Origin of the sequence: Terrabacter sp. Root181 (assembly GCF_001428505.1) — a bacterium.
Classification (GTDB): domain Bacteria; phylum Actinomycetota; class Actinomycetes; order Actinomycetales; family Dermatophilaceae; genus Terrabacter.
This window is the reverse complement of record NZ_LMHU01000010.1, coordinates 1-56,628: the sequence shown is the minus strand read 5'-3', so window position 1 is coordinate 56,628 and position 56,628 is coordinate 1. Positions and strand designations below refer to the sequence as shown.

Genomic DNA, 56,628 nt, shown 5'->3' with positions numbered 1-56,628 from the left:
CGGCGACGAGCCGGGAGACGAGGTCGGGCGTACGCGCCGCCTCGTTGTGCTCGTGGTAGCTGACGACGGACCCGCTCGGCGTGACGGCGAGGTCCGCGAGCAGGCGGCGCAGGCGACGCGTGTCCTCGGCTGCGACGACGTCCGCGGTCGCGAGCTCCAGTGCCAGCCGGGGCGCCGCGTCCCGGGGGTCGCCGATGGGGGTGGCCGCGAGGACGAGGGTGCCGGGGGTCATGCCGTCATCCTCGCAGGGACACCGCTTCGGTCCCCGCGACGCGACCGCCGCGCCACCGACCCCGTGGCGGACCGTCTCGGCCCAGGGCCGCCGACGACCGCGACAACCGTCCACCTGGTGGACGTCTGTGTCCACGGAGCGGTCCCCATCGTGGACTCGAAACGCCTCCGAAACCTCGAAGCGGTACGACAGACCCATGACCAGTCAGGGCCACGCCACGACCGAGCAGCTCCTCGAGGCCGACCGGCGCGAGCCGAACGCCGCGACGTTCGCCTCGGGCGTCTCGTCGGCGCATCAGCACGCGGCGCTCCGGGCGTCCGTGCGACAGCTGGGCGCGCTGCTCGGCGAGGCGCTCGAACGCCACGAGGGCGCCGACCTGCTCGCGCTCGTCGAGAAGGTGCGCGGCCTGGCCCGGGAGCCCGAGGACGACGAGCTGCGTGCGCTGCTCGAGGGCGTCGACGCGCCGACCGCCGTCGTCCTGGCCCGCGCCTTCACCGCCTACTTCCAGCTCGTCAACGTCACCGAGCAGCTGCACCGCTGGCAGGAGCTGAGCGCCGTCGAGAAGACGCCGCTGGCCGCGACCGTCGGGCGCATCGGTGCCGCCCTCGAGGCCGGCACCCTCGAGCGGGACGAGCTGGAGACCATCCTGGGCCGTCTGGAGTACCGCCCCGTCTTCACGGCGCACCCCACCGAGGCGACGCGGCGCACCGTGCTCAACCTGCTCCGGCGGATCGCCGTCACGGTCGATGAGCTCGAGGACCCCCGCCGACCCGTGTCGGACGGTCCGCGGGCCGCGCGACGGCTGGCCGAGCTCGTCGACATGATGTGGCAGACCGACGAGCTGCGGATCGTCCGGCCCGAGCCCACCGACGAGGCCCGCACCGCGATGCACACCCTCCGCTTCCTCGCCGACCAGGTGGTGCCCGACCTGCTCGCCGAGCTCGACCGGACGCTCGCAGGCATCGGCGTGGAGCTGCCGCCCTCGGCCCGGCCCCTGCGCTTCGGCGCCTGGGCGGGCGGCGACCGCGACGGCAACCCCAACGTCTCCCCCGAGGTCACCCTCGAGGTGATCGGCATGCAGCACGACGCCGGCCTCGCCGAGCTCGTCGAGAAGCTCGACCACATGCTCCACGAGCTGTCGTCGTCGACACGCTTCGTCGACGTCACCGACGCGATGCGCGAGAGCCTCGAGCGGGACGCGCAGGCCCTGCCGGTGACCTACGCCGCCGTGCGCCGGCTCAACGCCGAGGAGCCCTACCGGCTCAAGCTCAGCTTCGTGCGGGTCCGCCTCCTGCGCACCCGTGACCGGCTCACCCACGGCACCCCGCACGAGCCCGGACGTGACTACACCGGTTTCGACGAGCTGCTCGACGACCTCGTGCTCATGCGCGAGTCGATGCTCGCGGCCGGGGACACGCTCACGGCGGACGGGGCCATCCTGCGGCTCATCCGCACCGCGGTCGCCACCGGCACCGGCCTCGCCACGCTCGACGTGCGGGAGCACAGCGCCAAGCACCACGCCGCCCTCGCCGAGCTCTACGACCGCATCGGCGGACTCGACACCCCCTACGACGAGCTCGACCACGCGGCACGCATCGAGCTGCTCTCGCGGGAGATGGCCTCGCGCCGGCCGCTCACCGGCGTCGGCGTCCACGACGTCGGTGACTCCGCGTCGGCCTCACTGTCGCTTATGACCGCCATCGGGCGCGCGCTCGACACCTACGGCCCGGAAACGGTCGAGACCTACATCGTGTCGATGACCCACGACGTCGACGACCTCTTCGCAGTCGTCGTCCTGGCCCGCGAGGCGGGGCTCGTCGACACCGGCACCGACACGACGCCCGCCACCGCCCGCATCGGCTTCGCCCCGCTCTTCGAGACCGTCGCCGAGCTCGAGGCCGCCGGACCGCTGCTCGACGCTCTGCTCTCCGACCCGTCGTACCGCCGCGTCGTCGCGGCCCGCGGCGACGTGCAGGAGATCATGCTCGGCTACTCGGACTCCTCGAAGGACGCGGGAATCGCGGCGTCCCAGTGGCAGATCCACCGGGCGCAGCGCGCGCTGCGGGACGTGGCACGCCAGCACGGCGTCGTCCTGCGGCTCTTCCACGGACGAGGCGGTTCGGTCGGACGCGGCGGCGGCCCGACCGGCGAGGCGATCCTCTCCCAGCCGTACGGCAGCCTCGACGGTCCGATCAAGATCACCGAGCAGGGCGAGGTCATCAGCGACAAGTACACGCTGCCGGGACTCGCGCGCTTCAACCTCGAGGTCGCGCTGGCCGCGGTGCTCGAGGCCTCCGTCCTGCACCGGAGGTCACTGCTGCCGCAGGACCTCCTCGACGGCTGGAACGGCACCATGGACCTCGTCGCCGGCCGCGGACAGGACGCCTACCGCACCCTGGTGCGAGACCCAGGGCTGGTGCCCTTCTTCGTGTCGGCGACGCCCGTCGACGAGCTGGGCAAGATGAACATCGGCTCGCGGCCCTCCAAGCGACCCGGCGGCGAAGGCGGTCTCGACGACCTCCGGGCCATCCCCTGGGTCTTCGGCTGGACCCAGTCGCGGATCATCCTGCCGGGCTGGTTCGGCGTCGGCTCCGGCCTCGCCGCCGCGCGGGAGGACGGCCGGGAGAAGACGCTGCGCGAGATGTACGGCTCGTGGGCCTTCTTCCGCACGTTCCTCTCCAACGTCCAGATGACGCTCGCGAAGTCGGACCTCGACATCGCAGCGGGCTACGTGCGGGCGCTGGTGCCCGACGACGTGGCCGGGGTCTTCGACACGATCCGTGAGGAGCATGCCCGCACCGTCGAGGAGGTGCTCCGCGTCACCGGCCAGAAGGAGCTGCTCGAGTCGGCGCCCGTCCTGCGTCGCACGCTCGACCTGCGTGACAGCTATCTCGCGCCGCTGCACGCACTGCAGACCTCGCTGCTCGCGCGGTCGCGGGCCGTGCCCGACGACGCCGAGCCGGACGCCGACGTGCAGCGGGCGCTGCTGCTGACGATCAACGGCATCGCCGCGGGGCTGCGCAACACCGGCTGACCACGTATGCCGTGCGGTTGCAACGGCGCCACGGCGCCGTTGAGGCGCCGTTGCGGCCCCGCTTCGGGGCCCGATGACGACTGGAACTGCGCCACGGCGCGGTTCCGGTGTCAGCCGGTGGTCGGGTCGCCGGCGGCGCGGAGCATCCGGGCGGCCTGCTCGCGCATGGTCTCGCGCAGCTCGGGCGGCTCGAGCACGGTCATCTCCCACGGCAGGGCACCGATGTGCATGGCCATGGCGCCCAGGTGGTTGCCACCGGCCTCGAAGATGCAGCGGTCGGGGCCGTCGGACGTCACGGTGCCGACCGATGGCGGAATCTGCTTCTCCACCAAGGACTTCGGTGCCTCGATGCGCACCCGCGCGACGTGGTCATAGGCGCCGCGGCTGATCGAGCGCTGCACGTACGCGGCCGCCTCGGGCGCCTCGCGCGGGGTGAAGCGCCACCCGCGAGCCTCGGCGTCGGCCATGCGGTCGAGCCGGAACGTGCGCCAGTCCTCGCGGTCGAGGTCGTAGGCGAGGAGATACCACCGGCGTCCGGTGGCGACGAGGCGGTAGGGCTCGACCCGGCGTTCCCCCGAACCGCGCGGGCCGGCATACGCGAAGGTGACGCGCTCGGTCTCACGGCAGGCGCGGGCGAGCAGCAGGAGGGTGGCGGCGTCGACGGTCGCCGCCCCGCTGTCGAGCGTGACGGTGGCCTCGTGGATGGCCTCGACCTGTGCGCGGAGCCGACCCGGCAGCACCTGGTCGAGCTTGGCGAGCGTCCGCACCGCGGCCTCCCCCAGCCCCTCGACCGTGCCCCCGGCCGCGAGTCGGAGGCACACGGCGACGGCGACCGCCTCCGTGTCGTCGAGCAGGAGCGGTGGCAGCCGGCGGCCGGCGCCGAGCTGGTAGCCCCCTCCGGCTCCGTGGGCGGCGTTGACGGGGTAGCCGAGGTCGCGCAGGCGCTCGACGTCGCGGCGCACGCTGCGCGTCGTGACGCCGAGCCGGTCGGCGAGCTCGGTGCCGCTCCAGACGGGTCGGCTCTGGAGCAGGTCGAGCAGCCGGAGCACGCGGGCCGTCGTGCCGGTGCCGCCGTCGGACGTCGTGGACATGATGCCAGCATGACAGCCTCTGCGGACAGAATCTGTCCTATATGGCTGCGAGGCTCGAGCCATGACCACGACACAGACCTCCATCGACTGGACCTCCGCCCTCGTCGACCAGGCCGCGCGGCACTGGACCAACCAGCTGCGCCCGCGCTTCGAGGGCCTCACCGACGACGAGTACCTCTGGGAGCCCACCCCAGGGGCCTGGAACGTCCATCCCCGCGGCCAGGGAGCGACCGAGATCCAGGGCGGGAGCGGAGAGCTGACGATCGACTTCGCCCATCCGGAGCCCGTCCCCGCGCCCATGACGACGATCGCGTGGCGGCTCGCCCACGTCATCGTCGGGGTGCTGGGCGCCCGCGTGCACAGCCACTTCGGCGGACCCGACGTCGACTACCTCACCTTCGACTACGCCGGCACGGCCGACGAGGCGCTGGCCCAGGTCGACGCGGCCTTCGCGGCGTGGACCGCCGGCGCCCGGGGCTGGGACGAGGAGGCCCTCGCCGAACCGTGCGGCCCGAGCGAGGGCCCGTGGGCCGAGCACCCGCGGGTCGAGCTCGTGCTGCACATCAACCGGGAGCTCATCCACCACGGGGCCGAGATCGCCCTGCTCCGTGACCTCTACGCCCACCGCAACGACTGAGGGCAGGAGCAGCCATGGCCGCAAACGTCCCACCCGTCGCCGACGAGCGCGAGAGTCTCATCGCCTACCTCGACCAGCAGCGCGACGCCTTCGTCTCCGTCTCCCACGGCCTCACCGAGGAGCAGATCCGGATCGCACCGACCGCCGGCACCCTGAGCATCGGCGGGCTCGTCAAGCACGTCACCACCTGCGAGCGCGGGTGGACGGAGCGGATGGCCGCGGCGCCGGACGCGCCGGCGCCGCCCGACCGCTCAGTCGAGGAGCAGGCGACCGCCTGGGGTGACGACTTCCGCGTCACCGGCGGCGACACCCTCGAGTCGCTCCTCGCCGCGCTGGCGTCGCAGGGTGACGTCACCCGCGACGTCCTGCGGTGTGCCGACCTCGGCGCCGCAGTACCCGTGCCGCGCGACGCCCCGTGGTTCCCGAAGGACGTCGATGCCTGGTCGGTGCGCTGGGTCGCGATGCACCTCGTCGAGGAGCTCGCACGCCATGCCGGGCACGCCGACATCATCCGCGAGTCGATCGACGGCGCGACGATGTACGAGCTCGTGGCCGCGCGAGAGGGATGGCCCGAGACGCCGTGGCTCAAGCCGTGGCGCCCGGCGGCCACCACGAGCGCCTGAACGCGAGCGCCGTTGCAGGACAAAGGCGAAGGGCCCTTGGGAGTATGAGTCTCAAGGGCCCTTCTGGGTGACCGGTCGATGGTGACGCTCCCGATCGACTCCTCGTCGTCTCCGGTCCCGGCCGCCTCGTCACCCGGCTGCCGCAGTGGGTCGCCCCACCGTGTGGACCCTCGTCTCCGAGTTGTCCCGCTCTCCCCGAGGGGAGGGCGTGAGAGATTTCTATCCCCCTCCGGCGAGGTCCGCAAGGGCTTTCGCAAAACTCTTCGACGGTCCACAGGCGGGCGGCGTGTCGTCCACAGAAGTGGGCCCCTTCTCCACACTACCGAGCCGAGGGTGCACAGCTTGTGCACCGGCCCTGTGGAGAACGGCAGTCAGTGGGAGTCGTGACCCACCTCGTCGAGAACGGCCGTGAGAACGGCGATCCCGACCGCCGCCGACTGCGCCCGATCACGGTCTCCCGCAGCGGCATACGCGGCCTCCGCCTCGACGAGCGACTGGACCTCGGCGAGGACGAGCGAGCGCTCGGCGTCCTCGCCCAGCAGGCGCCGCTGCGCCTCCGTCGCGCCGAGCCCGACGGCCGCTCCGGCCACGTCAGCCGACGCGGTCGGGGTCGGCCCGTCATGGACGGGCACGGCCTCGGCGTTCTCGATCGCGGCCACCGCGCTGCGGAGCGCGCTGACGGCCGCGCGGTCACGCTCGCGCATCGCCGTGGTCAGACGGGTCCGGAGGACAGGGCGCAGCGAGGAGGACATGCCGAGACCGTATGCCGCCGCCCGCCTTGTGCGCCAAAGAGTTTCGTCCGCGACTCGGCTCAGTCCGGCGGAAGAAGGCGCTCCCGGAAGAACTCTCGGACGGCCGCGACCGCCTCCGGGTGCTTGTGGTCCGTGAGGGTCGCGTGGTCGTGGCCGTCGAGCTCCACCGCGATGAAGCCGTCGCCGAGCTCACGACGCAACGTCTCGAACCGCGTCCCCGTGGCCCAGTCACCGCGGTATCGGACGCCGAGCACCGGGCATCCCTGCGCGACACGGCGTCGCACCGCCTCGAGGTCCGAGGCATCCAGGTTGATGTCTGCCGCCCGCCGACGGCCCAGCGGCAGGGGTGTCGCCGGCTGGGCGACGACCGGTGCGACCACGACGGGGTCGACCATCATGGCGAGCGCGAACCCGCCGGTCACGCACATCCCGATCGCGCCCACCCCCGGACCGCCCGCGCGGACGTGCAGGTCCCGCGCGAGCGCACGCAGCCACCCGGCGAGCGGCGCGGTGCGGCCGGTCGCGAACATCGTGAACTCGCGGGTGACGCAGAGACGCGGCACGACTCGCATCGCCTCCCACGTGCGCGGCGGTGCGTGCGACGAGCCGAACAGGTGCGGCATCGTCACGGTGAAGCCGTCCTCGACGAGCTCGTCACCCAGCTCGATGACCTCGGGGGTCAGGCCCGGGCTCTCGTGCACGACGACGATCCCCGGTCCCACGCCACGCTCGTAGACGGGGTAGGCGAATCCGTCCTCGGCGAACGACCCGCGGGACCAGCCCGTCAGCAATGACATGCACAGGACCCTACGGCGGCCCGGCGCTCCCGTGGGCGGAGTCGGCCGCGCGGCTACAGTGACGCCATGTCGAGCGACGCCGGCGCGGCCCCGACCCAGGCTCCCGCCCAGAGCGGCGGGCCCCTCGCGCGGTTCCTGTCCCGGCCCTCGCCACGGGACCCGTCACCTGTCACCGACCCGGCTGCGCGCCGCGGGCTGCGCTGGGAGACGGTCCTCGTCCTCGGTGTGAGTCTCGGGTCGTCGGCCGTCTACGCCGTGCTCAGCATCATCGAGAAGCTGAGCCGCCCGGTCCCGCTGTCGCAGCAGACGACGGCGATGAACCAGTCGGCGACCCCGGGGCGGCCCTGGCTCGACCTCGCCTACCAGCTCGCCGGCATCGTGCTGCCCCTCGTCGCCGTCGCCCTCGCCCTCTACCTGCTCAACCACATCCGCCGGCCCGCCGTCGACGTGCGGGCCGGCCACTTCGTCGGCCTCGACCGCCGGGAGCCGGGGCGCGACCTGCTGCGCGGGCTCGGGCTCGCCGCCGTCATCGGCATCCCCGGGCTGGCGTTCTACTTCCTCGCCAAGGCCATCGGCATCAACACCCAGGTGTCGGCCGCGAACCTCGAGGCCGTGTGGTGGTCGGCGCCGGTGCTCGTCCTGGCGGCCGTCGAGAACGCCCTCCTCGAGGAGGTCGTCATGGTCGGCTACCTCTTCACCCGGTGGCGCCAGACGGGGTGGTCGTGGCCGCTCGTCATCGGGCTCTCGGCCCTGATCCGCGGGAGCTACCACCTCTACCAGGGCTTCGGCGGATTCGCCGGCAACATCGTCATGGGCCTCGTCCTCGGGCTGGTCTTCGTGCGCACCCGGCGCGTCATGCCACTCGTCGTCTGCCACGCGCTCCTCGACACGGTGGCCTTCGTCGGCTACTCGGTGCTGCGGGCACGCGGAGTCTCGATCTGACCGTCCGTGCGCGCCTCCTGCGGCGGGCTGCACACCCCACCCAGCCACACTGCATACGATGTCGCCCATGAACTCGGCCAGACAGGTGCGCGCTCGCCTGCTCGGGGACCCGGCCGACGACTTCCGACTGACCCGCCGCACCGCCGGCCGCATCGCGTGGCTCGGCTGGGCCGGGCCCCTCTTCTTCATGCTCGTCGGCGGCGTCATGCGCTTCTGGCACGTGGGCGCCCCGCACCAGCTGGTCTTCGACGAGACGTACTACGTCAAGCAGGGCTGGTCGATGGTCCTCTACTGGTTCGAGATGAAGAACGACGACGTGCTTCAACAGGCCAACCAGGTCGACCAGCACTTCACCGCCAACGACCCGATGGTCTACGGCATCGAGGGCGACTTCGTCGTCCACCCGCCCGTCGGCAAGTGGCTCATCGGTTGGGGCGAGACGCCCTTCGGCATCCTCAACTCCTTCGGCTGGCGCTTCGCCGTCGCCCTCGCCGGGACGATCTCGATCTTCATGCTCGGGCGGATCGCGCGCCGGCTCTTCCGGTCCGACCTCCTCGGCACCGTGGCGGCCGCGCTGCTCGCCTTCGAGGGCCACCACTTCGTCCACTCGCGCACCGGGCTGCTCGACATCTTCGTCATGTTCTTCGGGCTCGCCGCGTTCGGTGCCCTCCTCATCGACCGCGACCAAGCCCGCGAGGTGCTCGCCCGCAAGGTCGGTGACCGCGCCCGCGCCGCGACGTCGTGGCTGGGTCCGTGGCTCGGCTGGCGGCCCTGGCGCTGGGTCGCCGGCATCATGCTGGGCCTCTCGGCCGGCGTGAAGTGGTCGGGGCTCTACTTCCTCGTCTTCTTCGGGGTGCTCACGGTCCTCTGGGACGTCGGCGCGCGCCGTGCCGCCGGCGTGCGCGGCTGGGGCGCCGCCGGCGTCGCCAAGGACGGGCCGTATGCGTTCGCGCAGCTCGTCGTCACCGCTGTCGTCACCTACGTGGCGAGCTGGACGGGCTGGATCCTCACCAAGGGCGGCTCGTTCCGCACGTGGGCCCAGAACAACCCGGACACCGACTACGGCTGGCTGCCCGACTGGTGGCGCTCGCTCTGGGCCTACCACCAGCAGATGTACGCCTCGACGCAGGCGATCACCTCCTCGCACCCCTACCAGACCAACCCGTGGTCCTGGCTCATCCAGGGGCGGCCGACGTCGTTCTTCTACGAGGGACCCAAGAAGGGCGCCGACGGGTGCCTCGTCGACCAGTGCAGCAAGGCGATCACCTCGCTCGGCACCGTCTCCATCTGGTGGGGCGCGGCGCTCGCGGTCTTCGTGCTGCTCTTCATGTGGGCCCTGCGCCGCGACTGGCGGGCCGGCGCGATCCTCTGCGGCCTTTTCGCCGGCTACCTGCCGTGGTTCTTCCTCGGCAACCGCACCATCTACTCCTTCTACGAGGTCGCCTTCGTCCCGTGGGTGGTGCTGGCGTGCGTCTACGTCCTCGGCCTCATCGTCGGAGGCCGGGAGTCGTCGTTGACCCGCCGCCGCATCGGCTACGGCGTCATGGGTGCGTTCGTCCTCCTCACGATCGGGCTCTTCGCGTTCTTCCACCCGATCTACGTCGCCGACGTCATCCCGCTGTCGGAGTGGCAGGCCCGGATGTGGTTCCCCAGCTGGGTCTGAGCCAGCCGACACGCGCCCGGGAGGGCACTGCGGGCGACTCCTCGATCCAGCGCGGTCGACCTGTACCCGCACATCCACCCTTCCGACAGCCGTTTCCCGGACGGGCAACACCGAACGTACGCCCGACCCCGCCACCCCGAAAAGCCGCGGCCCCAAAGGCTCGCGCGTCGGCCTCTTGACACAGAGGTGAGCCAGTTCCGGACGTTCAGGCGGCGGGTCTCAAGAGAGCGAGGGAGTGCTGGGAGTGGCCAAGAACGGCCAGGTACGGCACATCGCGCCCTCCTTCGCGGGCTTCCTCGAGTTGTTCGCCGGCGAGTTGGAGTCATTCGCTGACGGGACCTCGACCCCGTCCTTCTAGCTCTTCGCGGCATGCTCCGGGCGTCCCGTCCTCAATACGACGATGTGGGCGTCGTACGAAGGCAGCTGGACCGCGAGGAGGGCGATCAGGCTTGACGTGCCTCCCGGTGATGGCCCGTGACGCGTCACTCGGTGGCGGCTCGACGCTGCTCGTCGTCGAAGGCGAGGTGTACGGCCGCATCCTTGGCGGAGGCGCCCGCGGCGACGGCCGAGCGGGTCAGCCCGATGTTGCGCGAGGTGGCGGCCATGGCAGCGGCGACCCGGCCGCGGCCGTAGGTCATCGAGTTGGCGGCGGCGACGCCGATGCTCGACCCGACCTCGATGGCGTCCTGGTCGGCGCCCATGTAGAGGAACTGCCACGCGTACTCGGAGGTCTGCCGCTCGATGAGCGCCTTGACCTGGGCGTGGGTGAGCTCGTGCGAGGAGTTCTCGTGGCCGTCGGTCATGATGCCGACGATGACGACGCCTGGCCGCTCGTGCTCGGGCAGGGCGGCGAGGCGGGTTCCGGCCTCGCCGAGGAGGCGCCCGATGGAGTCGAGCAACGCGGTGGACCCGCGTGGTGACAGGGACAGCGGCGGCACGTCGGCCACGGGTACGTCCTGGTAGACCTCCTCGTACTGGTCGTCGAACTGCGCCAGGGTGACCCGGCAGTCGCCGGGCTGGCTGCGCTGCTCGGCGATGAACGCGTCGAAGCCGCCCTCGGTGTCGTCCTTGATCGACTGCATCGACCCGCTGCGGTCGAGCAGGAAGTAGAGGTGCGTGAGGTTCGGGTTCGTCATGACGTCTCCTCCGTGGTCGGGCTGGGCTGGTGATCCTCAGGTGCTGCTGCGACGGCGGGCGCGGAAGCGCAGCGGGCGATCCGACGCCTCGGACGCGGGCCGGTGGCGTCCTTCCTCGAGGTCGTAGCGGGCACGCTCGACGCCGGCGGCGGTGACGCGTCCGGCCTCGGAGCCGTAGGCGCCGAGCAGGCTGGTGCGGGCCAGGCGCGGCCCGACGGCGTTCTCCGACAGCCCGGCCAGGGCGCCGGCGGTCCGGATCGTGCCGCCCTCGGCCACGAGGACCGCCGCCATCGCTTCGTCGACAGCGGATGTCAGGTGCTCCTGGGCGGCTCGCAGAAGCGGCAGCGCGTCGAGGGGGCGGGAGGCGTCGGCACGGTCGAGCGCCTCGCGCGCGGCGTCGACCGCGGTGCGCAGGGCCTGCTCCGTCTCGGCCGGGAGGGGCCGCAGTGCGTCGTCGTTCATCCAACGATCGTAGGCGCAGTAACTGCGGCACCGCAAGAGTTGAGCCGATCCGACGGGCCGGCCGGGTCATCCCGCCGTCATCCGCCTCGTCGGGGCGTCCTCGCCGAGAAGCAGATGCCGCAGGCCGCCGGGTTCTCGACCTTGGCTGCCAACAGTTGCTGCTGCCCCTGTACATAGGGGCCCAGAGAGAGTGCCGACAGCTAGGCGCCGGCCTGCGCAAGCTCCTTCGGTTCGGTGACGGGGTCGTGGGAGAGCATCTGACGTCGGGCGATGGTGCGCAGATCCTCGCGGCCCTGCTCGTCGAGCGGCCCACCGTTGGCGAGCTCCACCTCGACGACCAGCCACTGCCAGAGCTCTCGCACGAACGCGCAGAACTGCTCGCGGCCCCGGTCTGTCAGCTCCACCCGACTGTCCGCGCCGCACGACCTGGCCCTCGAGCTGCTCCTGCGCCGAGCGCCGGTCCGGGATCGCGAAGGCCGGTCCGATCTCGGAAGCCCCTGGCTGAGTCAGCCCCCGCATCGCGACCTGCTTCAGGAACAAGGCGACCACGAAGGCCAGCACCGCGACGGGGATGGCGGAGGCGAACACGTACTGAAGCGTGTCGGCATAGGCCGCCACGACCGTAGCCTGTTGAGCCGGCGGCAGGCCTTGGACACCGGCGGGACCCGACGCGACCTCGCCCTCCACCCGAGTGAGGTGACAGGTGAGGTGACGGGCCCGGGAGGGCACCGGGGCAACGACTCTGACTCCAGCGCGACCGGCTCACAACCCCACACCGGCTCTTCGGACAAGCCACTTCCCGGACCCGCCACCACCCAGCGTAGAACCCAGCCCCCAACATGTCTTGACCTAAAGGGGTGCCATGACCGGGCGTCCCGTCTTCAACGCGCCAGCTGAGGATGGGAGGCCAGCAGACTGGATCACTCTTCGGGTGGTCGTAGACGCTTCTGCACTCTTCGCTCGCACGCCGAGGTGGTCTACCGTCGTCAGCAACCAAGTCGGACGAGGGGACGGCCAAGGAATGAGCGGCGCGGCGAACGCTAAGAAGAATCAGGAAGGGCGATTCTCTGAGGAGGAGCGAACCGCGATGAGGGCCCGCGCGGCGGAGCTGAAGGCCGAGGTCCGCCGCGCCACCGCTGAGGAAAAGGCGGCAGCCGATGCGGCGGCTTTTGAGGCGAAGATCGCCGAAATGCCGCAGCCCGACCGCTCCACGGCTGAACGTGTTCACGCGATCGTGACCGAGGCCGCCCCAGAACTGCTGCCGAAGCTCTACTACGGTCAGCCGGGCTGGGCGAACGCCGGGGGAAAGGTCATTGTCTTCTTCAGGAGCGGCCTGCTGGACAAGGCACGCTATTCGACACTGGGATTTAGCGTCCAAGCCAAACTCGATGAAGAGGGCGGGCTCTGGCCAACCTCCTACGCCTTGGAAGAGGTGACCGACGACAGCGCGAAGACCATCGCGAAGCTCGTCGAGAAGGCCGTCCTGAACTGAGCTGACTGCTCGCACCGTCGTCAACCTCGGGCCTCGGTCCCTCGCGCCCCGATTCGCCCCCTCAGCAGGTCCTCGTGGGGGGATGTCTACAGACCAACCGGGTGTACGCCGCCCGCTACCGCCACCTCACCAGCCGGGTCACCCCGACCCCAGCCCAGACCGCGGTCGCCGGAGCGATCCTGCGGCAGCTGTACGCCGTCGTCACCCAACAGCGGGCATGGGACCCGACCATCGCCGCCCCCGGCACCACCTCGTGGAAGGCGATCTCCGCAACCACTGCGGCATAAAGGAATCCGCGCTTTCCTGCACCCGGACCCGGGGATGGAGGAACGACGCTCACGAGCTGGGCCGAGGTGAGCCTTCTTTGCGGCATTGAGAACCGCTCGCGGTATCTCGTCGGTCATCACAGGAAGCCCCGTCGCGTCGTCGACACAACCCGATCACACGCTGCCGAGCACGACCTCGATTAGCTATGCAGGGACCCACGACGAGACACCGGCACCCGCCCAGCCCTTGACGCTAAACACCTCACGCTGATGGTCGGACGTCCCGTCCTCACCGCAGCAGGAGCGGACGTTCGCATGTCGGATGTTCCTGCTCTCATGGGCACATGATTGAGGTCGTAGTCGGCGCGCTGGTTCGTGAACGTCGAGTCCTGCTCGCGTATCGGAGTCAGAACAAGCGTGCGTACCCAGCCGTTTGGGAGTTGCCCGGTGGTGTGGTGGAGCCCGGCGAGTCAGAACTTGACGCGCTGAGGCGGGAACTGCGCGAAGAGCTCGGCGTGCACATAGCGACTGGCTCGGCGTCTCATCTGTGCCGGCTGACCGTGGGACCGGCGGAAGGGCCCGCCCTCCTCAGCGCTTGGCTAGTGTCCGACTGGGAGGGGACGCCGGCGAATGTCGCTCCCGACGAACACGACGACATCCGATGGTTCGACATCGACGACATGCCTCCCCCCGTGCACGTTCCTGTGCGCGCCGCCTTGGTGGCTGCGATACGGAGTCACCGGCGCTGAAGTGCAACGCACTGTCATCGGCATGCGGGGAAAGGTTCCCGTCAGCGAGGCTGAGCTGGAGGCGGTCTTGGCGAGGCTGGCACGCGGCGGCACCCGGCTTGCCGACCTTCTCATCGTCCTGGCGTGGACGGGCCGCGGTGGGCGGAGGCTCGCGCCCTGCGGGTGGCCGACATCGTTGAGGTCCCGATGCCGGGCCGGCTGGTCCGCCGGTCACAAATCCGAGGGCGAGGCGGTCACGTCGACGAGGGCAGGTCCTCGCGCCGGCCCGCTCGCCAACCGCGTGCGGCCCATGGTCCGGGACATGCGCGTCAGGAAGGTCCGATGACCTGCTCCTGACGACCGATCGCGGGTCACAGCTGCACCGGTCGGCAGTTCTCCGCACCCTGCACGTCCAGAAACGCGAAGAAGGACCAGACGAAAAGCGTGTCCGGTCCTTCTTCGTGTTGTGGAGCTGAGGGGATTCGAACCCCTGACCTTCTCATTGCGAACGAGACGCGCTACCAACTGCGCCACAGCCCCAAGGTGCGAAGGAACGATAACACCACGCCGACCGGCATACCCAATCGACCCGCGCCCCCGCAGATCGTGGTGGATCGTCGGCTCCAGGCGCCGGGAAAGCACCACGACTGGACGCGGTCCCCGGCTCCCAGCGGCCGCGGCGGCTACGTCTGCGTCGACGCCTTCGGTGTCGACGCAGACGGCTCCGGCGCTGTCGACGTGGCTGACCGCGAGGGGGTCGGTGAGGGCGTCGGCTTGCCGGCCTCGGCGATCGCCTTCTCGAGCGCGGCGATCGTCGCGGCGTCCACCGTCCCGGTGGCAGGGACGTCGAGCTCGGTCTGGAACTCCTTGAGCGCCTCCGTCAGGGCGGGTGTCCACCGGCCGTCGACGGGGCCGTCCCAGAAGCCGGCGAGCTTGAGGGTCTGCTGCACGGCGGCGGTCGACGCGAGCTCCTCCTGGGCCGCTGCGCCGCCCTTCGCCTGCAGGTCCGACTGGAGCGCCTCCTGCGTCGCCTTGTCGACGGTGCCGGTGACCGGCAGCCCGTGAGCCTTCTGCAGCGCCTGCACGGCATCGACCGTCGACGGGCCGTAGACGCCGTCGACCTTGCCGGAGAAGTAGCCGGTGTCGCTGAGGGACTGCTGCAGCGCCGCCGTGTAGTCGTGCACCGCCTTCTGGGCGGACTTCTCCGCCTCGTCGGTGAGGCAGCCGGCGTCGGCGAACAGCGCTAGCCACGACATCTCCAGGGCCACCGCGGCAGCGTTGAACTGCTGGGCGGCCTGGCGCAGGGGCGTCTGGGCGGAGATGCCCTGCTGAGCCGCCGTGAACTCGGTCTCGGCCTGCTTGACCCGGTTCACCGTGGCCGGAGGCACGGTGGGGGCCGGGCTCGGCGTCGGGCTCGTGGCGCTCGACGACGAACCGGCGGCCGTGGTGTTCGCCGCAGCCGCGGCTGCCTGCGCGGCCGCCAGCTCCTTCTCGGCCGTCACCACCGCGGCCTGGGCGTCGACCGCTGCCTGCGCGGCTGCGGTCGCGTCCGCACGAGGCTGCTCGAGGTCGGTTCCGGCCGTCTGGACGTCCCCCACCGTAGGGGCGGTCGCGGTCAGGACGTCCCCGTAGCGGTCGACCGCCGTGACGTAGTCGGCCGCCGTCGTGCAGAAGTGCGCAGCGGCGGCCGCGGCGTCGGTCCGGGCCTGCGCGAGTGCCTGCTGCTTCACGGACACTCGTGCATCGGGCACTGCGGTCTCGTTGCTGCAGGCACCCAGGGCAAGCGCCCCCACCACGACGCACCCGGCGAGGCGGGCCATCGCTCGGCGGCCTGCTCCGGGTGGCCCCCCGGCGACGTCGTCGCGGTGGACGGCGTCAGCCGGGCGGGTCAGCGGTGACATGTCGGCACACCCCCCGTCAGGCGAGCGCCTTGGCCTTCAGCGCATCGAACTCGTCCTGCGTGAGGGTCCCGGAGTCGAGCAGGGCCTTGGCGCTGGCGATCTGGGCTGCCGGGCTCTCCGACGTCTGCGAGCCGGCCGCCGCCTGGCGGATGTACTCGTCCTGCTGGGCCTTCATCTGCGCCATCTCCGTCATCTGCCGCTCGGTCATGCTCCGACCGCGGGCGATGAGGTAGATCAGGGCGCCGAGCCAGGGAACGAGGATGAGCAGGACGGCCCAGCCGGCCTTGCCCCACCCGCTCAGCTCACGGTCGCGGAACAGGTCGAAGATGCACCGGAACCAGACGGTGATCGCGGCGATCCAGATGAAGAACCAGAAGCTCCACAGCAGGACGTCCCAGAAGTTGTTGGTGATGTTGTCCATGACAGTCCCCTCATAGCGGTGATCGTGGCGAATACCTGCCTCGTGGTGCACAGCCTGCCCTCGGCGTCCGGGTGCAGCCTCAGCCGCGGAGGGTGAACCCTCCGACCGCACTTTGGCCGGCGTGGCCGGCCGCCGTCCGCCTCCACGACCTCCCGCCCCCGCCGGCAAGGCGTCCGGGAGCGCCGGCTCGCGTGGTCTTTCATCCTGCGGGGGTGATGTTCGCCACGAGTCCAACAGTGACCGTGGGAGCGGTGGGAGGGCTCTCGTGGGGCCCCGAGCGGCGAGTGGACCGAATGACACAGTCCGCTCGGGGCAGCGCGACATCCGACACACGCCGCACGAGAGACAGGGCACCAATGATGGGTTCCGAGGCAAGTTCCCGGCCGGGCGTCAGGGTCGGGTCCACCAGCGAGTTCAGCTTGTTCTTCCACGTCAAGCCGGGACACGGCGAGGCCCTGCACCAGGCCCTCCGGGAATTGCAGGACGCGCCCGGCTACCGGCCCGGTGACTACGAGATGCCGATCGCCTCCATCCACGAGGCACGCTTCGTCCCCTTCGACGACGACACGCGGCTTCTCTTCGCCACGAGCTTCGACGGCCCCTGGGACGCGTACATGGAGGACTTCGCCGCGAAGCCGCTCAAGCTCTTCGACTCGATCTTCCAGCACGTCGTGGGCTACGAGGGCCTCCCGTCGTTGCAGGCGGTCAAGGACTTCATCCTGAGCGCGCAACAGACCGCCGGTGGCTACGCCCGAAACTACGGCGGCACGGTGAAGGAGATCCGCAAGGCCATCACGGTGAACGACGCCTTCCAGGAGGTCCTCGACGATCCCGAGGCCGCCGACGCCTTGCAGCATCCAGCGCTGCGACCGCTGCTCGACGTGGCCGCGGACTAGTCGACAGCCCTACCTCGGGAGCGTATGCATGTCCGACCACATCTCCGGCCCGCGCGCGCTGGCCGAGCCCATCGCCGACATCACCGACGTGTACGCCTTCCCGAGCCCGCAGCGGCCCGGACGGCTGGTGCTCGTCATGAACACGCTGCCGTTCGCCCAGCCCGACGATCGGTTCTCGGACGGACTCATCTACCGGTTCCGCCTGCGGCAGCTCGCCGCACGCGACGGCGCCGGCCCGAGACTGTTCGACATCTCCGAGCGCGAGGTCACCGTCGACGTCGTCTTCGACGAGCCGGACGCGGACGATCCGCACGCGCAGGACGGGGTGGTCCGCACCTCCGAGGGCGTCAGCCAGTCGTTCCGCGCCGGCGAGCGGAGCGGCGGCTCCACCGACCCGCTGCGCGTCTTCGCCGGAGTGCGCTGGGATCCGTTCTTCATGGACGCCCCGGCCGCGTTGAAGACCATCTCCACCGGAGAGCTCAGCTTCGCGGAGTCCGGCACCATCTTCCTGGACGGCAAGAACGTGCTCAGCATCGTGGTCGAGCTCGACGTGGCGACCCTCCTGGGCGCGGATGCCGCCCTGGTGGGGGTGATCGCGGAGACCCTCACCCGCGGCAGGCTGAACGTCCGCATCGAACGGGTCGGCCGACCCGAGGTCAAGAACCTCATGCTCGCCCCGAAGCAGTTCGACCAGGTGAACCGCGACCTCGAGATCCGCGACCTCTACAACATGGAGGACGGGTTCCACCTCGCCGAGGGGTACAAGGGCGCCTACCGGGCTCGACTGGACGCCAACCTCGCCTTCTGGGACGGCCTCGACGGCACGGCGGACTGGTCGGTCGACGAGAGCGGAGCGCATGCCCTTCGCGGGGTGATGCTCGACGACTTCCTCGTCGTCGACGTCAGCAAGTCGTATGCGGAGCAGGGCTCGTTCTTCGAGATCGAGCGGGCGCTCATGAACGGGGAGTCGCACCGGACGTGTGGTGGGCGTGCCCTCAACGACGACGTGATGGACACCATCTTCAGCCTGCTCGTCAACGCCGGCCTCGGTCCGGTCATCAGCGACGGCGTCGATGCGGCGAGCAGGCCTGCCTCGACCTCGTTTCCGTACCTGGCCGACCCGAACCCGGAGCCACCCGTGCCGCCGGCCCACATCTAGGTCGAGCCGTGAACTCGCCGACGCCGGCCTCACCCCAGAGCCCCTCCCGGAACACCGAGCCCACCGAGCCCACCGAGACCACCGTGCCCCTCGAGATCGACGACATCCAGGGCGGCGCTCTCTACGAGCGTCCCTCGCCCTACGTCGGCACCTACCTGCTCCTCCAGATCCATGAGCCCGCCGACGGGAGGGAGCTCATCCGGCGGCTGCTCCCACTCCTCGAGCCGGGCCCCGCCTCCACCGAACCGCGGTCCGGCGCCTGGTTGACCGTGGCCTTCACCTACGAAGGTCTCACGGTGCTCGGTGTCCCGCAGGAGTCGCTGGACAGCTTCGCCCCCGAGTTCCGACAAGGCATGGCGGCCCGCGCAGCCGAGCTCGGTGACGTGGGCGCGAGCAGCCCCGAGCACTGGGAGAAGCCGCTGGGCACCCGCGACGTGCACATCGCCCTGGCCGCGCTCGCCCCCGATGCCGCCGACCTCGAGTCGGTGGTCGCCCGGGCCCGCCGCGCGCAGGAGGAGATCCCCGGCGTCGAGGTCATCTGGCGCCAGGACTGCTACCAGCTCCCCACCGGACGCACGTCGTTCGGCTTCAAGGACGGGATCGGGCAGCCAGCGGTGGAAGGGGTGGGAACGCCGACCACGAGACGCGGGGAGCCGCCCATCAAGGCAGGCGAGTTCATCCTCGGCTACCCGGACGAGACCGGCGGCCTGGCCCCCATGCCGACCCCAGAGGTCCTCGGGCGCAACGGCACGTACATCGTCTTCAGGAAGCTGCACACCCGCGTTGCCGCGTACCGCCAGTACCTGCGCGACAAGGCGAGGACGCGTGAGGAGGAGGCCCTGCTGGGGGCCAAGATGGTCGGGCGCTGGCAGAGCGGCGCGCCGCTGGTCCTCTCCCCCGACGAGGACGACCCCGAGCTCGGCAGCGACCCCGGACGCAACAACGACTTCGGCTACACCTCCGACCTGCGCGGCTTCAAGTGCCCCGCCGGAGCCCATGCCCGACGCGCGAACCCGAGGGACTCCCTCGACCACGAGATGAGCGTCGACGTGCGCCTCCACCGCATGATCCGCCGGGGAACGAGCTACGGTCCGATGCTGCCCGAGGGTGTCCTCGAGGACGACGGGGAGGACCGGGGCATCATCTTCGTCTTCGCGGGGGCACACCTCAAGCGCCAGTTCGAGTTCGTGAAGACGCAGTGGCTCAACGACGGGATCTTCATCGGCGCGCCGGCCGAGAAGGACCCCCTCGTCGGGGCGACCGACGGATCCGGCGCCTTCACCATCCCGCAGCACCCCATCCGTCGCAGGTTGCCGGACGTGCCGCCCTTCGTGGTCACCCGGGGTGGCGAGTACTGCTTCGCCCCGGGACTGCGAGCGCTGCGCTGGCTGGCCGAACTCACCTGAAGCCGAGCACCCACCCGAGGAGAGCGCATGTCCGACACGACCGGCACCGACCGCTGGAAGGCCCTTGACTTCGCGCCGCCTCCCCCCGACGAGGACGGGGCCGAGCCCTCCGTGCTGGTCGACTACGAGGCCGGGGACACCATCGCGGTGATCACCCTGAACCGGCCGCTCGCCGACAACGCCATCACGACCGAGATGGGCGCACGCCTGACCGAGGTGCTCGAGACGATCGCCGTCCGGCCCTCCATCCGCGTCGCCATGATCACCGGCGCCGGTGAGCGCGCCTTCTCCGTCGGCAGCGACCTGCGCCAGCGCAAGAGCATGACGAAGGAGCAGTGGCTGCGGCAGCGGCAGGACTTCGACCGCACCCTCTACACGCTCCGACAGGTCCGCAAGCCGATCTTCGCCGTGGTCAACGGGATCGCGTACGGCGGCGGGTCCGAGATCGCCCAGAGCACGGACTTCATCATCGCGTCGGAGAACGCGACCTTCGGGCAGCCCGAGGCCATGATCGGGCTCTCGGCCGGAGGCGGCTCGCCCGCGCTCCTCCCGCGTCTGCTGCCACGGGGGCGGGCGCTGCAGATGCTGATGACCGGAGACCCGATCACCGCGCACGAGGCCCACCGGATCGGGATGGTCAACGAGGTGCACCCGCCGGCGGAGCTCATGGCCGCCGCCCGGACCATCGCGGAGAAGATCGCGAGCAACTCGCCCACCGCCGTCCAGGCGGTCAAGCGTGCTGTTCACCTGGGCGAGGGACAGCCGATCGAGCAGGCCATCGGGATCATGATGGAGGCCCACTGGCGCTCCGCCGTGCACCCCGACCGGGCCGAGGGGATCGGCGCCTTCAACGAGAACCGGGACCCCCACTTCCAGGACTCGGACTACTGACCGAACACACCGTGATCGACACCCCTGATCGACGAGGAGCCCACCATGCTGGCTGAAGACAGTCTCCGACGAGCCCGTTCGGCGCTGACGATGATCCATCACCTGCCGTTCAACGCCGAGGCGCCACCCGAAGGGCTGACCGGCGACACCACCCCGACGGAGCAGCACTACGTGCGCAGCAACTTCGCGCTGCCGGAGCATGACGGCACGCTGGAGATCGGTGGGGCCGTGGGCTCGCCCACGACGCTCACCCTGGACGACCTGCGCGCCATGCCGTCCGTCGAGCGGGCCGTCACGCTCGAGTGTGCGGGAAACGGCAGGCTCGAGACGAGGCCACTACCCGCCGGGGAGCCGTGGGGGGCGTACGCGGTCTCCACCGCCGTGTGGACGGGCACCTGGCTGCGTGACGTGCTCGAGCGGGCGCAGCCCGCCGCTGACGGCGTGGAGGTCCGGTTCGAGGGCGCCGACAGCGGCTCCTACCTCCTCAACCCGGTGCTCGCCCAGACCGTGAAGTCCGACCTGACGTTCGTCCGTTCGCTGACCCTCGAGCACGCTCTCGACCCGGCGGCCGAGATCCTCATCGCCTACGAGATGAACGGACGCCCCCTCGGTCCCGACCATGGGGCGCCCTTCCGGATCGTCGTGCCAGGCTGGTTCGCCGTCGCCTCGGTGAAGTGGCTCAAGCGGATCGACGTCGTGACGGAGCCGTTCGAGGGCGAGTTCCAGACCGGGCACTACGTCTACGAGTGGCCGGACCGTCCCCACGAGCGGGTGACGACGATGCGCGTGCGGGCCCGGATCACCGACCCGGCGCCGGGGGCCGTCCTCACACCGGGCACCCACGTGATCCGCGGGAAGGCCTGGTCGGGCACGGGCCCGGTGACGAACGTCGACCTGAGCTTCACCGGGGAGGGCACCTGGAGCCCGGCCGTGGTCGAGGCTCCCAAGGGGCCTCACCAGTGGCAGAACTGGGCCTACGAGTGGGAGGTCGACCTGCCCGGGCGCTACAGCATCCGCGCCAGGGCGACCGACGCGGCCGGCAACGAGCAGCCGGACGTCCCGCCGTGGAACCGGCTCGGATACGGGAACAACGCCGTCGAGGTGTCGTACGTCGACGTCCGTTGACCTCGGGCGCTCGCGGACCCCGCGTGGGTAAGGGACAGGCTTGCCCCACGCAAGGATCGGCGTCTCCGGGTGGCGCTACCCGTCGTGGCGCGGCGACTTCTACCCGAAGGGCCTCCCCCAGCGGCTCGAGCTGACGTATGCCGCCGAGCGGATGACGTCGATCGAGGTGAACGGCTCCTTCTACTCCCTCCAGCGTCCGAGCTCGTATGCCGCGTGGCGGGCAGCCGTGCCAGCCGACGTCGTGCTCGCCGTCAAGGGTGGACGGTTCATCACCCACCTGAAGTCCCTCCGCGACGTCGAGACCCCGCTCGCGAACTTCTTCGCGAGCGGGGTCCTCGCGCTCGGCGCCCAGCTCGGACCGGTCCTCTGGCAGCTCCCGGAACGTCTGGCCTTCGACCGGGAGCGCCTGGCCCGGTTCTTCGAGCTGCTCCCACGCTCGACGAGCGACGCCGCCCGGCTCGCTGCCGGCCACGACGACAAGCTCGCCGACGACCGGGTGCTGACGACGTGCGACGTCGAGGCACCCGTGCGCCACGCCCTCGAGCCGCGCCACGAGAGCTTCGAGTCCGACGAGGCCCGCGCGCTCTGTGCAGAGCACGGCGTGGCGCTCGTCGTCGCCGACAGTGCCGGCCGCTGGCCGGTGATGCGCGACGCGACGAGCGACTTCCGCTACGTGCGGCTGCACGGCGAGAGCGAGCTCTACGCGAGTGGCTACACCGACGCCTCGCTCGACCGGTGGGCCGGCACGTGCCGGGACTGGCTCGACGAGGGCCACGACGTCCACGTCTACTTCGACAACGACGCGAGGGGTCACGCGCCGCACGACGCCGTGCGCCTCGTCCGGCGGCTCGGGCTGTCCACGGTCGCCTGAACCGGGAGACGCCGCTCGACGCGTCCGCCCGGCACCCGGCCACCCGGCATACGGTGTCGTCACGAGAGTCGTCGGACAACGGGAGACAGCCATGACCGAGCACCACCCGGATGAGGCCGCGTGAACCGCGACGAGCTGCGCGCCGCGCAGGAGCCGCTCAAGGCGCGCTACCGGGACGCCCCGGGCTCGGCGGTGCACGCGGTCTCGGCGAGCGCCGTCTTCGGCCGGCCGGTCACCGTCGAGGTGCGCACCGCCGCCGGGGCGGTCCGCGCCGGACTGCACCCCGCCACGGGCGGCGACGGGTCCGACGCGTGCTCGGGCGACATGCTCATGGAGGCGCTCGTCGCATGCGCCGGGGTGACGCTCCACGCCGTCTCGGTCGCGTTCGGCGTCGACCTGCGCGAGGTGGAGGTGCGGGCGGAGGCGACGTTCGACGCGCGCGGCACCCTCGGTGTCGACCGGACGGCACCCGTCGGCGTCCTCGGCCCGAAGGTCGTCGCCGAGGTCACGACCGACGCCGACGAGACCACGCTGCAGCGGCTCGCCACCGCCACCGAGCGCTACTGCGTCGTCGGCCAGTCGCTGCGGGAGCCGCCGACCATCGAGGTCCGGCGCCGCGCCCCCCGGGACCGATAGGTTCGTGACGTGAGCCGTAGCGTCTACGTCGCCTCGCCGGAGGGCCTGACGGGCAAGTCCGCCGTGGCCCTCGGCCTGCTCGACGCCCTCCTGCGCGAGGTCGGGTCGGTGGGCGTCTACCGTCCGCTGACGACGCTCGGCGGCACCGGGCCTGACGACGAGGTCGACCACATCGTCGAGATGCTCGTGAGCCAGCCCGGCATCGAGCAGACCTACGAGGAGGCCCTCGGCGTCACCTACGCCCAGGCCCATGACGACCCGGACGAGGCGCTGCACGCCATCGTCGAGCGCTTCGGTGGGCTGAGCGCGCGGTTCGAGGTCGTGGTCGTCGTCGGCTCCGACTACACCGATGTGTCGACCGGCACCGAGCTGTCCTTCAACGCCCGGGTGGCCGCCAACCTCGGCTCGGCCGTCGTCCTCGTCGTGCACGGCCGCGACCGCACACCCGACCAGATCCTGGTCGCCGCCGACGGCGCCATCGCCGAGCTGCGCGCCAACCACGCCCAGACCGTCGCCGTCGTCGCCAACCGCGTCGACCCGGCCGACCTCGACGAGGTGCGCGGGGTCCTCGCCACGCTGCCCTTCCCCGTCACGGCCGCCATCCCCGAGAACGCGCTGCTCTCGGCGCCGAGCTTCCGCGCCCTCGCCGACGCGATCGGGGCGCGGCTCGTCCTCGGCAGCGAGTCGTGGATGGACCGCGACAGTCTCGGTCTCGTCGTCGCCGCGATGAGCCTGCCGAACGTGCTGGCCCGGCTCGGCCCCGACGTCACGGTCATCGCGCCGAGCGACCGCACCGACCTCATCCCCGGCCTCATGCTCGCGCACCAGTCCGGGACCTTCCCGACGCTAGCCGGGATCATCCTGACCGGCGGCTACCCGATCCCCGAGACCATCGCGCGCCTGTCGGCCGGCGTGCAGCAGGACCTGCCGATCGCCCTGACCGACGACGGCACCTTCCGCACGGCCGAACGCCTCATGCAGGTGCGCGGACCGATGACGAAGGGCTCGCGCAACAAGATCGAGACGGCGCGCCGCCTCTTCTCCGAGAGCGTCGACCAGGCCGCGCTCCTGACGGCCATCGACGTCTCGGCGTCCGAGGTGCGCACGCCGCTGATGTTCGAGTTCCAGCTCATGGAGCGGGCTCGCTCGGACCGCAAGCACATCGTGCTCCCCGAGAGCCAGGACGACCGGATCCTCGAGGCGGCCGACGTGCTGCTGCGCCGCGGCGTCGCCGACCTGACCCTGCTCGGCGACGAGACGAAGGTGCGCGCGCGGGGTTCGGCCCTGGGCCTCGACCTCGACGCCGCCGTCGTCGTCTCCCCCACCGACCCGGACCTCGTGGAGCGCTTCGCGCAGACGTATGCCGCCGCGCGGGCCCATAAGGGCATGACCGTCGAGCGCGCCCGTGAGGTCGTCACCGACATCTCCTACTTCGGCACGATGATGGTCCACCTCGGTCTCGCCGACGGCATGGTGTCGGGTGCGGTCAACACGACGGCGCACACGATCCGGCCGGCTCTGGAGTTCGTCAAGACGGCCGACGGCGTCAAGACCGTCTCGAGCGTCTTCCTCATGTGCCTCGCCGACCGGGTCCTCGTCTACGGCGACTGCGCGGTCATCCCCGACCCGACCGCCGAACAGCTCGCCGACATCGCCGTCTCGTCGGCGCAGACGGCCCAGCAGTTCGGCATCGAGCCCCGCGTCGCGATGCTCTCCTACTCCACCGGCACGAGCGGGTCGGGCACCGAGGTCGAGAAGGTCCGGGCCGCGACGCAGCTCGTGGCCCAGCGGGCACCGGACCTCGCGCTCGCCGGGCCGATCCAGTACGACGCGGCCATCGACCCCGTCGTCGGTCGGGCCAAGATGCCCGACTCCGACGTCGCCGGGCACGCGACGGTGTTCGTCTTCCCCGACCTCAACACCGGCAACAACACCTACAAGGCGGTGCAGCGCAGCGCCCACGCCATCGCCGTGGGACCGGTGCTCCAAGGGCTGCGCAAGCCGGTCAACGACCTCTCCCGCGGGGCGCTCGTCGACGACATCGTCAACACCGTCGCCATCACCGCCGTGCAGGCACAGGGCACGTCCACCGACGACCAGGGAGCCGGCCAGTGACGGAGTCCACCGACGGCCGCCCCGTCCTCGTCCTCAACGCGGGGTCCTCCTCACTCAAGTACCAGCTCGTCCTCCCCGAGTCGGGCGCGGTGCGGGCAGGCGGGGTCGTCGAGCGCATCGGCGAGTCCGGCAGCGACGTCGCCGACCACTCGGCCGCCCTCTCCGCGATGACCGAGCGGCTGCGCGCCGACGGCGTCGACCTCGACGACGTGCCGCTCCGCGCCGTCGGCCACCGCGTCGTCCACGGCGGCCCTGAATTCTCCGCGCCCGTCGTCATCGACGACGGCGTGCTCGATCGCATTCGCCAGCTGAGCGCCCTTGCGCCACTGCACAACCCGGCGGCCGTCATCGGCATCGAAGCCGCTCGCCGGCACTACGACGTGCCGCACGTCGCGGTCTTCGACACCGCCTTCTTCTCCTCGCTCCCCGCCCCGGCGTCGACGTATGCCGTGCCCCGCGACCTCGCCGCGAAGCACTCCATCCGCCGCTACGGCTTCCACGGCACCTCCCACCAGTTCGTCGCCCAGGCGACCGCCGACCTGCTGGGCTGTCCACTCGGTGACCTGCGCCAGGTGATCCTCCACCTCGGCAACGGGTGCTCGGCCTCCGCGGTCCACGGGGGTCGGGCCGTCGAGACGTCCATGGGCCTGACGCCGCTGCAGGGTCTCGTCATGGGCACCCGCTCGGGTGACGTCGATCCCGGGCTGCACGCATACCTCGCCCGCGAGGCGGGGATGACGCTCGACGAGATCGACACGCTCCTCAACAAGAAGTCCGGGGTGCTCGGGCTCAGCGGTGTCAACGACTTCCGCGAGCTGGTGCAGCGGGTCGACGCCGGTGACGAGGACGCACGCCTCGCCTTCGACGTCTTCGTGCACCGGCTCAAGCACTACGTCGGCGCCTACCTCGCGATCCTCGGCGGCGCCGACGTGCTCGTCTTCACCGCCGGCATCGGACAGCACAGCGCGCCGGTCCGGGCCGCCGTCGCCGAGGGGCTCGCCGAGCTCGGCATCGTCGTCGACTCCGCGCTCAACGAGGAACGCTCGAACGAGGCGCGCGTCATCTCGCCCGACGGGTCGCACGTCGTCGTCGCGGTGGTGCCGACCAACGAGGAGCTCGCCATCGCCCGGCAGACCGCCGACCTCGTCGGCTGACGCGCCGCCCATCGCCGCTGCGCACCGGTTGGAGGTGATGTCGGCACCCATGCGAGTGCCGCGATCACCTCGACGGACGCTGGGCCTCGAGGTACTCGCGCAGAGATGTCGGGCGTCGACCCGTCAGCCGCTCGACGTCGCCGCTCACACCGTCCAGCTCACCCGCGGCGACGGCGGTGTAGGTCGACACCCACGCGTCCACCTGCCAGTCGGGCGCGCCGTAGACCGCGCGGGAGGCGTACGCCTCCTCGACCGTCTCGTCGTGGAAGCGCACCTCGCGGCCGGTGACCTCGCTGATGACCGCCGCCATCTCCGTGAAGGTCAGCGCCTCGGGACCGGTCAGGTCGTAGGTCTCCCCGGCGTGCGACGCCGGGTCCATCAGGACGGCGACCGCGACGCGTGCGATGTCGTCGTGCGCGACGACCGCGGCGCGGCCGTCACCGGCGGGACCTCGGACGATCCCGTCCTCGCCGACCATGTGGTCCATGAACTCGAGGTAGAGGTTGTCGCGCAGGAAGGTCCACGCCATGCCGGACGCGCGCAGGCGCTCCTCGGTGGCGGCGTGGTCGCGCGCGAGCGTGAACGTCGCGTCCGGAGCGGCGCCGAAGAACGACACGTAGACGACGTGGCGCACGCCGGCCGCCGCGGCCGCATCGACGAAGGCACGGTGCTCGTCCAGCCGGTCCTCGCTCTCGGCGGCCGACACCATGAAGAGGGTCTGGGCGCCCTCGAGGGCCGCCCGCGCGGCGTCGACGTCGCGGTAGCTGCACTGAGCCGCAACAGAACCCAGCAGCTCGGGCGCACGCGACACGTCGCGCACGAGCAGCCGCTGGGCGACGCCTCGGTCGGCGAGGTCCCGGGCGACGAGCCCGCCTAGCCACCCGGTCGAGCCGGTGACGGCGAGGACCGGACGGTCGGCAGAGGCGTCAGCATCCATGCCCTCCAGCGTACGCAGCCCGAGCGCCACGGCTGGCCGGATGCGGTCATGTCGCCCAGCGAGGCACGCGGGCCGACCTCGAAGGGGGGCTCGGCACGGCCGAGGGCTACGACTTCGACCAGGAGACCTCCACATCGCGGCCGAGGACGGGGACTGCCTCGCGCTGCTCGGCATCGCACTCTCGTCGACCGGCTCGTTCTACCGCGCCCCGGGGGAGCTCAACACCACGTACGTGACCTTCGGCGACGTCACCGTCACCGATGCCTCCGGTGTGACGACGGTGGTGAGGGCCTTCGCGCACCGTCCTGACGTCGACGCGCAGGGGCGATCCCCCGGAAGCCCGGCGCGGCGGCATACGGTGTGGTCGTGACCGACAACCATGCCGACCCCTCAGGCACGCCCTCCGACGCGACCGTGCCCGTCCACACCCACGACGGCCGCGACACCCTGCAGGCCGAGGCCCGCGAGGCGGCCACGGAGCTGCCGGGCATCGAGGCCGCAGCCGTGCCGCCCGGCATCCGGGTCGCGAGCGACTGGGCGTGGCGCCTGCTGCTCATCGGTGCGGCCGTCTACCTGTTCTCGCTCGCGGTCCGCTCGGTCTCCGAGATCGTCGTGCCCGTCGCCATCGCCATCCTGCTGACCGCGCTGCTCCGCCCCGTCGCGAAATGGCTGAACCACCGGATGAAGCCGGGAGCCGCCGCCGGCATCACCCTGCTCGGCACGATCCTGCTCATCGGCGCACTCTTCACGCTCGTCGGGACCCAGTTCAGCGCCGGCCTGTCCGACCTGACGAGCCAGGTCGCCACCGGCCTCGAGCGCATCCGTGACTGGGTGCGCACGACGTTCAACATCACGGACGCCCAGTTCGACGAGTACTTCAACACGATCCGCGACAAGGTCAGCGAGTCCGGCAACCTCGGCGACACGGCGACGTCGGTCGGCCTGACCGCGACGCACTTCATCGCGGGCCTCTTCATCGCGCTCTTCTCACTCTTCTTCTTCCTCTACGAGGGGCCGCGCATCTGGAGCTGGGTCGTGCGGCTCTTCCCGCGCGCCACCCGACCGCGCGTCAACTCCTCGGGCCACATCGCCTGGCACCAGCTGTCGGCGTTCGTGCGAGCGACGATGATCGTGGCCTTCGTCGACGCGGTCGGCATCTCGGTCGGCGCCGCCATCCTCAAGGTCCCCTTCGCCTTCGCGATCGGCATCCTCGTCTTCATCCTCGCGTTCATCCCGATCGTCGGTGCTCTGCTCTCGGGCGCCGTCGCCGTGCTGCTCGCGCTCGTCGCGCACGGCCCCGGCGTCGCGCTCATCATGCTCGCCGTCGTCATCGGCGTGCAGCAGCTCGAGTCGCACGTGCTCCAGCCGTTCCTGCTCGGCAAGGCCGTCAGCGTCCACCCGCTCGCCGTGATCCTCGCGATCGCCACCGGGTCGATCATCGCCGGCATCGTCGGCGCCCTCGTCGCCGTTCCCTTCGCCGCCGTGCTCAACGCCGTGGGCAAGCACCTCTTCAGCGACGAGACGGAGACCGAGCTCGATCGGGAGATGACCGCCTCTGCCGACGAGGGAAGCGCACCGGCCAACGCCTGACGCAGGCCGTATGCCGTCCGGCCGGCTCGGCGGACGTCCGTGACCGGTGGGACCACTCGAGCCTCGAGTGGCCCACTTCCACAGGCGCACCACACGCCCCCGGCCGCTGCACCCCTCCACCCGCCGGGCGGCAGTCGCCGGAGGTGCGCCGTGGCGCGGTTTCGTGGCGGTCAGATACCGTCTTCCGCCAGACGTGCGCCATGGCACGATTTCGTGGCGCTCGGGGACCGCATTGCCACCAGATGGTGCGCCATGGCTCGATCGCCGTTGGCGGGGGACACGTTCGAGCCAGGAGTCGGTGGAGCGGGTGGTCCTAGTGGGAGACGGCGCGACGGGCGAAGAGGGCTCGGTCGTCGAGCTCCTCGGCCTCCTCGGCGAACTCCGGGGTGTCGAAGACGTCGGCCGGGATGCCGGACTCGGTGTAGCGCGGCTCAGCCTTCGCCTTGAGCGAGTAGGTCGGGCGCGGCACGGGGACCGGGCTCCAGCTGCCCTCCGCGGGGTGCTCGACGGCGGCGACGGGCACCTCACCGGTGATCGGTGCCTGGACGTCGAAGACGCCCGGCTCGACCTGAGCGGCGTGCTGCGCGACGACCGTCTGCGACTCGCGGGAGACCGCCACGCCCTCCGACGGCGCGAAGGTGGCTGCGCTGCGGATGACCTGGGTGTCCTCGCTCGAGAGCACGGGCAGGTGGTGCGCGCTGTCGCCCGAGCCGTAGGACTCGTCGTGGCGACGACCGCGCCGCCGACCGCGGACGCGGCCCTCGGCGACGGAGCCGGTGCGCAGGCGATCGGCCTGGGCCTCGGCCCGCAGCCAGACGAGCACGGCGAAGACGGTGAGCACGGCGAACGGGATCGAGATCCACATGAGCACGTCGGTGACCGTGAGCACGACGGAGACCGGCAGCCAGGCGACCGCGACGAGGAGCAGCGCCGCTCGGAGGCGGCGCTGCGCCAGCGGCACCCGGGCGGGCGCCGGACCCGTTGGACGCGCGTGGCGTCGCTCGGCTCCGTGGCTCGACGGGCGCGCTGACTCGGGCATGCGGTCCACCTCGGCGGGGTAGGGGGCGATGTCGTGGTCGGTGTGGCTCGGTTCGGACGGGACGCCCGCGGCGGCGAGCGATGTCGCGAGGACCCGCTCGTCGGCGCGGCGGGCGACGAGGGGAGAGTGGCGACGCGACGTGCCGGCCGGGACGGCCCGCTTCACGTCGACGGTCGGCCGGCCGGTACTGGCGGGCTTGACGGCATACGAGTGCGGTCGGGGCGTGCTCAGCGCGGGGGTCGGCAGGGCGGGTCGCTTCTCGAGGACCCGCATGGCCTCGGAGAAGCCGTCGACCGACCGGGACGCGGCCGCGTCCTCACGGCGGCGGGCCCAGTGCTGCACGAGATAGGCAGCCCAGATCGCCACGATGACGACGAAGATGAGGCTGCTGACGGGCACGTGACCCACGGTAGGACGCGGTTCGGTAACGACCTCGCACATTCGAGGCGTGTCGCGCAAGAGGCTGGTGTTACACCTGTGACAGGCGAGCCGTGAGGGTCGAGCCGCCGAGGTCCTCGGTCGTGACGGCGAAGGACCGGTGGTCGCGCCAGGCTCCGTCGATGTGGAGGAAGCGCTCGCGCACGCCCTCGTCGCGCAGGCCGAGGCGCTCGACGACCCGGAGCGAGGGCAGGTTGTCGAGCCGGATGTTGACCTCCACGCGGTGCAGTCCAGCCGCTCCGAGGGCGTGGTCGACGGCCAGCGCGAGGGCGCGAGTGGCGATGCCGCGACCCGTGACCGACTCGTCGAGCCAGTAGCCGGCCGCACCCGACTGCTGGGCCGCGCGGACGATCCCGAAGAGGTGGACCTGACCGACGATGCGGCCGCCGACCTCGATGCACCACGGCATGGCCCGGTCGGCGCGCGCCTCCGTGTCGAGGTCACGCACGAACTGACGGAACGAGACGGGTGCCCGGGCGGGCGAGCCCGGCGGCAGGGTCGGCTCCCACGGCTGGACGTAGGCCGCGTTGTCCCGTCGCACCCGCTGCCAGTCGCGCTCGTCGTCGAGACGCAGGGGCCGCAGCACGATGGGCGGCTCGGACGAGGAGTCGCGCAGGACGACGGGCCAGCGGGCCTGGCCGTCGCGGTGCGGGCGCCACGGCATCCTCATGCGAGCCGCCCGCTCGGCCTCGGCTCAGGTCGGATCACCAGGTGGCACAGTCGAACTCGTGCCCACACGTCAGTGGTCACTGCCGGGGACCTGGTCGAGGGCATGACCCAGGACCGGCTCGAGCACGTCGAGCGCGTCGGTCACGCCGCCGCGCGAGCCCGGGAGGTTGGCGACGAGGGTGCGCCCCGCGAGGCCGACGAGACCACGCGAGAGCATGGCCGTGGGCACGCCCTTGGCGACGCCGGCCGCGCGGATCGCCTCGGCGACCCCCGGCACGATCCGGTCGAGCAACGGCGCGGTCTGCTCGGGCGTCACGTCGGTCGGGGTGAGGCCGGTGCCACCGGTCGTGAGCACGAGCTCCGGCTCGCTGGCGAGGACCTCTCGCAGGGCCAGCCCGAACTCGTCGCCGTCGGGCACGACGACCGGGGCGCCCACCTCGAACCCCCAGGCCCGGAGCCGTTCGACGATGACCGGTCCGGACCGGTCGGCGTAGACGCCGGCGGCCGCTCGCGTCGAGGCCGTGACGACGACGGCGCGACGCCCCGCGCCCGGGCCGTCACTCATGCCAGTCCCCCGAGCGTCCGCCGGACTTGGCCGTGACGCGCACGTCGGTGATGCGGCCGTGCTTGTCGACGGCCTTGACCATGTCGATGAGCGCGAGCGCGGCGACCGACACCGCGGTCAGCGCCTCCATCTCGATGCCGGTGCGGTCGGCCGTGCGCACCGTCGCCGTGATGTCGGCGCCGTCGTCGGCGACCGTCACGTCGACCTCGACGCCGTGGACGGCGATGGGGTGCGCGAGCGGGATGAGGTCGGGGGTGCGCTTGACCGCCTGGATGCCGGCGATCCGGGCGACCGCCAGGGCGTCGCCCTTGGGGACGCGCCCCGCGCGCAGCGCGGCGACGGCGTCGGCACTGAGCAGGACCCGTCCGGCGGCGCTCGCCTCGCGGGCGGTCACGGCCTTGGCCGACACGTCGACCATGTGCGCGCTCCCGTCGGCACGCACGTGCGTCAGGGCCGGCACCTCCGGAGCGCCGGGCCCGGTCGGCTGGTCGCTCATCACGCCTCCTTGTCGAGGACGAGGACGTCGACGACCTCGCCGGCGACGAGCTCGGTGACGTCCTCGGGCACGACGAACAGGGAGTTGGCCCGGGACAGGTCGGCGACGAAGTGCGACCCCTGCCCGGCGACCGGGACGGCCACCAGGGTGCCCTCGGCGGAGCGGGACACGACGGCGCGGCCGAACTGGCGGCGTCCGCCGAAGGACTCGACGCCGGAGATGAGCGTCGCGGGCCGCAGCCGGCGCTTCTCCGGCGTGAGTCGCATGAGCCGCCGCAGCGCGGGACGCACGAAGACCTCGAACGACACGAACGACGACACGGGGTTGCCGGGCAGGGCGAAGAGCGGCACCCGCTTGCCGTTCGGTCCGGTGAGCAGGCCGTACCCCTGGGGCTTGCCGGGCTGCATCGCGACCTTGACGAAGTCGATGCCCTCACCGCGCAGGGCGCTCTTGACGACGTCGTAGGCCCCCATCGAGACACCGCCGCTCGTGATGACGACGTCGGCGTCGGCGACGACCTCGTCGAGGACGGCGAGCAGCTCCTCGTCGGAGTCGCCGACGGCGTCCCGGATCTCGGCCGAGGCCCCGGCGCCGACGGCGGCAGCCCAGAGCATCGACGAGTTCGAGTCGTGGATCTGCCCGGGCTGCAAGGGCTTTCCGGGCTCGACGAGCTCGGCACCGGTCGACAGCACGACGACGTGCGGCCGTCGGTGCACCTCGACGTCGGCGTGGCCGCAGGCCGCGAGCAGCGCGATCGTCCGGGCGCCGACGACCTCGCCCGCCGCGACGATGACCTGACCCGACCGCACGTCCTCACCCTGCGGACGGATGTAGCGGCCCGCGGAGACCGAGGTGCGGCACTCCACCTCGCCCGTCGCGGCCGCGTCGGTGTCCTCGACGGCGATGACGGCGTCGGCGCCCTCGGGGACCGGGGCGCCGGTCATGATCCGCGCCGCCTCCCCCACGCCGACCGAGAAGGTCGGGTTGGCTCCGGCGGCGACCTCGCCGACGATGCGCAGCCGCACCGGGGCGTCACCGGCGCCCGCGAGCGACTCGGCGCGGACGGCATACCCGTCCATCGAGGAGTTGTCGAAGTGCGGGAGGTTGACCTTGGCGCGGACGTCGCGGGCCACGACGAGGCCGAGCGCCTCGGTGAGCGGCGTCCACTCGGTCGGCGACGGCTCCAGGGTCGAGAGGATCGCCTTGAGGTGCTCGTCGACGGTGCGCACGTCGCCCGGCGTCGTGACGGGCGCCGCCTGCGGCGTCGGCAGCTCGCCGAGCACGGCGTCGTCGAGGACCCGGCGGTAGCCGTCGATGAGCACGTCGCCGACGCAGCGCACGTTGCGGCCGAAGACGGGGTCGCCGATGACGCGCAGGCTCGTGCAGTCGCGCATCGAGGGCACCCCCTTGGGGAAGCGCTGCTCGAAGCCGGACACGAAGCGGTAGGCCGAGTCGAGGTCGACGTAGGGCTCGGGCGCGTCGACGGTCGCGACGACGTGGTAGCCCTCGTCGAGGGTGAAGAAGTCGGACCGGATGACGAGCAGGTCGTTCGTCGTCTTGACGGGCCGGAAGCGGGTGCGCGGCACGAGGATCGCCTCGGAGCCCTCGAACACCTCGATCGCCGTGCCCATCGCCGACTCCATCTGGATGACCTCGGGCGAGCCGGGGTCGGCGGGGTCGACGTTCTTGTGGTTGACGATGATCGGCAGGCCGAGGACGCCTTGCTTGGCCGTCATCCGCTCGCGCAGCACCTCGAGGTTGATCCACACGTTGTTGGCGTTGAAGGTGCTGTGGCGCTTGATGTCGCGGAAGTAGCGCTCCTCCCCCTCGGCCACCATCGCCGTGTCGCGCAGCACGATCCGGCCGTCGGACTTGCGGACCGCGAGGTGGCCGCCCTTGCGGTCGCTCTTCGTGCGCTTGCACACCTCGGCGACGTAGGGCAGCCCGTGCTCGACCATCCAGGCCGCGACGTCGGGGTCGCACGTCGCGCCGAGGTTGTCGGAGTTGGACAGGAACGCGTAGCGGATCCCCTTCTCCAGGAGGGAGTCGAGCACGCCGGACGTCACGAGCGAGACGTAGATGTCGCCGTGGCCGGGTGGGCACCACTCGAGCTCGGGGTCGTCGGGCCACTGCACCGGCATGAGGTCGTCGGGCCGCAGCTTCGGCTCGGCGTTCTGGATGAAGTCGAGGGGCAGCCCCTCGACCGGGAGGTCGGGGTACTTCGCGAGGATCTTGAGCGACTCCTCCGACGTGCGGAAGGAGTTCATCAGCACGAGCGGGAGCTCGACGCCCCAGCGCTCGCGCAGGGCCAGCACCTGCAGGGCGATGATGTCGAGGAAGGTCAGGCCGTCCTTGACCTCGAGCGCCGACTTGGCGCCGGTCATGCCCATCCCGGTGCCGAGGCCACCGTTGAGCTTGATGACCGCGGTCCGCGACAGCGCCTCACGCGCCTCCTCGTCGGAGACCTGCACCTCGCGGAGGGTCTGCACCTCGCCGAGCGGCTCGATCGACTCCTCGGGGATCGTGCCCAGCGCCCCCGCCTGCAGCTGCTCGTAGTAGTGCTCGAACACCCTGATCGCCTCAGGACCGAGGCCCCGTTCGCGCATCAGTGCGACGGACGCGTGGAGCCCCTGGTCACTCATGGGCATCACCTTACGATGAGCCTCATGTGCGTCACCCGAGTGCGCGGAATGTGCTCCCCGTGAGCGGCCTGGACAAGCGTGACCTGCGTCACGCCGCGCGGGCCCGACGGCGCGAGATCGCGTCGCACCTCGACCCGGCCGCGCGCGAGGCGGCGGCAGCGGCGATCGCCGATGCCGTGCTGCGCCTCGTGCCCGACCGGTCCCGCGTGGCGGTCTACGAGTCGCTCCCCGACGAGCCGCCCACGGGACGCCTCGTCGAGGCGCTCCTCGCCGCCGGTCACGAGGTCGTCGTGCCCGTGGTGCTCGACGACTTCTCGCTCGAGTGGAGGTATGCCGTCCCCGGCACCTCGGGCGACCGGGACACCGTGCGCCGCCCCAGCCACGGCGGCCACGCGGCCGACGCCGGCGAGCGCGAGGACTGGCTCGGGACCGACGCCCTCGCCACGTGCGACCTCGTCGTCACGCCCGGGCTCTCCGTCGACGCCCACGGCACCCGGCTCGGCCAGGGCGGCGGCTGCTACGACCGCGCGCTGCTCCACCGCGACCCGGCCACGCCCGTCGTCACCCTGCTCCACGAGGGCGAGCAGAGCGACACCGACCTGCCCGCCGACGCGCACGACCAGCCGGTCGACGGCTACGTCACGACCACCGGGCGCGTGGTGCGGCTGCGCTGACGCCCGCCCACCGCAGCCCACCTGGACGCCCGCCGCGCCCGCCCGTGGGGCCCGGCACACGGCATACGCCATCGGTCGCCTCGGCGCGCCGGGACCGGGCGGGCGCTAGGGGGTGGAGGCCTGCGACGGCGGCACGAGGGTGAGCTCGTCGTCGGTCGCGTCGCGCACCGCCGCCGGGCTGAACGGCCAGGCGAAGGTCTCGTTGGCCGCCCAGGCGTCGATCTGGTCGGCGTAGTGGTCGTCGTAGGCGTGCCCCGACTGGCCGGTCGAGTTGACCCAGCGGGACGCGTCGAAGTTGCCGAGGTCGACGACCATCCGCATCGACGGCCCGCTCGTGACGTCGTAGCCGGGCTTCGAGGCGTTCCACGCGTTGGCGTTGACGATGGAGTTGCCGCCCCCGAGCTCGATGTCGTCGCGGTCGAAGAGGTTCTGGACGAGCTCGGGCACGCCGTCGGCGCCCATGACCTGGTGCGTCAGGTCGAGCGAGTGCAGGCGTCCCCAGCGCCAGGTCGCCGGCACCTTGCCCAGCTCACGGGCGAGGTCGAGGCGGGCCTCGACGAGCGCCCGCTTGAGGATCTCGCCGGAGCCCTCGGTGACACCGGGCGTCGTCTTGTCGTCCCACCAGTCGTTCTTCGGGTCCTTGAGCAGCTGCTCCATGACGACCATCCACCGGCTGCCGCCGTCGGGGGCGATGTCGGGCGGGAGCTCGTCGAAGGTGTACTCGAGCAGGTGCTTCCACACGGCGTTGTAGTACGCCGCCGACGCCGCGTCGCGCGTCTTGTCGTTGGGCTGGCTGCCGTCCCAGTCGCGCAGCAGGCGCTGCGCCTGGGCGGTGAAGTCGTCGACCTGCACCGCGAGCAGGCGCTCGACGAGTCCCGGGGCGTACGTGTTGCGGATGTCGCCCTGGATCTGCGACATCGCCTCGGGCGAGACCTTGGGCGTCGCCGCGAGCAGCGTGCGGATGCGCTGGGCCCGGAAGCCGTAGTCCCACTCGGAGGTGAGGAAGGGCGTCGGGCTCGCGGTGACGGCCTGGTTGGCCGTGACGAGGAAGCCCTCGGCGGGGTCGAAGGTGTTGGGCAGGTCGTCGAAGGGGACGTAGCCCTTCCAGTCCCACTGCGAGTCCCAGCCGGGCGACGGCCAGAAGCCGGGGGGCGCGCCGGGCGTCGCCGAGCGTCGCACCGGGACCTTGCCGGGGGCCTGGTAGCCGATGTGGCCGGCGGTGTCGGCGTAGACGAGGTTCTGCGACGGCACCGAGAAGAGGGCCGCGGCCTTGCGGAAGTCGGACCAGTTCGTGGCCCGGTTGAGGGCGAAGATCGCGTCGGCCGTCGTGCCCGGGGTCAGCGCCGTCCACGCGAGCGACACGGCATACCGGTTGGACTGCGGGGCGCCCCGCACGACACTGCGGTCACCCGCCGCGTCGACGGCCGGGACGACGTCGGACAGGATCGGGCCGTGCACGGTCGAGCGCACGGTGAGCGGGACGTCGGCGCCACCCGCCACCTTGATCGTCTCCTCGCGCTTGACGATCCGGACGTTGAGGCCGTCACGCAGGTAGGAGTCGCCCGAGACCTGCTCGAGGTAGAAGTCGGTGACGTCGGCGCCGAGGTTCGTCATGCCCCACGCGATCTTGTCGTTGTGGCCGATGACGACGCCGGGCAGGCCCGAGAACGCGAAGCCCGAGACCTGGAAGGGGCAGGCGGCGCTCAACGTGCGGCACTGGAGGTTGACCTGGCCCCAGATGCCCGGGATCGACAGGGCGAGGTGCGGGTCGTTGGCGAGCAGCGGCTTGCCCGTCGTCGTGCGCGCGCCCGAGACGACCCACGAGTTGGAGCCGATGCCGTCGCCGCGGCCGAGGCTCGAGGGGACGGCGTTGACCGACGCCAGGGCCGAGTCGATCGCGGCGTTGCCGTCCTGCGAGCGCATCGCCTTGAGGGCCGACGGCTCGGGGCTTGCCGCCTGGTCGCTCGCGGTCGCCGGCTGCCAGTCCTGCTCCGAGAGGATCGGCAGGTTGCGGTCGACGGGATAGGGCGGGTAGAGCAGGTTGATCTGCTTGAGCGAGCGCGTCGTGCGCGAGAGGCGCGCGCGGGCGAGCTCGTCGTTGTAGTCGCCGCGCAGGTCCCACGCCATCGCCTTGAGCCACGAGAGCGAGTCGACCGGCGTCCACGGCTCGACGCGGTAGCCCGGGTTGCGGCGGGCGAGCACGGTGTACTCGAGCGACATCTTCTCGGGCGTCTCGGCCTTCTTGATGTACGCGTTGACGCCGTCGGCGTACGCCTGGAGGTACTGCCGGGTCTCGGGCGCGAGCTTGGGCAGCTCCTGCTCGGCGACACGGCGCCACCCCATCGTGCGGATGACCTTGTCCTTGTCGATGCCGGCGCTGCCGACGAGCTCGGAGAGCCGGCCGGCCGTGACGTGGCGACGCAGGTCCATCTCGAAGAAGCGGTCCTGGGCGCTGACGAAACCCTGCGCCCGGAAGAGGTCGTTGGCGTTGTCGGCGTAGATCGTCGGGACGCCCTGGGCGTCGCGGTGCACCGACACCGAGCTCGTCAGGCCCTCGATCTCGAGCTGGCCCGAGGTCTCGGGGAACGACTGCCGCACCACCCCGATCGCCAGGATCCCGACCCCGACCACCGCCATGACGACGAGGACGGCGACGAGCAGGACGATCCGACGGGCGCGCTTCAACCGTGACACGCGACGAGCCTAGGCCACCGCGGACAGCGCGGCTCGCAGCCCGTCGGGCGCTGCGCCACATCGTTGCCGAACCGACGACAAACCCGGCCGACGCGGGCGCGACGCCTCGCGGACCGCCCCGCGGCGGCGGGCACCGGGATGGTTGGATTGCCCCACACCTGAGGAGCTGCCGTTGACCGCACTCGCGAGCATCACGTCGTCGACCATGGACCTCGACGACCTGACGCGCGTGCTCCTGATCGGCTCGCTCGTGCTCCTCGTGGCCGTCGCGGCCGTTCGCCTGTCGGTCCGCTCGGGCCTGCCGTCGCTCCTGATCTACCTCGGCATCGGGCTGGCCCTCGGCAACGCCGGCGCCGGCATCGAGTTCGACGATGCCTCGATCACCCGCGTCCTGGGCTACGCGGCGCTCGTGCTCATCCTGGCCGAGGGCGGCCTGACGACGTCGTGGTCCAACATCAAGGACTCGGTGGCCCCGGCCGCCGTGCTCTCGACCGTCGGGGTCGTCGTGTCGGTCCTCGTCGTCGCGGTGGCCGCGCACGCCTTCCTGCCCCTGTCGTGGACGATCTCCCTCCTCATCGGCGCCATCGTCAGCTCGACCGACGCCGCCGCCGTCTTCGCGGTGCTGCGCAACGTGCCGCTGCCCAAACGGCTCTCCGGGATGCTCGAGGCGGAGTCGGGCTTCAACGACGCGCCCGTCGTCATCCTCGTCGTCGCCTTCGCTACGCAGGGGATGCCGGGCGGCACGGCCGACCCGTGGTGGGTGCTGCTCCTGCACGCCGCGCTGGAGCTCGCCGGGGGCGCGCTCGTCGGGGTCGCCGTGGGCTGGCTCGGCGGGCAGGTGCTGCACCGCGTGGCGGGCGCGTCGTCCGCCCTCTTCTCCATCGGCGTCGTCGCCCTCACCGTGCTCGCGTACGCCGTCGGCGCGGCCCTGCACGTCTCCGGCTTCCTCGCCACCTACCTCTCGGCCCTCGTGCTCGGCAACATGGGCCTGCCCAACCGGGTGGCGTTCCAGAGCTTCGCCAACGCGCTCGGCTGGATCGCGCAGATCGGGCTGTTCGTGCTGCTCGGCCTGCTCGCCGACCCGACGCGCCTCGACGAGCAGCTCGTCCCGGCCATCACCATCGGCCTCGTCCTGCTCCTCGTCGCCCGCCCCTTGTCGGTGGTGGCGTCGGTGTCGTGGTTCAGGGTGCCGTGGCGCGACCAGGCCTTCCTGTCGTGGGCGGGGCTGCGCGGCGCCGTGCCCGTCGTCCTCGCCACGGTGCCGCTCGTCGTCGGGACGCCCGACACGGAGTGGATCTTCGACCTCGTCTTCATGCTCGTCGTCATCTTCACGATCGTGCAGGCGCCGACGCTGCCGTGGGTGGCCAAACGGCTGGGACTCACCGAGCACGTGCACTCCGTCGACGTCGACCTCGAGTCGACCTCCCTCATGGAGATCAGCGCCGACGTCATCCAGGTGACCGTGGGCGAGGAGTCGCGGCTGCACGGGGTCGCCGTGTTCGAGCTCCGCCTGCCCAAGGGCGCCAACGTGACGCTGGTCGTGCGCGGCGGCGAGGGGTTCGTGCCCGAACGGCACACGACGATCCGCCACGGCGACCGGCTGCTCGTCGTCACGACGTCCAAGGTCAAGCAGCGCACCGAGCGTCGCATCCGCGAGATCAGCCGGGGCGGGCGCCTCGCCGGCTGGCCGTAGACTGACCCTCGGCTCTCTTCCACCCCCGACGTCCGAGGTTCACCTGTGCCCACCTACTCCTACGCGTGCCAAGAGTGCGGCCACGCCTTCGACATCCGCCAGTCGTTCACCGACGACTCCCTGACGGTGTGCCCGGAGTGCGGCGAGCCCCGGCTGCGCAAGGTGATCCACCCGGTCGGCATCGCGTTCAAGGGCTCGGGCTTCTACAAGACCGACTCGCGCGCCGCCTCGAAGAGCACCTCGACGCCGGCCACCGGTGACGGCTCGGGTGACACGAAGAAGGGGAAGAAGGACGGCGCGGCGTCGTCCTCGTCCGACTCGTCGAGCGGCTCGAGCACCTCCACCACGTCGTCGACGCCTGCGTCCACCTCGTCCGGGTCGTCGGGGTCGTCGGGGTCGTCGTCGTCCGGCTCGTCGTCCACAACCACCTGAGCTCGGGGGACGTTGTCCCCACCCGAGGGCGTATGCCGTCCGGTCGGCCCGGTGCCCGCCCTAGGCTCCTCGCATGACGACTGAGCAGACGACCGTGTCCGACCCCGCCGTCCAGAGCGTGCCCGCCCCGGGTCCGCGCGCCGAGATCGGCGTCATCGGCGGGTCCGGCCTCTACGAGTTCCTCGACGACTACGACACCCTCGACGTCGAGACGCCGTTCGGGCGTCCCAGCGACCCTCTCGTCATCGGCGAGGTGGAGGGGCGCAGCGTCGCCTTCGTCGCGCGCCACGGCAAGGGCCACCGCTTCGCCCCGCACCGTGTCAACTACCGCGCCAACCTCTGGGCGCTGCGGGCCGTCGGCGTGCGGCAGATCCTCTCCCCCTGCGCGGTCGGGTCGCTCAGGCCCGAGCACGGCCCGGGCACGATCGTCGTGCCCGACCAGGTCGTCGACCGCACGTGGGGCCGCGCGCACACCATCTACGAGACCGAGGGGCCGGTCGTGCACGTCGGCTTCGCCGACCCCTACTGCCCCAACGGACGCCAGGTCGCCGTCGACGCGGCCCGGCTCTCCGAGCTGCAGGTCGTCACGGACGGCACCCTCGTCGTCGTCAACGGGCCCCGGTTCTCCTCCCGCGCCGAGTCCCTCATGCACCAGCAGGCCGGGTTCGGCATCGTCGGCATGACGACGATGCCCGAGGCGGCCCTGGCCCGCGAGCTCGCCATGTGCTTCACGACGATCGCCATGGTCACCGACCACGACGCGGGCATCGAGGGTGGCGATGCCGTCACCCACGAGGAGGTGCTCCGGGTCTTCGCGACCAACGTCGAGCACCTGACGTCCATCCTGCGCGATGCCATCGGCCAGATGCCGGCCCACGAGCCCGACGAGACGGCGACCTGCCCGTGCCGGCGCAGCCTCGACGGTCTCGAGCTGCCCTTCCCGCTCCCCTGATGCCGGCCGGCACCCGCTGGGGCTCGCGGTGGCGTCGTGGTCGCGGCCACGCGGCGTGGCCCGACGGTCCGCGGCGACGACGGGCCCGGCGAGCGCGCTGGCGGCGGTGGGCTGCGGCGGGGCTCGCCGCTCTGGCCGTGCTCGTCACGGTCGGCACGCTGCGCCCGGCCCCCGCGGGAGGAGCCGGTGTTCCGACCGTCGTGATGGTCCGGGACGTCGCTGCCGGCGAGCCCATCGGTGCCGATGACGTCACGGTCTCGGTGCGACCCGACGGGCAGCGACCGGTGTCGGCGCTGACGACGCTCGACGCCGTGCTGGGCCGCTCCGCCGCCGCTCCGCTGACCACGCGCGAGGTGGTGACCCCCGAGCGCCTGGTCGGTGGCGACCTGCTCGCGGGCCAGCCCGACGACCGGGTGGCCCTCGGTGTCCCCGTCCTCGACGCCGCCTCGGTCGGGGTGCGAGCCGGCGACCACGTCGACCTCTACGCCACCGGCTCCGGCACGCGGGCCGCTGCCGACGTCGTGGTCCTCGCCGTCCACGACGCCGAGGAGTCGACGGGTCTCGGCACCGGGGCGCCGGCACGCGTGACCCTGGCCCTCGACCCGGCGCAGGCCGCCGACGTGGCACGAGGCCTCAGCGCTCTCGAGGCCGGCCAGAGTCTGGTCGTCGCCATCAGGCACGGGTCGGGGCCTGCACAGTAGGCTCGGAATGCCCGGAGTGCGCGCCTCATGCGCCACTCCCGTCGCAGCGTCGCACACGGGCCCGCACCCTCAGCAGGACCAGGCAGGACGCACGGGGACGTCGCAAGTCCGACCCCGAGGCATCGAGCACCCCGTCCGGGGACACAGAAAGGGACGCTTCATGATCAAGGGTTTCAAGGATTTCCTGATGCGAGGCAACGTCGCCGACCTCGCCGTCGCGGTGGTCATCGGCACCGCGTTCGCCAAGGTCGTCGACGCGTTCGTCAAGGTCATCATGGACGTCCTCGGCAAGCTCGGTGGCACGCCGAACTTCTCGGACTACAAGCCCGGTGGGGTCGCATTCGGTGCGTTCCTCACCGCGTTGATCAGCTTCGTCATCGTGGCTGCCGCGGTCTACTTCATCGTCGTCGTGCCGATGAACCACCTCGCCGAGCGGCGCAAGGCGGGCGTCGAGCCCGAGCCGGAGGCACCGTCGGAGGAGATCATCCTCCTGACCGAGATCCGCGACAGCCTCCGCGCTCGCTGAGTCGGACCACGCAGCAGGACGTCGAGGGGCGGGAGCCGTTGGCTCCCGCCCCTCCGTCAGTCCCACCCGCCATCCCTCTCGAGTTGGCGCAGGGTCACCACCGTCACCCCTGACGGGCCCCCGAGTGCGATGTCGGGTCAGACGGTGTCGGCGGTGTCGGCGGTGTCGGTCGTGACGGTGGGGGTCGCGGTGCCGTAGGCCTGCGGGCGCTCGTAGTCACCGAGGACCTCGGCGAGGGCGAGAGGACGGGCGGCCTCGGCGTGGCGACCGGCCCGCTGGAGCGTGCGCCCCAGCAGCAGGTGCGCGTAGGAGTCGGTCGGCGACTCCTCGATGACCTGGGTCAGGGTCGACTCGGCCCGGCCGAGCTGGGCGGACTGGAAGTAGGCCCGGGCCAACATGAGGCGCAGGTCGGTGACGGAGTGCAGCACGGCCTCGTCGGTCGCCCCGGCCGTCCGCGACGACTCGATCTCGTCGACGAGCTCGGCCAGTGCAGTCGCGGCGGCCACGTGGTCACCCCGCTCGAAGAGTCCCTGGGCCCAGGAGAGGCGCAGCGAGAACGGTGTCGTCGTGTTCATGAGCCCCACAACGCGGCGCAGGGTCGCGGCATTCCGCCGGCGACCTCGTCCCGGCCGTCCGCACGTGGGCTTACTCGTAGTGGGGAGGTCGCTGCTCCTCGAGCCACCGGTCGCCGAGACCTGACCCGGCGGGTCGCTCTCCCCAGCCGAGGTCGAGCTCGTCGCTGCTGCGGCCGAGCGCTGCACCGGGCTCGGCGGCATCGGCCTCGGCCGCGCCCTCGGCGGCTCCGGTCCCCTTGCGGAAGACCCGGCGCCGCTTGCGCTTCGGTGCCGGAGCAGGCTCAGCCGTCGCCCCGTCCCCGTTCGAGGACGTGGTGTCCGCCGAGGGACCGGGCTCGCCGCCCGAGGTCGCGCCGTGCGTCCCGACGGCCCCGTCCGCTGCTCCCGTCGGGGGCGACGCGCCGTCGGTCGGCGTCGAGATCGACGCCTCCTCCTCTCGGGGCGGGGACGAGGTGCGGGCCAGCGTCACGATGCGAGCGATCTCGCGTGCGGGGTCGCGGAACACGTCGGTGCTCCACACCCGCTCGTGCACCCAGCCGAGGCGGGCGAGCTGCTCGGGCCGCAGGCGGTCACGGTCGCGCGTGCTGCGGAGGGCGGCATACCTGCTCCCGTCGGTCTCGACGGCGACGAGCGCCCGGCCCCGGTGGTAGGGGTCCTCGACGGCGATGTCGATGCGGTGGGTCGCGGTGCCATAGTCCTCGTGGACCGTGAGGCCCTGACGGCGAAGCCGCTCCGCGAGGTCGTGGCGCAGCGGGTCGACGGTGGTGGGGGCCGAGGCGAACAGGGTGTCGTCGTCGCCGACGCCGCCCCGTCGCTCGGCATACGCGAGGAAGTCGCGCAGCATGAGCGCGCCACGGGCCTTGAGCCGCTCGGGGTCGAGATCGATGGCGCGCAGGGCCGACACGACGGTCATCCGGGCGCGGGCGCGGGTGATGGCGACGTTGAGGCGCCGCTCGCCGCCCTCGATGTTGAGCGGGCCGAAGCGGTGCAGGACACGACCGTGCGGGGTCTTGCCGTAGCCGATCGACAGGATGATGGCGTCTCGCTCGTCGCCCTGGACGCGCTCGAGGTTCTTGACGAAGAAGCGCTCGTCGCGGGAGTCGTCGAAGAAGGCTGCGACGTCGGGGGCGGTGCGCAGTGCGTCGGTGATCGCCTCCTCGAGGCGGTCGGCGTGCTTGATGCCGAGCGCGATGACGCCGAGCGACTCGGCAGGTCGGGTGCGGGCGTGCTCGAGGACGAGCTCGACGACCCGGGCCACCTCCCCGTCGGTCGTCTCGATCGTGTCGACGCCCGGCTGGACGACGGCCTGCCCGTCGACCGGCTCGAACGTGACGGCGGACTCGAGCGACGTGCCTGGGAAGGTCGTGAGGCGACCGTCGTACATCACGTCGTTCGCGAAGGCGATGAGTCGCTCGTCGCGGCTGCGGTAGTGCCACGTGAGGTTGCGGGTCGGCAGCGCGGCGGCGAGCACGTCGAGCACCGACTCGAAGCCCTCGGTCAGGGTCTCGTCGGCGGGGGCGGACGCGTCGGACTCGTCGTCGGACACGACGGTGAAGAAGTTCGTCGGCGGCAGCTGGCGCTCGTCGCCGGCGACGACGACCTGCCGGGCGCGCGAGATGGCCGAGATCGCCTGGGCCGGCTGCACCTGCGAGGCCTCGTCGAAGATGACGACGTCGAACCAGCGGCCCGGTGGGAGCGTCGACGCGACGACGAGCGGGCTCATCGCCCAGCACGGCTTGATCGCCGTGAGCGTCGCCGACGCCTGCGGCATGAGGTCGCGGAGCGGCTTGTGGCGGCGGGCCTTGCCGGCCTCCGCCCGCACGAGCGCCTCGTGGGCCGGGTGGTCGGCGAGGACCTCGCGGATGTTGCGGGCCACCGCTGCGCGCACGCGGTCGACCGTGGCCGACTGGTGGGCGCGGTCGGCGTCGGCGAACTCGGTGACGTCACGGCGCAGGCCCGCGCCGTCGTGGGCGCCGTAGGCGGGGTCGCGGACCGTGATCTCCTGGGCGAGCGAGGCCCACCACACGTGCTCGACCTCGGCCGTGACCTGGTCGGTGGGGATGCCGCGGGCCGCGAGGTCGTCGACGACCGGACCGAGTCCGGCCGAGCGCAGCTCGTCGAGGGCCGTGGTGACCTGCGGCAGCACTGCGATCCGGTCCGGCCGGCTCGCGAGGCCGGCGAGACGCTCGCGCAGCTCACCCAGCGGCAGCGACGTCAGCGTCTGCCCGTCGGGGCCGGACTGGAGGCGGTCGTCGAGCCACTCGAGGTCAGCGGTGAGCCCGGCCAGCAGCGACAGTCCCTCGTCGAGGCGCGGCGAGATCTCGGGTCGGCCGCCGCCGCCGACGAGCTCGAACCAGTGCTCGCGCTGCTCGCTGGCCGACACCAGCTCCTCGTGGAGGTTGGCCGGCGGCCGACCGGGACGGAGCAGGCGCTTGGTCTGCTGGCGGATCTTCCAGCGGTCGAGCCAGCCCATGTCGACGTCTCGCGCCTCGCGCCAGTCGCGCGTGGCGGTCGCGGCGATGTGCTCCTTGAGCGGGATGTCGAAGACCTCGGGCCGGAACACCTCGAGCGTCTCGCGGACGCTCGACATCGTCGCGAAGGCCGACTTCCAGTCGTCGAGCGAGTTCGCCTCTGGCACACGGGATTCGGAGAGGATGCGGTTGAGCTGTCGGGCCGCGTCCTCGAGCCCGATCGTGCTGTGGCGCGTCGTGACGTCGAGCGCGCGGGCGGCGTCGTCGGAGGTGAGGATGCGGGCGCCGAACCACGGGTCGTCGCCGTCCCGGGTCCAGGCCCCGAGACCGGCCGCGTCCCGCAGGCGCCGGCTGAGCTCGACGGCGCGGGTCCGGCTCAGGCCGGCGAGGTCGCGGCTGCTGAGGCGCACGTGGCACGTGGGTGGAGGCGTGCGCGTGCCGAGGTCGACGAGGGCCTCCTGTGCGTCGTGCGCCGACACCCCCCACGGGTCGCGCACGGCGTGCAGGGCCGCGACGTGCTTCTGCAGTCGAGCCCGACGGTCGCGCAACGTCGAGGTCGTGCGGTCGGTCTCCGGAGCGTCGTTCTCGACCGCGGCGTCGAGGCTCTTGGCGAACTGCTGGGCGGTCGCGCGCTTGTTGGTCGGGCCGTCGTACGCGTCGAGCACGAGGTCACCGAGGCCGAGCCGGTCGAGACGGCTGAGGACGGCGTCGATGGCGGCGCGCTTCTCGGCGACGAAGAGGGCCGACTTGCCCTCGGCCGCGAGCGAGGCGATGAGGTTGACGATGGTCTGCGACTTGCCCGTGCCGGGAGGGCCCTTGACGACGAGGTGGGCGCCCGCGCGGACGGCGTCGATGGCCGCGTGCTGGGAGGCGTCGGCGTCGAGGACGAGGTACTCGTGCTCGGGGTCGGGGTCGGGGTCGCTCTCCGGCAGGCGGAGCCGCACGGCGGCGAGCGCCGACTCGTCGCCCGCGAGCGCCGCGACGACGTCGTGGTTGGCGAGCGCCTCGCCCTGGAGGGCCAGGTCGGCGACCATCGGCAGCTTGGCGTAGGAGAAGGTGCCGAGGACGAGCCGCGGGCTGATCTCGAACTCGGGCACGCGTTCGCACGCGTGGCCGAGCGCGGCATAGACCGGGTAGGGGTCGAAGCCGTTGCCGGCCGTGGCGAGGTCGGCGAGCGCGTCGCCGTCGACCTCGATGCCCTGCTCGGAGCGGAGGTACTCGCGCAGGACGGGGTTGAGCTCCGCCTCGGCCCCGAGGTCGATCTCGAAGTCCTCCTGGGCGGCGCCGGTGGGCCGCAGCACGCACGAGCGCAGCAGGACGGGTGAGGCCGGCGGCCGGGCGGCGCGCGGCACGGACCACGTGGCCATGCCGATGGCGACGAAGCCGGCGGCGATGCCCCGCTCCTCGTGCAGCTCGAGGGCCTTGGACCGGATCGCGCGCGCCCGGCGGCGGGCCTCGTCGAAGGCGGCCGGCTCACGGACGAGGTCGGACAGGCGCGTGCGGCGGCCGGCCAGCAGCATCGAGACGCCACCGGGATGGGCCGTCGTCAGGTCGAGTGTGCCGGACGGGAGGTCGCGGTACCAGAGCAGCGTGTTGCGCCCGCCGAGGTCGACGAGGGTGCGCTGCCACGTCTTGACCGCGGCCGCGACGCGGTCGGCGCGGGGGTCACCCGAGGGCGACTCGGCCGTGAGGGCAGGGTCGGTCCTGGGTGCGTCGGTCATTCCAGCAGGCTAACGAACGAACCTCTGCGTACCGGCCACCGACAGACCACCGCGCAGAGGAATCCGCCGCACGGGTACGCCACCCGTCGTCAGTGCTCGCCGAGCACGGCCCGGGTGCGGGCGACCAGCCGGGTCGCCGCCTCGATCGTCGCTGCGAGGGACTCCTCGGTCGCCCCCAGCGAGCCCAGGGCCTGCGCGGCGTCACGGGAGAAGCCTGCCGGCGCCCGGGGCAGCGTCGCCACCGCGGGGACGAGCCCCTTCTCGTTCGTCACCCACCGACCGGCGTCGGCATGGAGCGCGTGCGCGCACAGCAGGAGCGCCCGCGCGAGCGCCAGCGAGACGTACGTCGTGTCCGCTCGTTTGGCACCCTTGCCCGCCGCGCCGAGCAGGAAGTCGGCCTCCCACAGCGCGCCGACCAACGCGTCGCGCAGGGCACGGGGGTATGCCGTCACGCCCGTCCGCAGGGACGCGAGCCGACCCGACGGGTCGGCCAGGACGACCCCGGTGGCCAGCTCGCCGGCATACGACACGTCGAGGAAGCCGAGAGGATGGCCGGCCTGAGCGTGGAAGGCGAACTCGCCCCGACGAGCCCGATCCGTCTGCGCGGCAACGCGATCGACGTCGCGCAGGATCCAGTCCACTGCCGTGCCGTCGACCTCGAGCCAGCCTCCCGCGTCGACCCACTGGCCCCACGAGCCGGGCTCCCCCACCATGACGTCACGCCCCGACCACCGGCTCGCGAGCCGGCTCAGCCCGGCGGTGTCGGGCGTGCCCTCGTAGTAGACGCCGAGGTCGACGTCGGACGTCGGCAGCGCGTCCCCCCGCGCCCGACTGCCCCCCAGCACGACACCGACGACCCCGCGCACGTCGGTCAGCTCGTCGACCATCCGGCGCAGCGTCTCGTCGGGGATCATCGCGACACCGTCGGCATGGGGCGGAGGCTACCCGAGGCGACGCGACGCCGGCCTCCGCGAGCGCGGTGACCGCGACTGCCGATGCAACGCACCTTCTAGGATCGGTGCCAGCCCGGCCGATGCCGGCAGAGCCCGACGACCGCTGGCGGTGTGGTGCCGCGCGGCACGTGCCGTCCTGCGCCCGACAATTCGGTGGGCGCCACGTGGCTCGTGCGCGACACTGACCGACGTGGACGAGGTCGAGGTCGTGGTGGCCCACCAGGCGCGGGCGACACTCCGCGTCGGCGACGTGTTCCTGAAGGTCGACGGGGACCAGACGTACACCGACGTCGAGGTCGAGGCGATGACGCTGGCGCCGATCCCGACCCCGAAGGTCCTGTGGCGCAAGCCGCCCGTGCTCGCGCTGGCCGCGCTGCGGGGGACGGCGCTGGGTCGCCTCGGCGAACCGTCGACCGCGTCGGCGGGGGCGTGGACCGCGGCGGGTGCAGCGCTGCGCGTCCTGCACGACGCGCCGTTGCCGCCATGGCCGGGCGCGAGCCTCGACGAGAAGGCGTCGAGCCTCGAGAGCGAGTGCGCGTGGCTCCTGGCGAACGACGTCCTTCCGGCGGGCCTGGTCACGCGGAACCGGGAGGTCGCGGAGGCGGCACTCCGGCCGTGGAGGCCGGTGTTCATGCACGGCGACCTGCAGGTCGCCCACGTCTTCGTCGACGGTGACGAGGTCACCGGCGTCCTGGACTGGTCCGAGGCGGGCCAGGGCGATGGGATGTACGACGTCGCCAGCCTGACGCTCGGCCATCCGGAGCACCTCGGCGACGTCGTCGCCGGCTACGGCGCGTCGTCCGTCGACCTCGACGTCGTCCGGGCCTGGTGGTCACTGCGCAGCCTGACGGCGATCCGCTGGCTCGTCGAGCACGGCTTCGACCCGGCGGCACCGGGCTGCGAGATCGACGTGCTGAGGGCGCAGCTCTGAGGATGCTCGCGCTCGGACCGATCGTGCGCGATCGGCCGGGGTCAGAGCCGCCGCACGGTGAACACGGTGGTCCCGCGTGCCGGGTCGACCTCCTGGCGGTCCGTCTCGGTGAAGCCCACCTTGGCGAGCACCCGGCGCGAGGCGGCGTTCCAGTCCCAGACCGTGGCCCAGACCCGTTCGTAGCCGGCCGATCTCGCCCAGTCCAGGACCGCGCTCGAGGCCTCGGTCGCATAACCTTGGCCCCAGACCCGACGGAGCAGCTCGAACGCCAGCTCCGGCTCCCCCTCCGCTCCGCGTCCGCTCTCGACGAGGCCGCAGTAGCCGATGACGTCACCGACGTCCTTCCGCTCGACCGCCAGCAGACCGATCGACGACGGCTGGTCGGTGCGGATCGACTCCTCGAGGTCTGCGACCGTCGGGTGTCCGTCCGCGTCGATGCGGCGATGCGGGGGCACGCGTGAGTCGCGTTCGGTCCACAGGTCACGCTGGACGACGGCCTCAGACACCCGCCAGGGCCGCAGCAGCAGGCGACTCGTCTCGAGCCCGACCTCGCGACCGCGGCTCGCTCCACCCGTCATGCACGCGACCCTCTCACGGGGCAACACCCACCCGACGCGGGGTCACGGACCATCTCATGCGGCCATGTGTGCGCTTAGCGCACAGCGGTGCACAATGCGAACGAATTGCTAGGATCGGCGCCCTCGTCGAGGAGGTCGAGATGAGCGAATCAGTCGTAGAGAGCCGACAGGCCACGCCGGCGCGGGACAGTCAGGCCGAGATCAGCGCCGAGATCGCGCACGTCCACGGCGAGGACGAGGTCCGCGGCATCGCGAGGGTCCGCCAACCACGCCTTCGCCGTCGCGGAGCAGGAGCTCGCCCGCTTCGAGCAGTCCGAGGGCGAGACGACCATCGACACTGACACCGACCACCACGACGCACACGACAGCGGCCGCGCGCGCGGCCCGGAAGCAGGAGACCGGTGATGACCACCGCCGCATACGTCTACGACGCCGTCCGCACCCCGTTCGGCCGCTTCGGGGGACTGCTCGCCGGCACTCGCCCCGACGACCTGGCAGCCCACGTCGTCCGGCAGATCGTGACCCGCGCGCCCGGCCTCGCCGAGGGTGGCTTCGGCGAGCAGGTCGACGAGGTCGTGCTCGGCAACGCCAACGGGGCCGGCGAGGAGAACCGCAACGTCGCACGCATGGCCACCCTGCTCGCCGGCCTGCCGACGAGCGTCCCCGGCACCACGGTCAACCGACTCTGCGGCTCCAGCCTCGACGCGGCCATGCTCGCCTCGCGCTCGATCGAGACCGGCGACGCCGACATCGTCATCAGCGGAGGGGCCGAGTCGATGAGTCGTGCCCCCTGGGTGCTGCCCAAGACCGAGAAGCCTTATCCCGCAGGCGATCTGGCGCTGGCCTCGACGACGCTCGGATGGCGGCTGGTCAATCCGGCCATGTCGTCGGAGTGGACGGTGTCGCTCGGCGAAGCCACCGAGCAGCTGCGCGAGAAGCACGGTGTCACCCGAGACCGCCAGGACGCCTTCGCGGAGCGGTCGCACCGCCTCGCCGACCAGGCGTGGAACGACGGCTGGTACGACGAGCTCGTCATCCCCGTGCCCGGCGTCGACCTCACCCGCGACGAGTCGATCCGTCCCGACACCACGACGGAACGGCTGGCCGGACTGCGCACGTCCTTCCGCAAAGAGGGCGGCACCGTCACGGCCGGCAACGCCTCGCCGCTCAACGACGGTGCGTCGGCCGTGCTGCTCGGCAGCGAGGCAGCCCGCGACGAGATCGGTCTCGACCCCGTCGCCCGGATCGCAGGGCGCGGCGCGACCGCGCTCGAGCCCCAGTACTTCGGCTACGCCCCCGTCGAGGCGGCGAACGCCGCGCTCGCGCGGGCCGGCATCGCGTGGGACGACGTCTCCGCCGTCGAGCTCAACGAGGCGTTCGCCGCTCAGTCGCTCGCGTGTCTCGACGCCTGGCCGATCGACCCCGAGATCGTCAACCGGCACGGTGGCGCCATCGCCATCGGCCACCCGCTCGGGGCCTCGGGCGGCCGCATCCTCGGCACCCTCGCCCGCGACCTGCAGCGCAGCGGCGGCCGGTGGGGCGTGGCGTGCATCTGCATCGGTGTCGGCCAGGGTCTCGCGGTCGTGCTCGAGAACGTCAGCGCCCCGAGCGCGGAGCCAAGGACACGGTCGTGATGATGACCCTGCTCACCCGCTACGGGCAGTGCACGCTCGTCGACGCGTGCACCTACCCACTCACCGGGGTGGCGTGCGTCAGCAGCGTCTACACCGACGTGGCCGTGTTCCCCATCGACCGCGACGCCGCCGCAGCGGACGCCGACGTCAGCGTCCTCGTGCGCGAGACCCACGGGATGACGTTCGACGAGCTGCAGGCGCTGGTGTCGGTGCCGCTGCGGCGCGCCTGACCGAAACCCATGGATCGCCTTGTGACACAGTAGCGCCGGGAGGAGCTCATGCCTGAGGCAAGCGGCAGCCGGGAGATGGTCAGGTCCGTCGCCAAGACGCTCGACGTCATCCGCGCCTTCGACGCCGAGCTCCGCGACCTGACGCTGAGCGACGTCGCGAGGCGCACCGGGCAGACCAGGGCGAGCGCCCGTCGCTTCCTCCTCTCGCTCGAGGCGCTCGGCTTCGTCCGGAGCGACGGTCAGCTCTTCTCGCTGACCCCACGCGTGCTCTCGCTCGGCCACGCCTTCCTGTCCCTGCGCCTGCCCGTCGTGGCCGAGCCACACCTCAAGGCCCTCACCGCAGACCTGGGCGAGTCGACGTCGGCATCCGTGTTCGACGGCGACGACATCGTCTACGTCGCCCGCGTGCAGACCCGGCGGATCATGGCCGTCGAGATACGGGTCGGCACGCGCTTTCCCGCGTACGCCACGTCGATGGGCCGCGTCCTGCTGGCCTTTGCGTCCGCCGACGCCCTCGAGGCGTACTTCGAGCGCGCGAGCCTCGAACCGGTCACGCCCCACACCCTCTTCGACCCGGCGGCCCTGCGCGATGAGCTCGGGCGCACCCGCGAGCGCGGCTGGGCCGTGGTGGACCAAGAGCTCGAGATCGGCCTGCGCTCGGTGGCCGCGCCGGTCTTCAACCCCCGGGGCGAGGCCATCGCCGCCATCAACGTGTCGACGACCAGCGCGTCCTCCGACCGGTTCGCGGACGAGGAGCTGGCCCGGCGCCTGCTCGCGACCGCCGGCGCGATCGGCGACGACCTGCGGCTGACCCGGTCCGAGATGGCCGACGAGCCCCAGCGCTCGGGGGCGCCCAAGCCCTGACTGCGCGTCGGTGCCGGCCAGCTCCATCGTGACCGGGCGCTTCACGTCGAGCTGCTCGAGCGCCGTGGCGGCTACCAGGATTTCGGAGCCGCCAGCACCCTCTTGCGACGTGCGGCTCAGGCCGCGACGGCGTGGCCCTGATTCGGAGCGGCACCCACGTGGACCTGCCAACCAGCTGGACGACCCAGCACGTGGAGAGTCCGGCAACCGCTCAGGCCTCCGGGCGGCCGTGCCGATGAGCGTGCGGTGTTGTCTCGAGTCGTTCTACACGATCCCCCGCCGCGACAACGTGTCCAGGTCGCGCCTGCAGAACCCGTGGTGTTCCCATTCCTCGTTGAGCACTGTGACGAGGCACTGCTGCACGCGCCGGCCCTTGGCATACGGCGGCCATCTGTCATCGTCCGGCACCGGCGCGGGCTCTGCGAGTTGTTCGGGTGTGACCTCGCCCAGCCACGCCTCGATCTCCGACGCCTGCCGGTCGCGCACGATGAGCACCTCGTCGAGACCCGGCCGGGCCGACTGGTCGAGACCCAGCTCCTCCTGATCCGGCACGAACGGAGACGCCAGTCCCATCGCCGTGAAGGGCTCGGTCAGCCCGAGCACGCAGCGCCGGAACCAGGAGTCGTGCACGAAGACGAGGTGCCGCAGGGTCTCGACCATCGACCACTCACCGTCGACACCCTGATGCTCGCTGCCCTCGGGCATGGACCGGACTCGCTCGATGGTCGTGGCCCAGTCATCCCCCAGCTGTCGCCACGCCTGTCGCAGGTCACCCGGCTGGTCGGAGCGGATGAGCAGCCGCACCGGGTGGCGCCGGTCGAGCTCCGCCTCGACGTACGGCATCACCTCGACCCCGTTGACCGTGAGGTTGGTGACCAGGCCGTCGATCTCCACGTTCTGCATGACAACACCGACCAGCCGCGCCCCACTCAGGTCGCACTCGCGGAACTCCGCCCCGGTCAGGTCCTCGTCGTCAAAGCGCCGCATGCAGACAGGCTAGGACGCCTCGCACACGCGCGCGATCGGATCGGCCGCCGAGCGGGCGATCATCAGTTCCCAAGCACCCCTGGGCGACGTGAGCGCGGCCAGCACCAGGAAGGCGACTGCCCATTCGTAGGTCTTCGCGTCGTCTCCACCGAGACTGAGGGTCAGGAGGCTGCAGGTCGTGAGGACGAGCCCACTTCCGACGCGGACGTACCCCGGAGCGCGCAGATGGCGGAACTCCCACCGTGGGATCACACGTCGCGCACCGACACGCTGGGCGATGGCGTCATCGATCCGTGGATCCATCGTGGAGACCTCCTCCCGGCCCCAGTCTCCTCCACGGGCTCGCCGACGCCCAGGGCCAGGTGTCACACCGGTGTCCGGCAGCGTGGCCGGCGCCATCGGAATGGTGACCCTCAGATGAAGGGGCCGTTCAGCTGACGGGCATTCCCCGCTTCGAGCTTCGCTCGGGCTCGCAGCGCGGACTCGAACGCATCAGGCATGTCCGGGGTGACGACGGGACTGACCCGACGCCCGAGGTCAACGACGAAGACGGCCTTCTTCCTCGGTCGCCTCGTGTCCAGGTTGGCCCAGTACCGCGGATTGCCCGTCCCCCAGAGGCGCCACTTGCCAGACAACACTCCCCTGACCTCGATGCGCTGGAGGCCCTGGATCTGCGAGTACGGGACGCTCTTGGTAGCGAACGGGAAGCGTACGAGTGGACCTCCAGCCGGTCAGGGCCGCACACGATCGTGCCGTCGTCGTAGCTGTCGGTCACCGTCGAAACTCTATCCCCGCCACGGACGGACGCTCATGCCGCGCGTGAGGGCGGGACGCCCCGAGTGCGGGCCCGACCCTGGTGTGCCTGCAACGTCGGCCCCGGCCCGCGGTCGGTGCGCACTACCCCACGACGTCGTCGTCGCGGCACTGCGCACGCTCCCCGTCACCGACCGCGTCCTTGCACCCAACTCGTAGAGCGGGCGCGGTCGAAGCGCGGGAACGCAGCAGGGTTAGAATCTGCGTATGGATGCAGATACGCAGCATGGTCGGCTCCCTGACGAACAGGTGGAGCTGGCCGTCGAGATCTTCCGGATGCTCGCCGACGGCACTCGTATCCGCCTCCTGTGGGAGCTGCGCGACGTCGAGCGCTCGGTGAACGAGCTCGCGGAGGTCGTGGGCAAGCCCGCGCCAGCGGTCTCACAGCACCTGGCCAAGCTGCGGATGGCGCGCATGGTCCGTACTCGTCGAGACGGCAACCAGGTGTTCTACCGGGTCGAGAACGACCACGTCGCGAGCCTGGTCCGCGACGCGATCCACAACGCCGAACACGCCTCCGACGGCGTCCCGTCACACCACCGGTCCGCCGACTCGACCATCACCCGGATCGCCGGAAGGGGGCGGAGTCGATGAGCGCCTCCCAGCATCAACACCGGCATGACCATGCTCACGACCGCCCGCACGACCACGACGGTCACGAGCAGAGCCACGAGCACGCGAGTGGCTGGTGGGCTCGACTCCGGCACGCGGTCACGCCCCACTCGCACGACGCGGCGGACTCCATCGACTCCGCCCTGGAGTCGAGCGCCCGCGGCATCCGCGCGGTCAAGATCGGCCTCGTCGTCCTCGGAGTCACCGCTCTCGCGCAGCTCGCCGTCGTCTCATTCTCGGGGTCGGTAGCGCTGCTGGCCGACACCATCCACAACTTCAGCGACGCCCTGACCGCGGTCCCGCTCTGGATCGCCTTCGCCCTCGGGCGACGCGCAGCCACCCGGCGTTACACCTACGGCTACGGCCGCGCCGAAGACCTAGCCGGACTCTTCGTCATCGCCATGATCGCCCTGTCAGCCGTGGTCGCCGGGTGGGAGGCCATCGACCGGCTGCTGCACCCAGCGCCCGTGGACAACGTCGGGTGGGTGGCGCTCGCCGGACTCGTCGGTTTCGTCGGCAACGAGACGGTCGCCGTCTACCGCATTCGCGAAGGCCGGGCCATCGGGTCGGCCGCCCTCGTCGCGGACGGCCACCACGCGCATACCGACGGCTTCACCTCCCTCGCGGTGCTACTCGGTGCGGGCGGCGTCGCCATCGGGTGGGACTGGGCCGACCCCCTCGTCGGCCTCGTCATCACCGTCGCGATCGTCTTCGTGCTGCGCACCGCAGGCCGCGACGTCCTGCGACGCCTCATGGACGGCATCGACCCCGCCCTCGTCGACGCAGCCGAGACCGCCCTCTTCCGGATCCCGGGAGTCACCGCCGTGCGCAGCGTCCGGATGCGCTGGATCGGCCACGAGATCCACGCCGAGGCCGAGCTCGACGTCGATGCCGCCACCACCCTGGGGCAAGCACACGATCTGGCGCACCGCGCCGAGGCCGACCTCGTGCGTGCGACACCGCGGCTCACCACCGCAGTGGTCCACGCCTACCCGGCCCACCACGACGAGCTGGTCCACCCACCCGCATAGTCCTCGGGAGCACGCCCACCGGGTCGCACGTCCACGCCGCGGGCGCCGACCTTCTCGATCTCCGTCTCCAGGACGAGCACGAAGAACTACGTCGTCGCTTGGCGTAGGTGTGCGGTCATGCCGCTCTTGAGGGGAACGAGGATCGCCTGACCACTACCTCCGCGGGCAGCTCAGCAGCCGGCCATCGGTGCGCAAGCGGATACGGGACCCAGCGCTAGGTAGCGATCGTGCCGTCGGTCCATCCGCGCCAGAAGACGTCGAGGCCAGCCGCTAGCTGTGTTGTTCGGCCCTCGATCGGGTACCAGCAGCTCACGGCTCGTTGTCCCTCAAACACGACGAATGGGTCTCCGGCTCCGTTGTCCCCGAAGGCGATTGCCTCGTGCGGCAGCATCTGGTCGCTCCGCCGGCGAAGATTCTCTGCAATGAGCATGTCGAGCGGCCAGATGACGAACCACTGTCCGGCGGCATCGACCACCCCATCACTCACCAAGTAGAGCGAACGCAGTTCCGCGGGGAACATCAGGGCGAGGGCCTGCTCCGCGGCGTCGAGTTGGTCGTCAGTGGCCCCTGGCGCCCGCTTGTAGCTGTCGCGTTGAAGCAGCTCATCCCAGTCGGGCATGAGCACATGCTGGCAGGGGCACCCCACGGAGCGCACTCATCTCATGGGTTCTAGCCGGGTGCCTGGTGTTGCTGGGAGGCTCGGTTCCGGTAGCGGCTGGCGGGTCAGCACTCATACTTTTCTGGCCTTCG

Annotated in this window: 52 protein-coding genes, 1 tRNA gene and 2 pseudogenes (1 of these 55 only partly in view); 30 read left to right on the top strand and 25 right to left on the bottom strand. The window is 71.6% G+C overall.

Annotated elements, in window-relative coordinates; translation table 11 throughout:
* Positions 1-232, bottom strand: partial view of a 16S rRNA (cytidine(1402)-2'-O)-methyltransferase gene (gene rsmI / locus ASD90_RS20285; protein ID WP_056760448.1) — the 5' end (the start) only. It extends 599 nt beyond the left edge of the window; 232 of the gene's 831 nt are visible here — the first part of the coding sequence; the start codon lies at positions 230-232; its stop codon lies beyond the left edge, outside the window.
* Between the two features lie 196 nt (positions 233-428).
* On the opposite strand from rsmI, the gene ppc reads away from it, so the two are divergent.
* Positions 429-3,266, top strand: a complete 2,838-nt coding sequence (gene ppc, locus ASD90_RS20280; protein ID WP_082588913.1) for a phosphoenolpyruvate carboxylase — start codon at positions 429-431, stop codon at positions 3,264-3,266.
* Positions 3,267-3,376: 110 nt separating this feature from the next.
* Here ppc and ASD90_RS20275 read toward each other — a convergent pair whose 3' ends face one another.
* Entirely contained in the window at positions 3,377-4,357 is a 981-nt protein-coding gene (locus ASD90_RS20275) for a YafY family protein (protein WP_056760446.1), read from the bottom strand.
* Between the two features lie 61 nt (positions 4,358-4,418).
* On the opposite strand from ASD90_RS20275, the gene ASD90_RS20270 reads away from it, so the two are divergent.
* Both ASD90_RS20270 and ASD90_RS20265 read left to right on the top strand, forming a co-directional pair.
* Positions 4,419-4,994 carry a DinB family protein gene (locus ASD90_RS20270; RefSeq protein ID WP_157610615.1) on the top strand — a complete coding sequence of 192 codons (576 nt, stop codon included), beginning with the start codon at positions 4,419-4,421 and terminating at the stop codon, positions 4,992-4,994.
* A 14-nt stretch (positions 4,995-5,008) separates the two neighbouring features.
* Entirely contained in the window at positions 5,009-5,617 is a 609-nt protein-coding gene (locus tag ASD90_RS20265; RefSeq protein WP_056760443.1) for a DinB family protein, read from the top strand.
* 371 nt (positions 5,618-5,988) lie between these two features.
* On the opposite strand, the gene ASD90_RS20260 is transcribed toward ASD90_RS20265, so the two are convergent.
* Positions 5,989-6,369: a hypothetical protein gene (locus ASD90_RS20260; RefSeq protein WP_056760441.1), complete on the bottom strand. Its 381-nt coding sequence runs from the start codon at positions 6,367-6,369 to the stop codon at positions 5,989-5,991.
* A gap of 59 nt (positions 6,370-6,428) precedes the next feature.
* A complete protein-coding gene (locus ASD90_RS20255) occupies positions 6,429-7,166 on the bottom strand; it encodes a dienelactone hydrolase family protein (RefSeq protein WP_056760439.1) in 738 nt (245 codons plus the stop codon).
* A gap of 66 nt (positions 7,167-7,232) precedes the next feature.
* Here ASD90_RS20255 and ASD90_RS20250 point away from each other — a divergent pair, with 66 nt between their 5' ends.
* Complete coding sequence (locus tag ASD90_RS20250; RefSeq protein WP_082588912.1) at positions 7,233-8,108, top strand: CPBP family intramembrane glutamic endopeptidase; 876 nt, start codon at positions 7,233-7,235, stop codon at positions 8,106-8,108.
* A 67-nt stretch (positions 8,109-8,175) separates the two neighbouring features.
* Positions 8,176-9,771, top strand: a complete 1,596-nt coding sequence (locus tag ASD90_RS20245) for a dolichyl-phosphate-mannose--protein mannosyltransferase (RefSeq protein ID WP_056760436.1) — start codon at positions 8,176-8,178, stop codon at positions 9,769-9,771.
* A 482-nt stretch (positions 9,772-10,253) separates the two neighbouring features.
* Here ASD90_RS20245 and ASD90_RS20240 read toward each other — a convergent pair whose 3' ends face one another.
* The 3 genes from ASD90_RS20240 to ASD90_RS20230 form a co-directional block, all read right to left on the bottom strand.
* On the bottom strand, positions 10,254-10,907 hold the full coding sequence (locus tag ASD90_RS20240; protein WP_056760434.1) for a vWA domain-containing protein: 654 nt from the start codon (positions 10,905-10,907) through the stop codon (positions 10,254-10,256).
* Positions 10,908-10,943: 36 nt separating this feature from the next.
* Positions 10,944-11,369, bottom strand: coding sequence for a hypothetical protein (locus ASD90_RS20235; RefSeq protein WP_056760430.1), 426 nt, complete (start codon positions 11,367-11,369; stop codon positions 10,944-10,946).
* A gap of 200 nt (positions 11,370-11,569) precedes the next feature.
* Positions 11,570-11,773: a hypothetical protein gene (locus ASD90_RS20230; protein WP_056760428.1), complete on the bottom strand. Its 204-nt coding sequence runs from the start codon at positions 11,771-11,773 to the stop codon at positions 11,570-11,572.
* Positions 11,774-12,390: 617 nt separating this feature from the next.
* On the opposite strand from ASD90_RS20230, the gene ASD90_RS20225 reads away from it, so the two are divergent.
* The 3 genes from ASD90_RS20225 to ASD90_RS20215 all read left to right on the top strand — a co-directional run bounded on the left by ASD90_RS20225 (position 12,391) and on the right by ASD90_RS20215 (position 13,876).
* Positions 12,391-12,861 (top strand): DUF1801 domain-containing protein, encoded by a 471-nt coding sequence (locus tag ASD90_RS20225; protein ID WP_056760423.1) that lies wholly within the window; start codon positions 12,391-12,393, stop codon positions 12,859-12,861.
* 101 nt (positions 12,862-12,962) lie between these two features.
* Positions 12,963-13,148 (top strand): hypothetical protein, encoded by a 186-nt coding sequence (locus ASD90_RS20220; protein WP_056760420.1) that lies wholly within the window; start codon positions 12,963-12,965, stop codon positions 13,146-13,148.
* A gap of 323 nt (positions 13,149-13,471) precedes the next feature.
* A complete protein-coding gene (locus ASD90_RS20215; RefSeq protein ID WP_056760416.1) occupies positions 13,472-13,876 on the top strand; it encodes an NUDIX domain-containing protein in 405 nt (134 codons plus the stop codon).
* A gap of 446 nt (positions 13,877-14,322) precedes the next feature.
* Here ASD90_RS20215 and ASD90_RS20205 read toward each other — a convergent pair.
* The 3 genes from ASD90_RS20205 to ASD90_RS20195 all read right to left on the bottom strand — a co-directional run bounded on the left by ASD90_RS20205 (position 14,323) and on the right by ASD90_RS20195 (position 16,177).
* Positions 14,323-14,395, bottom strand: a tRNA-Ala gene (locus ASD90_RS20205).
* A 143-nt stretch (positions 14,396-14,538) separates the two neighbouring features.
* Positions 14,539-15,756 carry a peptidoglycan-binding protein gene (locus ASD90_RS20200; protein WP_056760408.1) on the bottom strand — a complete coding sequence of 406 codons (1,218 nt, stop codon included), beginning with the start codon at positions 15,754-15,756 and terminating at the stop codon, positions 14,539-14,541.
* 16 nt (positions 15,757-15,772) lie between these two features.
* A complete protein-coding gene (locus ASD90_RS20195; protein WP_056760403.1) occupies positions 15,773-16,177 on the bottom strand; it encodes an SHOCT domain-containing protein in 405 nt (134 codons plus the stop codon).
* A gap of 419 nt (positions 16,178-16,596) precedes the next feature.
* Here ASD90_RS20195 and ASD90_RS20190 point away from each other — a divergent pair, with 419 nt between their 5' ends.
* From ASD90_RS20190 to ASD90_RS20150, 9 genes are all read left to right on the top strand, one after another.
* Positions 16,597-17,073, top strand: a complete 477-nt coding sequence (locus tag ASD90_RS20190; RefSeq protein WP_056760400.1) for a hypothetical protein — start codon at positions 16,597-16,599, stop codon at positions 17,071-17,073.
* Positions 17,074-17,101: 28 nt separating this feature from the next.
* Positions 17,102-18,232: a DUF4331 family protein gene (locus ASD90_RS20185; protein WP_056760397.1), complete on the top strand. Its 1,131-nt coding sequence runs from the start codon at positions 17,102-17,104 to the stop codon at positions 18,230-18,232.
* Between the two features lie 8 nt (positions 18,233-18,240).
* A complete protein-coding gene (locus ASD90_RS20180) occupies positions 18,241-19,638 on the top strand; it encodes a Dyp-type peroxidase (protein WP_200958666.1) in 1,398 nt (465 codons plus the stop codon).
* A 27-nt stretch (positions 19,639-19,665) separates the two neighbouring features.
* Complete coding sequence (locus tag ASD90_RS20175; protein WP_056760394.1) at positions 19,666-20,529, top strand: enoyl-CoA hydratase/isomerase family protein; 864 nt, start codon at positions 19,666-19,668, stop codon at positions 20,527-20,529.
* Between the two features lie 45 nt (positions 20,530-20,574).
* Entirely contained in the window at positions 20,575-21,654 is a 1,080-nt protein-coding gene (locus ASD90_RS20170) for a sulfite oxidase (RefSeq protein ID WP_082588910.1), read from the top strand.
* Between the two features lie 40 nt (positions 21,655-21,694).
* A complete protein-coding gene (locus ASD90_RS20165) occupies positions 21,695-22,525 on the top strand; it encodes a DUF72 domain-containing protein (protein WP_056760387.1) in 831 nt (276 codons plus the stop codon).
* 120 nt (positions 22,526-22,645) lie between these two features.
* Entirely contained in the window at positions 22,646-23,161 is a 516-nt protein-coding gene (locus ASD90_RS20160; protein ID WP_056760384.1) for an OsmC family protein, read from the top strand.
* Positions 23,162-23,170: 9 nt separating this feature from the next.
* Positions 23,171-25,276 (top strand): phosphate acetyltransferase, encoded by a 2,106-nt coding sequence (gene pta, locus ASD90_RS20155; protein WP_056760381.1) that lies wholly within the window; start codon positions 23,171-23,173, stop codon positions 25,274-25,276.
* Positions 25,273-26,430: an acetate/propionate family kinase gene (locus tag ASD90_RS20150; protein WP_056760379.1), complete on the top strand. Its 1,158-nt coding sequence runs from the start codon at positions 25,273-25,275 to the stop codon at positions 26,428-26,430. Before pta ends, ASD90_RS20150 begins: the two co-directional genes overlap by 4 nt.
* A 64-nt stretch (positions 26,431-26,494) precedes the next feature.
* On the opposite strand, the gene ASD90_RS20145 is transcribed toward ASD90_RS20150, so the two are convergent.
* Complete coding sequence (locus tag ASD90_RS20145) at positions 26,495-27,367, bottom strand: SDR family oxidoreductase (RefSeq protein WP_056760376.1); 873 nt, start codon at positions 27,365-27,367, stop codon at positions 26,495-26,497.
* Between the two features lie 366 nt (positions 27,368-27,733).
* Here ASD90_RS20145 and ASD90_RS20140 point away from each other — a divergent pair, with 366 nt between their 5' ends.
* Complete coding sequence (locus ASD90_RS20140) at positions 27,734-28,957, top strand: AI-2E family transporter (protein ID WP_235506828.1); 1,224 nt, start codon at positions 27,734-27,736, stop codon at positions 28,955-28,957.
* Positions 28,958-29,270: 313 nt separating this feature from the next.
* Here ASD90_RS20140 and ASD90_RS20135 read toward each other — a convergent pair whose 3' ends face one another.
* From ASD90_RS20135 to glp, 5 genes are all read right to left on the bottom strand, one after another.
* Positions 29,271-30,395: a hypothetical protein gene (locus ASD90_RS20135; RefSeq protein WP_056760371.1), complete on the bottom strand. Its 1,125-nt coding sequence runs from the start codon at positions 30,393-30,395 to the stop codon at positions 29,271-29,273.
* A 70-nt stretch (positions 30,396-30,465) separates the two neighbouring features.
* Complete coding sequence (locus tag ASD90_RS20130) at positions 30,466-31,098, bottom strand: GNAT family N-acetyltransferase (protein ID WP_056760368.1); 633 nt, start codon at positions 31,096-31,098, stop codon at positions 30,466-30,468.
* Positions 31,099-31,173: 75 nt separating this feature from the next.
* On the bottom strand, positions 31,174-31,668 hold the full coding sequence (locus ASD90_RS20125) for a molybdenum cofactor biosynthesis protein B (RefSeq protein WP_056760365.1): 495 nt from the start codon (positions 31,666-31,668) through the stop codon (positions 31,174-31,176).
* Entirely contained in the window at positions 31,661-32,164 is a 504-nt protein-coding gene (gene moaC, locus ASD90_RS20120; RefSeq protein ID WP_056760363.1) for a cyclic pyranopterin monophosphate synthase MoaC, read from the bottom strand. Before moaC ends, ASD90_RS20125 begins: the two co-directional genes overlap by 8 nt.
* Positions 32,164-34,806, bottom strand: a complete 2,643-nt coding sequence (glp, locus tag ASD90_RS20115) for a gephyrin-like molybdotransferase Glp (RefSeq protein ID WP_056760360.1) — start codon at positions 34,804-34,806, stop codon at positions 32,164-32,166. Before glp ends, moaC begins: the two co-directional genes overlap by 1 nt.
* A 59-nt stretch (positions 34,807-34,865) precedes the next feature.
* Between glp and ASD90_RS20110 the strand changes: the two genes are divergently transcribed.
* A complete protein-coding gene (locus tag ASD90_RS20110; RefSeq protein ID WP_056761112.1) occupies positions 34,866-35,480 on the top strand; it encodes a 5-formyltetrahydrofolate cyclo-ligase in 615 nt (204 codons plus the stop codon).
* 105 nt (positions 35,481-35,585) lie between these two features.
* On the opposite strand, the gene ASD90_RS20105 is transcribed toward ASD90_RS20110, so the two are convergent.
* Positions 35,586-38,117 carry a penicillin acylase family protein gene (locus tag ASD90_RS20105; protein WP_056761109.1) on the bottom strand — a complete coding sequence of 844 codons (2,532 nt, stop codon included), beginning with the start codon at positions 38,115-38,117 and terminating at the stop codon, positions 35,586-35,588.
* A 229-nt stretch (positions 38,118-38,346) separates the two neighbouring features.
* Between ASD90_RS20105 and ASD90_RS20100 the strand changes: the two genes are divergently transcribed.
* On the top strand, positions 38,347-39,867 hold the full coding sequence (locus ASD90_RS20100) for a potassium/proton antiporter (RefSeq protein ID WP_082588906.1): 1,521 nt from the start codon (positions 38,347-38,349) through the stop codon (positions 39,865-39,867).
* A 45-nt stretch (positions 39,868-39,912) separates the two neighbouring features.
* Positions 39,913-40,008 (top strand): annotated as a pseudogene (locus tag ASD90_RS24780) (FmdB family zinc ribbon protein); the annotation flags it as partial.
* Positions 40,009-40,070: 62 nt separating this feature from the next.
* Here ASD90_RS24780 and ASD90_RS24775 read toward each other — a convergent pair.
* Positions 40,071-40,289, bottom strand: coding sequence for a hypothetical protein (locus ASD90_RS24775; protein ID WP_056760357.1), 219 nt, complete (start codon positions 40,287-40,289; stop codon positions 40,071-40,073).
* A gap of 83 nt (positions 40,290-40,372) precedes the next feature.
* On the opposite strand from ASD90_RS24775, the gene ASD90_RS20090 reads away from it, so the two are divergent.
* From ASD90_RS20090 to mscL, 3 genes are all read left to right on the top strand, one after another.
* Positions 40,373-41,251, top strand: coding sequence for an S-methyl-5'-thioadenosine phosphorylase (locus tag ASD90_RS20090; protein WP_200958665.1), 879 nt, complete (start codon positions 40,373-40,375; stop codon positions 41,249-41,251).
* Entirely contained in the window at positions 41,251-41,952 is a 702-nt protein-coding gene (locus tag ASD90_RS20085) for an SAF domain-containing protein (RefSeq protein WP_056760354.1), read from the top strand. The genes ASD90_RS20090 and ASD90_RS20085 overlap by 1 nt, the downstream gene beginning before the upstream one ends.
* Before the next feature lie 160 nt (positions 41,953-42,112).
* Positions 42,113-42,478 carry a large conductance mechanosensitive channel protein MscL gene (gene mscL, locus ASD90_RS20080; protein WP_056760352.1) on the top strand — a complete coding sequence of 122 codons (366 nt, stop codon included), beginning with the start codon at positions 42,113-42,115 and terminating at the stop codon, positions 42,476-42,478.
* A gap of 137 nt (positions 42,479-42,615) precedes the next feature.
* Here mscL and ASD90_RS20075 read toward each other — a convergent pair whose 3' ends face one another.
* From ASD90_RS20075 to ASD90_RS20065, 3 genes are all read right to left on the bottom strand, one after another.
* Entirely contained in the window at positions 42,616-43,053 is a 438-nt protein-coding gene (locus ASD90_RS20075; protein WP_056761101.1) for a tetratricopeptide repeat protein, read from the bottom strand.
* Positions 43,054-43,123: 70 nt separating this feature from the next.
* On the bottom strand, positions 43,124-47,245 hold the full coding sequence (locus ASD90_RS20070; RefSeq protein ID WP_056760350.1) for an AAA domain-containing protein: 4,122 nt from the start codon (positions 47,243-47,245) through the stop codon (positions 43,124-43,126).
* 89 nt (positions 47,246-47,334) lie between these two features.
* Positions 47,335-48,159, bottom strand: coding sequence for a nucleotidyltransferase domain-containing protein (locus ASD90_RS20065; RefSeq protein ID WP_056760348.1), 825 nt, complete (start codon positions 48,157-48,159; stop codon positions 47,335-47,337).
* 229 nt (positions 48,160-48,388) lie between these two features.
* Between ASD90_RS20065 and ASD90_RS20060 the strand changes: the two genes are divergently transcribed.
* Complete coding sequence (locus ASD90_RS20060; protein WP_056760347.1) at positions 48,389-49,129, top strand: phosphotransferase family protein; 741 nt, start codon at positions 48,389-48,391, stop codon at positions 49,127-49,129.
* Positions 49,130-49,170: 41 nt separating this feature from the next.
* Here the strand turns inward: ASD90_RS20060 and ASD90_RS20055 are convergent, their stop codons facing one another.
* Positions 49,171-49,707: a GNAT family N-acetyltransferase gene (locus ASD90_RS20055; RefSeq protein ID WP_056760345.1), complete on the bottom strand. Its 537-nt coding sequence runs from the start codon at positions 49,705-49,707 to the stop codon at positions 49,171-49,173.
* A gap of 404 nt (positions 49,708-50,111) precedes the next feature.
* Between ASD90_RS20055 and ASD90_RS20045 the strand changes: the two genes are divergently transcribed.
* The 3 genes and pseudogenes from ASD90_RS20045 (at position 50,112) to ASD90_RS20035 (ending at position 52,435) form a co-directional block, all read left to right on the top strand.
* Positions 50,112-51,341 (top strand): thiolase family protein, encoded by a 1,230-nt coding sequence (locus ASD90_RS20045; protein ID WP_056760341.1) that lies wholly within the window; start codon positions 50,112-50,114, stop codon positions 51,339-51,341.
* Positions 51,320-51,571, top strand: a pseudogene (locus ASD90_RS20040) (3-oxoadipate CoA-transferase); the annotation flags it as partial. The gene ASD90_RS20045 and the pseudogene ASD90_RS20040, both read left to right, overlap by 22 nt.
* Positions 51,572-51,619: 48 nt before the next feature.
* Positions 51,620-52,435, top strand: a complete 816-nt coding sequence (locus tag ASD90_RS20035; RefSeq protein ID WP_056760338.1) for an IclR family transcriptional regulator C-terminal domain-containing protein — start codon at positions 51,620-51,622, stop codon at positions 52,433-52,435.
* Between the two features lie 264 nt (positions 52,436-52,699).
* Here ASD90_RS20035 and ASD90_RS20030 read toward each other — a convergent pair whose 3' ends face one another.
* Together ASD90_RS20030 and ASD90_RS20025 are read right to left on the bottom strand one after the other, a co-directional pair.
* Positions 52,700-53,422 (bottom strand): DinB family protein, encoded by a 723-nt coding sequence (locus ASD90_RS20030; protein WP_056760336.1) that lies wholly within the window; start codon positions 53,420-53,422, stop codon positions 52,700-52,702.
* 9 nt (positions 53,423-53,431) lie between these two features.
* Positions 53,432-53,725, bottom strand: coding sequence for a hypothetical protein (locus ASD90_RS20025; protein ID WP_157623240.1), 294 nt, complete (start codon positions 53,723-53,725; stop codon positions 53,432-53,434).
* Between the two features lie 717 nt (positions 53,726-54,442).
* Between ASD90_RS20025 and ASD90_RS20015 the strand changes: the two genes are divergently transcribed.
* Both ASD90_RS20015 and ASD90_RS20010 read left to right on the top strand, forming a co-directional pair.
* Positions 54,443-54,829 (top strand): metalloregulator ArsR/SmtB family transcription factor, encoded by a 387-nt coding sequence (locus ASD90_RS20015; RefSeq protein WP_056760331.1) that lies wholly within the window; start codon positions 54,443-54,445, stop codon positions 54,827-54,829.
* Positions 54,826-55,878: a cation diffusion facilitator family transporter gene (locus ASD90_RS20010; RefSeq protein WP_056760329.1), complete on the top strand. Its 1,053-nt coding sequence runs from the start codon at positions 54,826-54,828 to the stop codon at positions 55,876-55,878. Before ASD90_RS20015 ends, ASD90_RS20010 begins: the two co-directional genes overlap by 4 nt.
* A 214-nt stretch (positions 55,879-56,092) precedes the next feature.
* On the opposite strand, the gene ASD90_RS20005 is transcribed toward ASD90_RS20010, so the two are convergent.
* Positions 56,093-56,497: an SMI1/KNR4 family protein gene (locus tag ASD90_RS20005; RefSeq protein ID WP_157623239.1), complete on the bottom strand. Its 405-nt coding sequence runs from the start codon at positions 56,495-56,497 to the stop codon at positions 56,093-56,095.
* Between the last annotated feature and the right edge of the window lie 131 nt (positions 56,498-56,628).

Bases quoted from the DNA above. Each gene is read 5' to 3' on its own strand.
- ASD90_RS20125 (WP_056760365.1), bottom strand. From the start codon at position 31,668: ATGAGTGACGGCCCGGGCGCGGGGCGTCGCGCCGTCGTCGTCACGGCC.
- ASD90_RS20255 (WP_056760439.1), bottom strand. From the start codon at position 7,166: ATGTCATTGCTGACGGGCTGGTCCCGCGGGTCGTTCGCCGAGGACGGA.
- ASD90_RS20030 (WP_056760336.1), bottom strand. From the start codon at position 53,422: ATGCGGCGCTTTGACGACGAGGACCTGACCGGGGCGGAGTTCCGCGAG.
- ASD90_RS20025 (WP_157623240.1), bottom strand. From the start codon at position 53,725: ATGGATCCACGGATCGATGACGCCATCGCCCAGCGTGTCGGTGCGCGA.
- ASD90_RS20070 (WP_056760350.1), bottom strand. From the start codon at position 47,245: ATGACCGACGCACCCAGGACCGACCCTGCCCTCACGGCCGAGTCGCCC.
- ASD90_RS20105 (WP_056761109.1), bottom strand. From the start codon at position 38,117: ATGGCGGTGGTCGGGGTCGGGATCCTGGCGATCGGGGTGGTGCGGCAG.
- ASD90_RS20010 (WP_056760329.1), top strand. From the start codon at position 54,826: ATGAGCGCCTCCCAGCATCAACACCGGCATGACCATGCTCACGACCGC.
- ppc (WP_082588913.1), top strand. From the start codon at position 429: ATGACCAGTCAGGGCCACGCCACGACCGAGCAGCTCCTCGAGGCCGAC.
- ASD90_RS20250 (WP_082588912.1), top strand. From the start codon at position 7,233: ATGTCGAGCGACGCCGGCGCGGCCCCGACCCAGGCTCCCGCCCAGAGC.
- ASD90_RS20225 (WP_056760423.1), top strand. From the start codon at position 12,391: ATGAGCGGCGCGGCGAACGCTAAGAAGAATCAGGAAGGGCGATTCTCT.
- ASD90_RS20085 (WP_056760354.1), top strand. From the start codon at position 41,251: ATGCCGGCCGGCACCCGCTGGGGCTCGCGGTGGCGTCGTGGTCGCGGC.
- ASD90_RS20015 (WP_056760331.1), top strand. From the start codon at position 54,443: ATGGATGCAGATACGCAGCATGGTCGGCTCCCTGACGAACAGGTGGAG.
- ASD90_RS20055 (WP_056760345.1), bottom strand. From the start codon at position 49,707: ATGACGGGTGGAGCGAGCCGCGGTCGCGAGGTCGGGCTCGAGACGAGT.
- ASD90_RS20005 (WP_157623239.1), bottom strand. From the start codon at position 56,497: ATGCCCGACTGGGATGAGCTGCTTCAACGCGACAGCTACAAGCGGGCG.
- ASD90_RS20175 (WP_056760394.1), top strand. From the start codon at position 19,666: ATGTCCGACACGACCGGCACCGACCGCTGGAAGGCCCTTGACTTCGCG.
- ASD90_RS20130 (WP_056760368.1), bottom strand. From the start codon at position 31,098: ATGCCGTGGCGCCCGCACCGCGACGGCCAGGCCCGCTGGCCCGTCGTC.
- ASD90_RS20235 (WP_056760430.1), bottom strand. From the start codon at position 11,369: ATGAACGACGACGCACTGCGGCCCCTCCCGGCCGAGACGGAGCAGGCC.
- ASD90_RS20035 (WP_056760338.1), top strand. From the start codon at position 51,620: ATGCCTGAGGCAAGCGGCAGCCGGGAGATGGTCAGGTCCGTCGCCAAG.
- ASD90_RS20090 (WP_200958665.1), top strand. From the start codon at position 40,373: ATGACGACTGAGCAGACGACCGTGTCCGACCCCGCCGTCCAGAGCGTG.
- ASD90_RS20065 (WP_056760348.1), bottom strand. From the start codon at position 48,159: ATGATCCCCGACGAGACGCTGCGCCGGATGGTCGACGAGCTGACCGAC.
- moaC (WP_056760363.1), bottom strand. From the start codon at position 32,164: ATGAGCGACCAGCCGACCGGGCCCGGCGCTCCGGAGGTGCCGGCCCTG.
- ASD90_RS20195 (WP_056760403.1), bottom strand. From the start codon at position 16,177: ATGGACAACATCACCAACAACTTCTGGGACGTCCTGCTGTGGAGCTTC.
- ASD90_RS20200 (WP_056760408.1), bottom strand. From the start codon at position 15,756: ATGTCACCGCTGACCCGCCCGGCTGACGCCGTCCACCGCGACGACGTC.
- ASD90_RS20075 (WP_056761101.1), bottom strand. From the start codon at position 43,053: ATGAACACGACGACACCGTTCTCGCTGCGCCTCTCCTGGGCCCAGGGA.
- ASD90_RS20145 (WP_056760376.1), bottom strand. From the start codon at position 27,367: ATGGATGCTGACGCCTCTGCCGACCGTCCGGTCCTCGCCGTCACCGGC.
- ASD90_RS20170 (WP_082588910.1), top strand. From the start codon at position 20,575: ATGCTGGCTGAAGACAGTCTCCGACGAGCCCGTTCGGCGCTGACGATG.
- ASD90_RS20185 (WP_056760397.1), top strand. From the start codon at position 17,102: ATGTCCGACCACATCTCCGGCCCGCGCGCGCTGGCCGAGCCCATCGCC.
- ASD90_RS20270 (WP_157610615.1), top strand. From the start codon at position 4,419: ATGACCACGACACAGACCTCCATCGACTGGACCTCCGCCCTCGTCGAC.
- ASD90_RS20260 (WP_056760441.1), bottom strand. From the start codon at position 6,369: ATGTCCTCCTCGCTGCGCCCTGTCCTCCGGACCCGTCTGACCACGGCG.
- ASD90_RS20215 (WP_056760416.1), top strand. From the start codon at position 13,472: ATGATTGAGGTCGTAGTCGGCGCGCTGGTTCGTGAACGTCGAGTCCTG.
- mscL (WP_056760352.1), top strand. From the start codon at position 42,113: ATGATCAAGGGTTTCAAGGATTTCCTGATGCGAGGCAACGTCGCCGAC.
- ASD90_RS20275 (WP_056760446.1), bottom strand. From the start codon at position 4,357: ATGTCCACGACGTCCGACGGCGGCACCGGCACGACGGCCCGCGTGCTC.
- glp (WP_056760360.1), bottom strand. From the start codon at position 34,806: ATGAGTGACCAGGGGCTCCACGCGTCCGTCGCACTGATGCGCGAACGG.
- ASD90_RS20045 (WP_056760341.1), top strand. From the start codon at position 50,112: ATGACCACCGCCGCATACGTCTACGACGCCGTCCGCACCCCGTTCGGC.
- ASD90_RS20240 (WP_056760434.1), bottom strand. From the start codon at position 10,907: ATGACGAACCCGAACCTCACGCACCTCTACTTCCTGCTCGACCGCAGC.
- ASD90_RS20245 (WP_056760436.1), top strand. From the start codon at position 8,176: ATGAACTCGGCCAGACAGGTGCGCGCTCGCCTGCTCGGGGACCCGGCC.
- ASD90_RS20265 (WP_056760443.1), top strand. From the start codon at position 5,009: ATGGCCGCAAACGTCCCACCCGTCGCCGACGAGCGCGAGAGTCTCATC.